Annotated in this window: 52 protein-coding genes and 4 pseudogenes (2 of these 56 cut by a window edge); 32 read left to right on the top strand and 24 right to left on the bottom strand. The window is 66.4% G+C overall.

Annotated features, from left to right (window positions below; genetic code table 11):
• On the top strand, positions 1-100 hold the final stretch of the coding sequence (locus E4A48_RS18710) for an AAA family ATPase (RefSeq protein WP_142742950.1). Its footprint begins 893 nt before the window's first position; only the last 100 of its 993 coding nucleotides appear in the window; the start codon falls outside the window, past its left edge; its stop codon occupies positions 98-100.
• Positions 101-263: 163 nt separating this feature from the next.
• The gene (locus E4A48_RS18705) at positions 264-1562 is read left to right on the top strand and encodes a DUF58 domain-containing protein (RefSeq protein ID WP_058196100.1); all 1299 of its coding nucleotides are present in this window, start codon (positions 264-266) and stop codon (positions 1560-1562) included.
• 104 nt (positions 1563-1666) lie between these two features.
• On the opposite strand, the gene E4A48_RS18700 is transcribed toward E4A48_RS18705, so the two are convergent.
• Both E4A48_RS18700 and E4A48_RS18695 read right to left on the bottom strand, forming a co-directional pair.
• Positions 1667-2848 carry a glutathionylspermidine synthase family protein gene (locus E4A48_RS18700; protein ID WP_058196101.1) on the bottom strand — a complete coding sequence of 394 codons (1182 nt, stop codon included), beginning with the start codon at positions 2846-2848 and terminating at the stop codon, positions 1667-1669.
• 40 nt (positions 2849-2888) lie between these two features.
• Positions 2889-3431 (bottom strand): DUF1190 domain-containing protein, encoded by a 543-nt coding sequence (locus tag E4A48_RS18695; RefSeq protein WP_142742949.1) that lies wholly within the window; start codon positions 3429-3431, stop codon positions 2889-2891.
• 286 nt (positions 3432-3717) lie between these two features.
• Here E4A48_RS18695 and ilvD point away from each other — a divergent pair, with 286 nt between their 5' ends.
• A complete protein-coding gene (gene ilvD, locus E4A48_RS18690) occupies positions 3718-5556 on the top strand; it encodes a dihydroxy-acid dehydratase (protein ID WP_142742948.1) in 1839 nt (612 codons plus the stop codon).
• A 146-nt stretch (positions 5557-5702) separates the two neighbouring features.
• On the opposite strand, the pseudogene E4A48_RS18685 reads toward ilvD, so the two are convergent.
• Positions 5703-6714: pseudogene (locus E4A48_RS18685) on the bottom strand (integron integrase).
• Between the two features lie 169 nt (positions 6715-6883).
• Here E4A48_RS18685 and E4A48_RS18680 point away from each other — a divergent pair.
• The 7 genes from E4A48_RS18680 to E4A48_RS18645 all read left to right on the top strand — a co-directional run bounded on the left by E4A48_RS18680 (position 6884) and on the right by E4A48_RS18645 (position 10873).
• Positions 6884-7246 carry a hypothetical protein gene (locus tag E4A48_RS18680; protein WP_142742947.1) on the top strand — a complete coding sequence of 121 codons (363 nt, stop codon included), beginning with the start codon at positions 6884-6886 and terminating at the stop codon, positions 7244-7246.
• Positions 7247-7352: 106 nt separating this feature from the next.
• Complete coding sequence (locus tag E4A48_RS18675; protein ID WP_142742946.1) at positions 7353-7688, top strand: hypothetical protein; 336 nt, start codon at positions 7353-7355, stop codon at positions 7686-7688.
• 377 nt (positions 7689-8065) lie between these two features.
• Positions 8066-8443: an SHOCT domain-containing protein gene (locus E4A48_RS18665; RefSeq protein WP_142742944.1), complete on the top strand. Its 378-nt coding sequence runs from the start codon at positions 8066-8068 to the stop codon at positions 8441-8443.
• Between the two features lie 143 nt (positions 8444-8586).
• Complete coding sequence (locus tag E4A48_RS18660) at positions 8587-8868, top strand: hypothetical protein (RefSeq protein WP_142742943.1); 282 nt, start codon at positions 8587-8589, stop codon at positions 8866-8868.
• Positions 8869-8936: 68 nt separating this feature from the next.
• Positions 8937-9452 (top strand): hypothetical protein, encoded by a 516-nt coding sequence (locus E4A48_RS18655; RefSeq protein ID WP_142742942.1) that lies wholly within the window; start codon positions 8937-8939, stop codon positions 9450-9452.
• Positions 9453-9837: 385 nt separating this feature from the next.
• Positions 9838-10386: a superinfection exclusion B family protein gene (locus E4A48_RS18650; protein ID WP_142742941.1), complete on the top strand. Its 549-nt coding sequence runs from the start codon at positions 9838-9840 to the stop codon at positions 10384-10386.
• A gap of 85 nt (positions 10387-10471) precedes the next feature.
• Positions 10472-10873: a hypothetical protein gene (locus E4A48_RS18645; protein ID WP_221887387.1), complete on the top strand. Its 402-nt coding sequence runs from the start codon at positions 10472-10474 to the stop codon at positions 10871-10873.
• A gap of 130 nt (positions 10874-11003) precedes the next feature.
• On the opposite strand, the gene E4A48_RS18640 is transcribed toward E4A48_RS18645, so the two are convergent.
• Positions 11004-11225 carry a SymE family type I addiction module toxin gene (locus E4A48_RS18640; RefSeq protein ID WP_003471083.1) on the bottom strand — a complete coding sequence of 74 codons (222 nt, stop codon included), beginning with the start codon at positions 11223-11225 and terminating at the stop codon, positions 11004-11006.
• 572 nt (positions 11226-11797) lie between these two features.
• On the opposite strand from E4A48_RS18640, the gene E4A48_RS18635 reads away from it, so the two are divergent.
• The 6 genes and pseudogenes from E4A48_RS18635 to E4A48_RS18610 all read left to right on the top strand — a co-directional run bounded on the left by E4A48_RS18635 (position 11798) and on the right by E4A48_RS18610 (position 18337).
• Complete coding sequence (locus E4A48_RS18635; RefSeq protein WP_142742940.1) at positions 11798-13018, top strand: PQQ-dependent sugar dehydrogenase; 1221 nt, start codon at positions 11798-11800, stop codon at positions 13016-13018.
• Between the two features lie 586 nt (positions 13019-13604).
• A complete protein-coding gene (locus E4A48_RS21340) occupies positions 13605-13826 on the top strand; it encodes a hypothetical protein (RefSeq protein WP_039009055.1) in 222 nt (73 codons plus the stop codon).
• Positions 13827-13940: 114 nt separating this feature from the next.
• Positions 13941-14471 carry a hypothetical protein gene (locus E4A48_RS18625; protein ID WP_142742939.1) on the top strand — a complete coding sequence of 177 codons (531 nt, stop codon included), beginning with the start codon at positions 13941-13943 and terminating at the stop codon, positions 14469-14471.
• An 85-nt stretch (positions 14472-14556) separates the two neighbouring features.
• On the top strand, positions 14557-15543 hold the full coding sequence (locus E4A48_RS18620; RefSeq protein WP_176717149.1) for an AI-2E family transporter: 987 nt from the start codon (positions 14557-14559) through the stop codon (positions 15541-15543).
• Between the two features lie 185 nt (positions 15544-15728).
• Positions 15729-16092, top strand: a pseudogene (locus E4A48_RS18615) (metallophosphoesterase family protein).
• 148 nt (positions 16093-16240) lie between these two features.
• Positions 16241-18337: a S9 family peptidase gene (locus E4A48_RS18610; protein ID WP_142742938.1), complete on the top strand. Its 2097-nt coding sequence runs from the start codon at positions 16241-16243 to the stop codon at positions 18335-18337.
• A 123-nt stretch (positions 18338-18460) separates the two neighbouring features.
• On the opposite strand, the gene E4A48_RS18605 is transcribed toward E4A48_RS18610, so the two are convergent.
• From E4A48_RS18605 to katB, 3 genes are all read right to left on the bottom strand, one after another.
• Positions 18461-20041, bottom strand: coding sequence for an SDR family NAD(P)-dependent oxidoreductase (locus E4A48_RS18605; RefSeq protein WP_142742937.1), 1581 nt, complete (start codon positions 20039-20041; stop codon positions 18461-18463).
• A gap of 245 nt (positions 20042-20286) precedes the next feature.
• Positions 20287-20832 (bottom strand): ankyrin repeat domain-containing protein, encoded by a 546-nt coding sequence (locus E4A48_RS18600; protein ID WP_142742936.1) that lies wholly within the window; start codon positions 20830-20832, stop codon positions 20287-20289.
• Between the two features lie 67 nt (positions 20833-20899).
• Entirely contained in the window at positions 20900-22423 is a 1524-nt protein-coding gene (katB, locus tag E4A48_RS18595) for a catalase KatB (protein ID WP_142742935.1), read from the bottom strand.
• A gap of 30 nt (positions 22424-22453) precedes the next feature.
• Between katB and E4A48_RS18590 the strand changes: the two genes are divergently transcribed.
• The 3 genes from E4A48_RS18590 (at position 22454) to E4A48_RS18580 (ending at position 24808) form a co-directional block, all read left to right on the top strand.
• Positions 22454-22699 carry a hypothetical protein gene (locus E4A48_RS18590; protein WP_141696377.1) on the top strand — a complete coding sequence of 82 codons (246 nt, stop codon included), beginning with the start codon at positions 22454-22456 and terminating at the stop codon, positions 22697-22699.
• 184 nt (positions 22700-22883) lie between these two features.
• Complete coding sequence (locus E4A48_RS18585; RefSeq protein WP_039005206.1) at positions 22884-23690, top strand: IS5 family transposase; 807 nt, start codon at positions 22884-22886, stop codon at positions 23688-23690.
• A gap of 89 nt (positions 23691-23779) precedes the next feature.
• On the top strand, positions 23780-24808 hold the full coding sequence (locus tag E4A48_RS18580; protein WP_141696378.1) for a hypothetical protein: 1029 nt from the start codon (positions 23780-23782) through the stop codon (positions 24806-24808).
• A 22-nt stretch (positions 24809-24830) separates the two neighbouring features.
• On the opposite strand, the gene dinG is transcribed toward E4A48_RS18580, so the two are convergent.
• The 3 genes from dinG to aroE all read right to left on the bottom strand — a co-directional run bounded on the left by dinG (position 24831) and on the right by aroE (position 28256).
• On the bottom strand, positions 24831-26930 hold the full coding sequence (gene dinG / locus E4A48_RS18575) for an ATP-dependent DNA helicase DinG (protein WP_142742934.1): 2100 nt from the start codon (positions 26928-26930) through the stop codon (positions 24831-24833).
• A 107-nt stretch (positions 26931-27037) separates the two neighbouring features.
• Positions 27038-27364, bottom strand: coding sequence for a hypothetical protein (locus tag E4A48_RS18570; protein ID WP_039006316.1), 327 nt, complete (start codon positions 27362-27364; stop codon positions 27038-27040).
• A 43-nt stretch (positions 27365-27407) separates the two neighbouring features.
• Positions 27408-28256, bottom strand: a complete 849-nt coding sequence (gene aroE / locus E4A48_RS18565) for a shikimate dehydrogenase (RefSeq protein ID WP_039006317.1) — start codon at positions 28254-28256, stop codon at positions 27408-27410.
• Between the two features lie 52 nt (positions 28257-28308).
• Here aroE and E4A48_RS18560 point away from each other — a divergent pair, with 52 nt between their 5' ends.
• Positions 28309-29208 (top strand): TolB family protein, encoded by a 900-nt coding sequence (locus tag E4A48_RS18560; RefSeq protein WP_039006318.1) that lies wholly within the window; start codon positions 28309-28311, stop codon positions 29206-29208.
• Positions 29209-29467: 259 nt separating this feature from the next.
• Here the strand turns inward: E4A48_RS18560 and E4A48_RS18555 are convergent, their stop codons facing one another.
• Positions 29468-31981 carry a PepSY domain-containing protein gene (locus tag E4A48_RS18555; protein WP_185910682.1) on the bottom strand — a complete coding sequence of 838 codons (2514 nt, stop codon included), beginning with the start codon at positions 31979-31981 and terminating at the stop codon, positions 29468-29470.
• 195 nt (positions 31982-32176) lie between these two features.
• On the opposite strand from E4A48_RS18555, the gene E4A48_RS18550 reads away from it, so the two are divergent.
• Entirely contained in the window at positions 32177-32929 is a 753-nt protein-coding gene (locus E4A48_RS18550) for a DNA/RNA non-specific endonuclease (protein WP_039006319.1), read from the top strand.
• A gap of 138 nt (positions 32930-33067) precedes the next feature.
• Here the strand turns inward: E4A48_RS18550 and E4A48_RS18545 are convergent, their stop codons facing one another.
• Positions 33068-33955 carry a LysR family transcriptional regulator gene (locus E4A48_RS18545; protein WP_068830257.1) on the bottom strand — a complete coding sequence of 296 codons (888 nt, stop codon included), beginning with the start codon at positions 33953-33955 and terminating at the stop codon, positions 33068-33070.
• A gap of 3 nt (positions 33956-33958) precedes the next feature.
• Here E4A48_RS18545 and E4A48_RS18540 point away from each other — a divergent pair.
• Positions 33959-34441: pseudogene (locus tag E4A48_RS18540) on the top strand (hypothetical protein); the annotation flags it as partial.
• Between the two features lie 312 nt (positions 34442-34753).
• Here E4A48_RS18540 and hemB read toward each other — a convergent pair.
• Both hemB and E4A48_RS18530 read right to left on the bottom strand, forming a co-directional pair.
• A complete protein-coding gene (gene hemB, locus E4A48_RS18535; RefSeq protein ID WP_039006321.1) occupies positions 34754-35746 on the bottom strand; it encodes a porphobilinogen synthase in 993 nt (330 codons plus the stop codon).
• 205 nt (positions 35747-35951) lie between these two features.
• Positions 35952-36200, bottom strand: a complete 249-nt coding sequence (locus tag E4A48_RS18530; protein WP_142742932.1) for a hypothetical protein — start codon at positions 36198-36200, stop codon at positions 35952-35954.
• A 178-nt stretch (positions 36201-36378) separates the two neighbouring features.
• Between E4A48_RS18530 and E4A48_RS18525 the strand changes: the two genes are divergently transcribed.
• Positions 36379-36846 (top strand): hypothetical protein, encoded by a 468-nt coding sequence (locus E4A48_RS18525; protein WP_039006323.1) that lies wholly within the window; start codon positions 36379-36381, stop codon positions 36844-36846.
• Positions 36847-37591: 745 nt separating this feature from the next.
• Here the strand turns inward: E4A48_RS18525 and E4A48_RS18515 are convergent.
• From E4A48_RS18515 to E4A48_RS18500, 4 genes and pseudogenes are all read right to left on the bottom strand, one after another.
• Positions 37592-38780 (bottom strand): annotated as a pseudogene (locus E4A48_RS18515) (DUF885 family protein).
• Between the two features lie 243 nt (positions 38781-39023).
• Positions 39024-39614 (bottom strand): cytochrome c oxidase assembly factor Coa1 family protein, encoded by a 591-nt coding sequence (locus E4A48_RS18510; protein ID WP_039006324.1) that lies wholly within the window; start codon positions 39612-39614, stop codon positions 39024-39026.
• Positions 39615-39653: 39 nt separating this feature from the next.
• Positions 39654-41885, bottom strand: a complete 2232-nt coding sequence (locus E4A48_RS18505) for a S9 family peptidase (RefSeq protein WP_142742931.1) — start codon at positions 41883-41885, stop codon at positions 39654-39656.
• A 76-nt stretch (positions 41886-41961) separates the two neighbouring features.
• Positions 41962-42651: a glutathione binding-like protein gene (locus E4A48_RS18500; RefSeq protein WP_142742930.1), complete on the bottom strand. Its 690-nt coding sequence runs from the start codon at positions 42649-42651 to the stop codon at positions 41962-41964.
• 110 nt (positions 42652-42761) lie between these two features.
• On the opposite strand from E4A48_RS18500, the gene E4A48_RS18495 reads away from it, so the two are divergent.
• Positions 42762-43370 (top strand): TIGR00645 family protein, encoded by a 609-nt coding sequence (locus E4A48_RS18495; RefSeq protein WP_142742929.1) that lies wholly within the window; start codon positions 42762-42764, stop codon positions 43368-43370.
• A 180-nt stretch (positions 43371-43550) separates the two neighbouring features.
• Positions 43551-44561, top strand: coding sequence for an energy transducer TonB (locus E4A48_RS18490; protein ID WP_142742928.1), 1011 nt, complete (start codon positions 43551-43553; stop codon positions 44559-44561).
• Between the two features lie 138 nt (positions 44562-44699).
• Here E4A48_RS18490 and E4A48_RS18485 read toward each other — a convergent pair whose 3' ends face one another.
• The 6 genes from E4A48_RS18485 to E4A48_RS18460 all read right to left on the bottom strand — a co-directional run bounded on the left by E4A48_RS18485 (position 44700) and on the right by E4A48_RS18460 (position 50016).
• Entirely contained in the window at positions 44700-45881 is a 1182-nt protein-coding gene (locus E4A48_RS18485) for an ABC transporter permease (RefSeq protein WP_039006329.1), read from the bottom strand.
• Positions 45878-46624 (bottom strand): ABC transporter ATP-binding protein, encoded by a 747-nt coding sequence (locus E4A48_RS18480; RefSeq protein WP_142742927.1) that lies wholly within the window; start codon positions 46622-46624, stop codon positions 45878-45880. Before E4A48_RS18480 ends, E4A48_RS18485 begins: the two co-directional genes overlap by 4 nt.
• A 31-nt stretch (positions 46625-46655) precedes the next feature.
• Positions 46656-48173, bottom strand: a complete 1518-nt coding sequence (locus tag E4A48_RS18475; RefSeq protein ID WP_039006331.1) for an alpha/beta hydrolase — start codon at positions 48171-48173, stop codon at positions 46656-46658.
• 81 nt (positions 48174-48254) lie between these two features.
• On the bottom strand, positions 48255-48455 hold the full coding sequence (locus tag E4A48_RS18470) for a helix-turn-helix transcriptional regulator (protein WP_142742926.1): 201 nt from the start codon (positions 48453-48455) through the stop codon (positions 48255-48257).
• A complete protein-coding gene (locus E4A48_RS18465; protein ID WP_142742925.1) occupies positions 48452-49033 on the bottom strand; it encodes a hypothetical protein in 582 nt (193 codons plus the stop codon). The genes E4A48_RS18470 and E4A48_RS18465 overlap by 4 nt, the downstream gene beginning before the upstream one ends.
• A 272-nt stretch (positions 49034-49305) precedes the next feature.
• A complete protein-coding gene (locus E4A48_RS18460; protein ID WP_260608000.1) occupies positions 49306-50016 on the bottom strand; it encodes an FAD-binding oxidoreductase in 711 nt (236 codons plus the stop codon).
• 137 nt (positions 50017-50153) lie between these two features.
• Here E4A48_RS18460 and E4A48_RS18455 point away from each other — a divergent pair, with 137 nt between their 5' ends.
• The 7 genes from E4A48_RS18455 to E4A48_RS18425 form a co-directional block, all read left to right on the top strand.
• Positions 50154-51167, top strand: coding sequence for an ABC transporter ATP-binding protein (locus E4A48_RS18455; protein WP_142742923.1), 1014 nt, complete (start codon positions 50154-50156; stop codon positions 51165-51167).
• Positions 51168-51188: 21 nt separating this feature from the next.
• On the top strand, positions 51189-52004 hold the full coding sequence (locus tag E4A48_RS18450; RefSeq protein WP_039006334.1) for an ABC transporter permease: 816 nt from the start codon (positions 51189-51191) through the stop codon (positions 52002-52004).
• Between the two features lie 899 nt (positions 52005-52903).
• The gene (locus E4A48_RS18445; protein WP_142742922.1) at positions 52904-53179 is read left to right on the top strand and encodes a pilus assembly protein; all 276 of its coding nucleotides are present in this window, start codon (positions 52904-52906) and stop codon (positions 53177-53179) included.
• A 260-nt stretch (positions 53180-53439) separates the two neighbouring features.
• Entirely contained in the window at positions 53440-54861 is a 1422-nt protein-coding gene (locus tag E4A48_RS18440) for a pilus assembly protein TadG-related protein (RefSeq protein ID WP_185910680.1), read from the top strand.
• Between the two features lie 41 nt (positions 54862-54902).
• Positions 54903-55655 (top strand): hypothetical protein, encoded by a 753-nt coding sequence (locus E4A48_RS18435; RefSeq protein WP_260607999.1) that lies wholly within the window; start codon positions 54903-54905, stop codon positions 55653-55655.
• An 11-nt stretch (positions 55656-55666) separates the two neighbouring features.
• Positions 55667-56494 (top strand): TadE family protein, encoded by an 828-nt coding sequence (locus tag E4A48_RS18430; protein ID WP_260607998.1) that lies wholly within the window; start codon positions 55667-55669, stop codon positions 56492-56494.
• Positions 56491-56995, top strand: the 5' portion of a protein-coding gene (locus E4A48_RS18425) for a hypothetical protein (RefSeq protein ID WP_142742921.1). It continues 188 nt past the right edge of the window; 505 of the gene's 693 nt are visible here — the first part of the coding sequence; the start codon lies at positions 56491-56493; the stop codon falls past the right edge of the window. Before E4A48_RS18430 ends, E4A48_RS18425 begins: the two co-directional genes overlap by 4 nt.

Here is a 56995-nt window from a genome sequence, read left to right as displayed (position 1 = left end):
CCACCGCATCGCGCTGGCACCGGAACTGCAGATCGAAGGCCAGAGCGCCGACGACGCGCTGGGCGCGCTGCTGGCGAAGGTGGAGGCGCCGCGCAAATGAAGCTCGGGAAGCGGGACCGGGGACCTGGGACCGGGGACCCGGACGAGCGCGGCGTCGGCGCTGCGCGTGCATGGACCGTGGCCGACAACGGCCGTAGCCCGACTCGCCGCCCACATGACCGCACCCGGGTCCCCGGTCCCCGGTCCCTGGTCCCAAGCCCCCCATGAGACCCGCCCCGCCCCTGCTAGCCCTGCTCGGCCTGTGGGCGCTGTGCGGCCTGGCCACGGCGCTGGAGTTGCTGCCGCTGTGGCCGTGGCAGGCGTTGGGGGCGGCGATCGCGGTGGTCGCCGCGTTCGATGCGTGGCGGCTGTGGCGCAGCCCCACCCCGCAGCTGCGCCGCGAATTGCCCGAAGCCTTGCCGCTGGGCGTGGAGCGCGAGGCCGGGCTGCGCATCGACAGCGCGCGGCGGCAGACGCTGGACGTGTTCGATCTGGTGCCCAGCGGCTGGTGGATGCAGGGCCTGCCGCGCCGCGTGACCCTGCCCGCGGCCAGCGAAACCCGCCTCAGCTACCGGCTGCGCCCGACCGCGCGCGGCCGTTTCGACTTTCCCGGCACGCACCTGCGCCTGCACTCGGCCTGGCGCCTGTGGCGGCAGCGGCGCGTGGCCGGCGCGGCGCAGACCGTGCGCGTGTATCCGAACTTCGCGCCACTGACCCGCTTCGCCCTGTTCAGCGCCGAACAGGCCTCGCGGCTGGTCGGCGCGCACCTGAAGCGGCGCCGCGGCGAAGGCACCGACTTCCACCAGATGCGCGAATACCGGGTCGGCGACAGCCTGCGCCAGATCGACTGGAAGGCCACCTCGCGCGCGCGCAAGCTGATCTCGCGCGAATACCAGGACGAGAAGAACCAGCAGCTGCTGATGCTGATCGACACCGGGCGGCGGATGATGGCCAGCGAGAGCGGCCTGTCGCATTTCGACCACGTGCTCAATGCCGCACTGGTGGTGTCGTACCTGGCGCTGCGCCAGGGCGATGCGGTCGGCCTGATGGCCAGCGGCGGCGACGCGCGCTGGGTCGCGCCGCAGCGCGGCATGGGCACGGTCGATACGCTGCTGCGCGCCAGCTACGACCTGCAGCCGCAGGCGGTGGCCACCGATTACCTGGCCGCGGCCACCGACCTGTCGCTGCGCCAGCGCCGGCGTTCGCTGGTGATGCTGGTCAGCAACGTGCGCGACGAGGACATCGAAGACCTGCTCGCCGCGGTGCGGCTGCTGCAGCGCCGCCACCTGGTGTGCGTGGCCAGCCTGCGCGAACGCGCGCTGGATGAGGCGCTGGCGCAGGACGTGCACGACCTGCAGCAGGCGGTGCAGGCCGGCGCGGTGGCGCGCTATCTGCAGCAGCGCGGCGACGCCCACGACGCGCTGCGCAGCCACGGCGTGATGGTGCTCGACGTCACCGGCGAAGAGCTGCCGGGCGCGCTGGTGGAACGCTATCTTGCGGTCAAGCGCGACGGGTTGTTGTAGCGGCACGTCTGTTTCGGTCCGCAGCGCCCGCGCGCGGGCCTCGGTTCCAGTCATCGTCGCGCGACCGCATGGTGATGGATGGCCAAGCGCCTGGGTGGAGACGCTCAGGCATACAGCACCCCAGGCCGCCCCGCTTCGACAATCGCATGCGGCACGAAGCGCGCACTGTCGCGGGTGATCGGGCCGTCGTCCTCGCGGATGCCGATGCCGCACGCGGTATCGCCGACGATCCAGCTGCCGACCATCGGATAGCGGCCGTCGAACGCCGGCAGCGGATGCGCCTGCTGCACGATGCACGGCCCCTGGTACGGACCGTCGCTCTGCAGCATGCGCCCGTCGGCCAGATGCAGGGAGATGTTGGCGCCTTCGCGCGAATGCAGCGGTTTGCGTACCCAGCCCGGCGGCAGCGCGGCGCCATCGTCGAACGCGGCCGGCAGCAGATTGGGATGGCCGCGATGGCGCGACCACAGCAGCGGCAGGATGCCCTTGTTGCTCAGCACCGCCTTCCACGGCGGCTCCAGCAAGCGCAGGCCCGACCCCGGCAGGGCCTGGCCGAAACGTTCGGCGAACAGGTCTTCCAGCGGATACAGCTTGAACAAGGCGCCGATCACCACGTCGTCCAGATCCGTATAGCGCCCGTCCTCGGACAGGCCGATGTCCTCGATCGCGATCGCATCGCCGAACAGCCCGGCCTGCGCCGCGCAATCGCGCAGATAGGCGACCGTGCCCTGGTCTTCCTCCGAATCGCGCACCGCGGCGAAGGATAGCGGCGGCGGCAACTGCGCCGCCAGTTCGGCGAAGCGCTCCACCAGCGTCTCGTGGATCGAATTGAACTGGTCGGCGTCGTGCGCCAGGCGCCCCTGCGCGCGCTGGTCTTCCAGCCACTGCCACTGGAAGAACGCCGATTCGAACAACGAGGTCGGCGTGTCGTAGTTCAGTTCGTACAGCTTGGCCGGGCCGCTGCCGTTGTAGGCCAGGTCCAGGCGCCCGTACAGATGCGGATCGCGGCGCCGCCAGCTCTCGGCGATCCAGTCGCGGAACGCCGGCGCAATCGCCAGGCGCTGCATCAACTCCTCGCTGGCGACGACCTCGTCCACCAGCCCCATCGCCATCTGGTGCAGCTCGGCGCTGGGATCCTCCAGATCGTGTTCGATCTGGCGCAGGCTGAAAGCGTAATAGGCGCGTTCGTCCCAGTAGCGTTCGCCACCGATGGTGTGGAAGCGGAAGCCGCACTCGGCGGCCTGCGCGCGCCAGTCGCCGCGTTCGACGATTGCGATGCGTTGCATGTGCTTGCCTTGGTTGATGGGGCGTAGAGAGGCGCGGCGGTCAGCCGCCGACGCTGCCGCGCGCGCCGCTGGAGCTGCCGAAACCGCCGCGGCTGACGGTGACCGCCCGGTGCGGCGTTGCGCCGATATGGGTCATGGTCCGGTTGCCGTGCAGGCTGCTGGCCGCAGCGCCGTGGCCGGCACCGGTTGCCGGACGCTGCCACTGGCTCTGTCGGTCCTGGTACGCGGGCGCGGCGTTGAGGCCGGACATGCGGTTGCCGTTGAGCATCTGCGACAGGAAGACGCCGGTCATCAGCGGCCCGATGAACGAGTGCCCCTGACTGTCACGCTGCTCCACGCAGCGCTCGGCCGAATACTCCTGCGCGCACTGTTCGCGGCTGGCGTATTTGGGTCCCTGGGCGGCCGCCTGCTGCTGCGCCTGCTTGAACGCCTCGCGGCAGGTGCCGATGTCGTGGGTCTGCGCTGCGCAGGCTTCCACCGAGGTGTACAGCCCCTCCTGGGGCTTGGCTTCAGGCGCGCAGGCGGTGAACAGCAGCGGCGCGGTGCCCATCAGCAACAGCGCGGCTTTCTTGGATCGCTTCATCGGTTCCCCCTGCCGGAGCACAGAACCCGATGATGCCTGGTTCCGTGCGGAGACGGAAATTGCCGGCATTGCGCAGGCCCATGCATCCGCAGCCCCCGGTCGCCGGATCGCGTAGCGCGGCGGCGTCCATGCGCTCCACGTCAGGCGCCGGTTCATCGTCGGCAAGGGCAAGCGCGCAGACCGCGTGATACCGTGGCGGATGGCCCTGTGTGGCGCGCAAAACGGTTGCTAATGCAACCCTTTGCGGCCCGCCGGGCCGCCCGCCTTCCAACCGCACGACACCCCCATGCCCGACTATCGCTCCAAGACCTCCACCCACGGCCGCAACATGGCCGGCGCGCGCGCGCTGTGGCGCGCCACCGGCATGCAGGACGCCGACTTCCACAAGCCGATCATCGCCATTGCCAACTCCTTCACCCAGTTCGTGCCTGGCCACGTGCACCTGAAGGATCTCGGCCAGCTGGTCGCGCGCGAGATCGAGCGCGTCGGCGGCGTGGCCAAGGAATTCGACACCATCGCCGTGGACGACGGCATCGCCATGGGCCACGACGGCATGCTGTATTCGCTGCCCAGCCGCGAGATCATCGCCGACTCGGTGGAGTACATGGTCAACGCGCACTGCGCCGACGCGCTGGTGTGCATCTCCAACTGCGACAAGATCACCCCCGGCATGCTGATGGCCGCCTTGCGCCTCAACATCCCCACCGTATTCGTGTCCGGCGGGCCGATGGAAGCGGGCAAGACCAAGCTCGCCGACCACAACCTGGACCTGATCGACGCGATGGTGATCGCCGCCGATCCCACCGCCTCCGACGAAAAGGTCGCCGCCTTCGAACGCAGCGCCTGCCCCACCTGCGGCTCGTGCTCGGGCATGTTCACCGCCAACTCGATGAACTGCCTGACCGAAGCGCTGGGGCTGGCCCTGCCCGGCAACGGCACCGTGGTCGCCACCCATGCCGACCGCGAGCAGCTGTTCCTGAAGGCCGGACGCACCGCGGTCGAGCTATGCCACCGCTGGTACGGCGCCGAAGATCCCACCGCGCTGCCGCGCGGCATCGCCACGTTCAAAGCGTTCGAGAACGCGATGACCCTGGACATCGCGATGGGCGGCTCCACCAACACCATCCTGCACCTGCTCGCCGCCGCGCAGGAAGGCGAAGTGCCGTTCACCCTGCGCGACATCGACCGCCTGTCGCGGCATGTGCCGCAGCTGTGCAAGGTCGCGCCGAACATCCAGAAGTACCACATCGAAGACGTACACCGCGCCGGCGGCATCCTCGCCATCCTCGGCGAGCTGGCGCGCGGCGGCCTGCTGCATACCGACCAGCCCACCGTGCATAGCCGCACCCTCGCCGACGCCATCGCGCAATGGGACATCACCCAGACCGACGCCGAGGCCGTGCACACCTTCTACAAGGCCGGCCCGGCCGGCATCCCCACCCAGATCGCCTTCAGCCAGGCCACGCGCTGGCCGACGCTGGACGCCGACCGTGAAGCGGGCTGCATCCGCGACGTCGCCCATGCCTACTCGCAGGAAGGCGGACTGGCGGTGCTGTACGGCAACATCGCCCTCGACGGCTGCGTGGTCAAGACAGCCGGCGTGGACGAATCGATCCACGTGTTCGAAGGCAACGCCAAGGTATTCGAGAGCCAGGACTCGGCGGTCAAGGGCATCCTCGCCGACGAAGTGCAGGCCGGCGACGTGGTGGTAATCCGCTACGAAGGCCCCAAGGGCGGCCCCGGCATGCAGGAGATGCTCTACCCCACCTCGTATCTCAAGTCCAAGGGCCTGGGCAAGCAATGCGCCCTGCTCACCGACGGCCGCTTCTCCGGCGGCACCTCCGGCCTGTCGATCGGCCACGCCTCCCCGGAAGCGGCGGCCGGCGGCGCCATCGGCCTGGTCCGCGACGGCGACCGGATCCTGATCGACATCCCCAACCGCCGCATCGACCTGCTGGTCGACGACACCGAACTGGCCGCCCGCCGCGCCGCCCAGGACGCGCAAGGCTGGAAACCGGTGGAAGTACGCCCGCGCAAGGTCACCACCGCGCTGAAGGCGTACGCGCTGCTGGCGACCAGCGCCGACAAGGGCGCGGTACGCGACAAGGCGATGCTGGACGGTTGAGGCGTTGCCATGGAGACCGTGGACTCCCACGGTCTCCATGGCATCCCGGCATTGCACTGTGGGAGGGACTCTGGGTGGCCTCGGGCCATCAATCCCGACGCGTGACCACACACGCCCACAGCTGGGTTGCTGTTCTTGGCGGCACGTCACTCACCGCCGACGCCCAGCCCATCCAACGGACTGCGCACCGCAGACGCCCTGCGCCCCAGCACAGGCGTGTGGATCTGCGTGGTGGCCACCTCCTTGTAGCCCAGCAGCTCCTGCACGGTGCGGATCTCGTGGCCGGCTTCCAGCAGGTGCGTGGCGAAGGCATGCCGCAAGGTGTGGCAGGTCGCCGGCTTGGCGATGCCTGCACGGCGCCGTGCCGCCTGCACCGTGCGCTGCAGCGTTTCCTCCGACACGTGATGCCGGCCCACTCGGCCACTACGCGGATCCACCGATCGACGCGCGGCGGGGAACAGATACTGCCAACCGGGCGCGACATCGGGATTGGGATACTTGCGCGCCAACGCATGTGGCAGGAATACCCTTCCTGCCCCCTCGGCAAGATCCGCGGCGTGGAGCAGCAGCGCCCGCGCGCGTTGGTGCATCAATTCTCCGCGCAGGCTGCGGCAGCGGCACCCGCCGATCCTTGCCGCCGTTATCGTCGCGCACCACGATCTCGCCGCGAACCATGTCCACACCCTTGATCCGCAACCGCAGGCATTCCAGCAACCGCATCCCGCTGCCGTACAGCAGCCCCGCCATCAGCCGACAGGATCCCTCCAGCATCGTCAGCAAGCGCGCGACCTCCTCGGCCGAGAGCACCACCGGAATCCGCCGCGGCCGCTTGGCGCGCACCAGATGCTCCATCCAGGGCAACTCCACGCCCAGAACATCGCGATAAAGGAACAGCAGCGCCGCCAGCGCCTGATTCTGCGTTCCGGCCGACACCTGGCCACGCGTCGCCAGTTCGGTCAGCAGCGCCTCGACCTCTGCCCGCCCCATCTGCACCGGATGCCGCTTGCCATTAGCCAAAATGAAGCGCCGTATCCAGCCCACATACGCCTGCTCGGTGCGTAGGCTGTAGTGGCGAAGCCGCAGCCGACCACGGACCTGATCCAGTAGCTTGGGCGCCAGGCGCGTCGTTACGCCTGCATCGTCACGGGTGTAACGCATACACCTGCTCAACCGTCGGATAACGCAACCAGCATCGACGCCAAGACCGTCGATTGCCATCCGGCAAGTCATTGTTACGAAGTAGGAATTCCCCCTTCCCAGACCTCCGGCGTTAGTCGATACTTGGTGCAACAGCGCTTTTAGGCGGTCCAATGGTAGTTAAACCGCTATGCCAACAGACAAGCTCGCACGCATCTTAAAAGCCAAGAGTCCGTTCAGCGCTGAAAAAATCGCAGTGATGACAGAGGTCGATGGTTGGAACTGGGTCTATGCCAATGCGGTGCCGCACAAAGATCGGCTCATCCAGGTTTGCTTCACTGGGTTCTCTGCCGCTGACAAAGAAGTACTCATTGTATTGGCGAGCGAGTCGCAGTTGGAGGTTGTTACCTCGGTAACAAAGAGTCTTGCTTTTCTCTGTGCTGGAGACAATGCTGGGCCAGCAAAGCTATCCAAGGCTAGGTTGCAAGGCGTTGCGGTTCTCACCCGTGAGCAGTTTGAGCATCTGCTTTCCACTGGCGAGGTCGCGGCCTAATAGTAGTTAGGGCTCACATCAAACATTAGGGGGCGACATGAGGTATTTTTGTATTGTTCTCGCATTAGCTTTGAGCGGCTGTGTTAGCACACCTACACAGCAAGAGATGAGTTCCGCCAATTACGGTCCAGCGCCCACCGACTACGATGCGACGATTAAAGACTATTTGTCGCAGACACTCAAAGATCCCTACTCGGCTGACGTCAAATATCTTTTTGAGCCTCGTAAGGATTGGTCAGGACTTGGGGGCAACAAGCAGTTTGGTTACGCCGTGTGCGCTCGTATCAATTCAAAGAACAGCTTTGGCGCCTTCGTTGGCTTTAAACTCACGTATTTCTTGATCCGCAATGACCAAGTTGTTGCAAGCACAGGGCTTGGCGGCGCGCAGCTTGAGGAGATTGGAGCCCAGCAGCAGTGCAACCCAAATAAAAGTGCACCCTAGGTGAGCACTAACAATCCATTCAACCGTTAGGTGTGCGATGAAAATTTGCTACATACTTAGCCTGATAGTAGCAACAACAGCGCTCGTCGCCTGCCAAGGCGACCCGAATGCCAAGCCGATCTACGGAGAGAGGGGTCTGCCCAAGAATTGTCGTGCAATAGTTCAGACAAACATTGACGCATATCGTGCAAAGCAGTACACCGCAGACGAGGTCATGGATTCTCTTGAGCGCAACTGTGGTACTAATGGCCATTCTTGGTGACAGTGTCGGTCACTACACTGGGTGTTCGCTACAGCGCGCACCTAAAAATTCATTTAAGCCGAACCCGCTTCGCGGGTCGGCTTAATTCAAGCGTTAGAACTTGGGGGAGAGACCTATGAGATGTTCCGGATGCGGCAAGGATATTCCATTCAACGGCCAAGTTTGCCCGTACTGCCAGCGAGACAAGTCCAAAGACCAATCCAATACAGTGCTTTCTTTCATATTGGGTCTCATCGCCGGTACGATTGGCTACTTTATATTTGGTTTCTGGGGCGCACTCAGCGGCTTCTTCCTCGGCAGCATTGCTGCGGCCTTCACCACTCTAGGCGGCAACACCAAACCGCCAGAGGTCCAAGTTGTTTCACAGCCCGCACCCGAGCCTAATGAGTCTGTTGCTGCCAAGCTCACACAACTCAAGCAGTTACATGACCAAGGCCTATTGACGGCGGAGGAGTTCAACAGCAAAAAGGCGGACATCTTGGCCAAGTTCTAACAATTCATTCAAGCCGAACTAGCTTTGCCAGTCGGCTTAATTCAGGCGTTAGGCGGCAAATCAAACATCAAGGGGAACTTGTGAAAAAGGCTCTACAGCTCGCTGCTTCCATCAGTGCTGCGATGGTTCTGACGTCTTGCAGCATGACGCTGCCGGTGCGGGGCAACGTAATGAATTCAAGTGAGACATTCACTGGGACTGCAACGGGCTACATGGATGGTGGTGGCAACATGACGCTTGTCACCTCGCGGGGCGCTACCTGCAAGGGCAATTTCGTGTACGTGAGTCGACGCGATGGTGAGGGAGTGTTCTCCTGCGACGATGGTCGTACTGGGCCTTTCACGTTTGTGTCCACAGGCACACGTGGTACCGGCAAGGGCGACCTCGGCGGAGAGCGCTTTATCTTCACGTTCGGCAAGCAGTAGTTGCCGCCTAACTATTCGTTCAAGCCGACGCCGCTTCGCGGCGCGGCTTAACTCAGGCATTAGCCCTCATGAACATCATCGTCGGTTCTGGCAGCAGCTTACTCGGCATCGTCTCTGCGGCGATTGCTTTCGCGGCGCTGTTTTTCGCCATCTACTCTTGGCGCCAAGCGAACCGACCACTTGTCTCTGCTCGCGTTACTTCACAGGGCGGAAGTAGCGCCGGAATTGCGCTCAACCTTCTCGTTGAGAACACGGGCAATCGGCCTGCGCGTGACATCCGCCTCATCGCAAAAGAGTCGGATGTTCTGGCCGCCCTGCAACAAACCGCTATACCTAAAGATGCTCAACGGTGCTTCTTCTCCGGCATCGACATTCCCGTACTGGCAAATGGCCGATCAACTTCAAATGGGTTCTGGCATCTAGGTCAGTCAGATTCATGGCACGCTGGCGCCAAAATTCCTGTCAGAATCAAATACAGAGACCTGTCCGGTCGGCGCTTCACTAGCAAAGTTCGGCTCTTCCTCGCAGATGATGCCGGTTTTGCCCAAACTTTTTGGAGTGACGGTCATCGGCATGAGGGCTAACAATTCATTCAAGCCGAACCCGCTTCGCGGGTCGGCTTAATTCAGGCGTTATACCTGCGTAGGAGATCAGCGTAGATGCTGCTGAACATCGACAAGCCATTGCGTTCTTCCACACTTCACGATGAGTCATGCCCATACGTTCCAAAACCTCATGGCACTGAGCTCAAGCCAGTCGAGGCGCTTGGCCGCGACGGCGGTTGGTTCTCTGTCAGATCTGTTGCATCTGCCGAGGCATTGGCTCACCGAGAGTTCCCGCAAGGTGCTTTCAAGGTTTGCACCTATTGCCGAGCAGACTAATGCGAGTTCTTTGGCGCTGGTCTAACAATTCATTCAAGCAGAACTTGCTTCGCAAGTCGGCTTAATTCAGGCGTTAGCCATCAATTATATGTTTGCCGATTTCGCCAAATCAGCCATTGAGTTCCTTAAGCTCGCGCCCCGCTACCTTATTGCGGTGGCAATCGTTTCTGGCGCCTTACTGTTCCTACCAGACACTTGGCTTCAGCGGATTGGCCTTGACAAATTTGTAACGGCGAATCGCCAATGGCTTGGCCTGACGTTTCTTGTCAGTGCAGTCCTTTGGTGCGTTTCTGCTATCTCAACCTGCTGGGACTGGGCAGCTGGACAATTCTTCCAGCGTAGCGTGCGGAAACACATCGCTCAAAAGCTATGTTCGCTCACAGAAGATGAAAAGCAGATCCTTCGATACTACTTTGCCAAAGAAACTCGTGCCAACATGCTCAAGGTGGACGACGGAGTAGTTCAGGGTTTGGTTGCAAACCGCATCATCTATCGCTCTGCTTCAATGGGGAGCCTTCTGGAAGGCTTTGCTCACAACATCACTGATGCTGCGTGGGACTATATCCATGCGAATCCGCACATACTGCAAGGGACAACCAATACCTATCGCACTGACAAGCGGGAACGGGGCTGGTGAATCTATCAGAGATGGCTAACTTCATTCAAGCCGAATCCGCTTCGCGGGTCAGCTTAATTCAGGCTTTAGCGCTCAAGGAGAGACTATGGGCAGTGTTCCAGCAGATGTTCACGCACGCATCCTTGCAAAATCGCGGGAAGAATGGCCTGATGACTTTGATATCCAGAAGCACACACTAGACAAACAAGTTAATGCCTATCTGGAGCTCAATCAGTTCTATTCGATTCTTGATCCAAGTAATTTCGTCAACGGTATCTTTTCTTCAGCTCTTGCGGAATGGGACGGTGACTACGAAATGCAACTGCATACTGTCAAAAAGCAGTTTAATGCCGCCCTAGAGTTCTTCCAGTACGAAAACTCCTGCATTCCCAAGGAGGTGCTTGATGGCATTCGCACCAGAGCGTTCGCGGAATGGCCTGACGACTACGACATGCAATTGCATACGCTCAACAAGCAGGTTGCAGCGTGGTTGTCTCTCAATAGCTAGCAGCGCGGGTTGAGCGCTAACAATTCATTCAAGCCGAACACGCTTCGCGGGTCGGCTTAATTCAGGCGTTAGGCCCTTAAGAATCAGAATGCCGTGAGCGGATGCTTGTCCACTCACAGCATCGTTCGCATTACTCTTCGGCAACGATCGTGATGCCACGTTTCGTCACTTGAACTCGTGCTTTCTGGCCTACCCTAAACCCTGCCGCTTGCAACCAATCGCCGCTCAAGCGTAAAAACGGAACTTGTCGTGGCTGGGTGCGACGCTCTATGTCTTTGTGCTGGCTTTCGTAATACTGATAGCCAATCGTCAAAAAGCGCGGCTTCGGCGCTGTGCGGTGTTGCTTAGCCATGATGGCATCCTTCGAGATTGTCCAATTTTCACCTCCTGTTCAGAGAGGCGGCCGGGCGCTTGAACACCGCTCGAAGACGGCCCGCAGATTTCCCCTTTCGGGTGTTGTATAGCTGCGCGCCGCCCGGCCATGAAAACAATGGGCACAAAAAAACCGCATGGCTTTCGGGCGCGGTTGCCGCTTCGAGAAGGTGTGTTCAGCACCAGCTGACAATTTAGCCGGATGCGAGCTAGCGGTCAACTCGCAGGCACATGCCTAACACTTTTCACTGTTCGCTGAGCACTTACGCTACCGTCAAGTACACTTCATCACGGCTTTGTTTTTATCGCTTTGTGTGGTTCTCGGCTGGAGGGCAATGCATGCTGGTCACCGGCCAGCCGCATAACAATTCATTCAACCCTAACCCGCGTCGCGGACCGGCTTAATTCAGGCGCAAGGCCCCTGGGGAGAGTCCGTCCCCAGATCATGACGCTCCTTCCGACTTCACGCCAGGATTGAATAAACCGTCACACCCAAGCGGCATTGAAAACACTATGGTCTCCAGGGTCACCCGGACGCAAGGAAACACGCACATGATGAAGCTGGCAAGCGGGTTCCTGGTTTGCGCTCTGCTCACAAGCGCCGCCCACGCACAGAGCAACGCTGGCGATCAGAAAACCGATCCCGACCTGCCCTTCAACGTTGCCAAGGTCGCCAGCTTCGACCTGCCCTGGCGCATTGCTTTCCTGCCCGATGGCCGCATGCTCGTGACCGAGAAGGTCGGCCGCCTCCAGCTTGTCACGCCGGGTGGCGCCAAGACCGAGATCAAGGGCGTCCCAGCCAGCTATGTCGAAGGCCAGAACGGCATGTTGGGCGTCTTCCTTTCGCCCCGCTACGCCATCGACCACAGTGTTTACCTGACTTACGTCGCCCCTGGCGACTATGGCGGCGGCCTGGCCATGGGCCGCGGTCAGCTCGTTCTGGAAGGCAATCAGGCCCGGCTGAACAACTTCCAGGTGCTCTGGCGGCAGATGCCCACGGGCAAGGGTGGGCAAGCCGGCGCCCAGATCGCCTTCTCGCCGGACGGCAACTCCCTCTTCCTCACCGTGGGTGACCGCCAGCGCTTCACGCCGGCCCAGGATCCCGATCAACCGGTCGGCAAGATCCTGCGGCTGACGCTGGACGGCAAACCCGCGCCGGGCAATCCATGGGCAGGCAAGGTCGGTGCCGCCACCATTCCACTGATCGATCCGGCGGCCGATACCGAAGCCGCCAAGACGGCTCCGGTTGTCAGCACCTATACGTTCCCCGGCCCCAACCTCACGCCGGCCGAAACATGGTCCACCGGCCATCGCACCCCTTATGGACTCGCCTTCGCGCCTGACGGCCGGCTGTGGGAGCTTGAGCACGGCCCCAAGGGCGGCGACGAACTCAACCTGATCCAGCGTGGCAAGAACTACGGCTGGCCGCTGGTGTCGTATGGCATGAACTACAACGGCGTGCCCATCCCTCGCCCGGACACGCGGCCCGATCTCGTCAAGCCCGTGCTCTATTGGGTGCCGGTGATCGCACCAGGCAACCTCATGTTCTACAAGGGCAGCATGTTCCCACAGTGGAAGGGCAGCGCCTTGATCAGCGGCCTTGCCAGCGGGGGAATCATTCGCGTCACCGTTGACCGCAAGGGCGGTGCCAGCGCGGTCCAGCGCTGGAGCCTGGACAAACGCATCCGCGATATCGAAGAGGCGCCGGATGGGTCATTGTGGGTATTGGAAGATGCGCAACCCGGTGGTCTGTACCGGCTCACGCCGAAGTAATGCCCTGCGCGGGGCAGGCGGGCGGATGAGGGTGAAACGCAACGTGTCCGGTAGTGCGATCTCAGCCGGCCTGGCCCGCGACGGCGACACATCCCGATCGACATCGCCAACCGCCGCATCCACCTGCTGGTCGACGCTACCGAACCGGCCGCCCGCCACGCCGCGCAGGACGCGCAACGCGGGAAGCCGTACGCCCGCGCAAGGTCACGACCGTGCTGAGGAGGTAGGCCAGCGCCGACAAGGGCGTGGTGCACGCCACGTTGGGCAGCCGGGCCTGATCGTTTGGGCGTTGTACAAGCATCTTTCGGGCCTGGAGGTCTATAGCTGCTCGGATCGTCAGCGCCCTTAACCTCAGTCACATCGATATCACGCCACGGCTCGGGCGACGGCGTGGATGCTGCCTAAGCATTGCAGCCGAACTCGCCTCGCGGATCGGCTTGACTCAGGCGTTGGCCCACTGGGCGGGTTCGTCGCCATATTTGGCGTTTTATCAGGCGCTTTGGCGCGTTCGTCGCACGGCCAGTCGCCGCGTTGCCATGCAGCTGCGATGCTTTCGGTACCGCCCGCCGGCCAAAGGAGTCGCATTGTGAAAGCGCTAATTGCGTTAGTTGCCTGGTGCCTTCTGTTTGTTCTGTGCTGGCCGCTGGCCGTGCTGGCCTTGGTCCTGTGGCCAATCCTCTGGTTGCTCACCTTGCCGTTCCGCCTTGTGGGGATGACGTTCTGCGCTGTGTTCGCGCTTCTGCACGCCCTCCTGTTCCTGCCTGCCCGCCTCCTGGGTTGGCGGCCGGGACACGCAGCGACGGCCTGACACTTCATTCAAGCGCAAGCCGCGTGCGGCCTGGCGTACGCCACTCGCAGAGACCTCCAAAGAAACCGCACATGCTCCGGCTCTTGTTGCTCGCACTGCTTGTGGTGTCCTTCAGTGCAAGCGCACTCGTCATCGGGGATTCCGGCGTCTGAATTTGTCGCTCCAGTTGCAATCAACAAGCGCAATGACAAGTTCGGCAAGAGCATCGAGATCATGGGAAAAGGCGCGACGGGTAACGGAGTCACCGGATACGAATTCAGCAGCTCGCACCGCATGAAGCTTTGCCAATGCCCGACCGAATTCGGCCCGAAGCATCCGATCGTCAACCTGCTGGGCTGGCCGGTCGTCGCCCTCGGCGGCGGCGTTGGCGGCCTGCGGTTCGCTTACCTCGTCCGGCGCTTGCGTGGCATGCGCTGGCTTTCTCGAGCAGCCGCCATCGTCCTTGGGTTTTGCGGGATGATCGCCGTATGCATGGGCGGCCTGGCGCTGGCATGCGTGTATTTCTTCTTCCCATGCTGGGCATGCGTCCAGGCCGGTCGTTCGCGCCGAGCCCGCGTGGATGGGCCGGGTGTTGACGGCCATGGCAACGACTTACACTCTTCGCTCGCCTTGCACTTCGCTGTCCGTATCGTCCGCACACTTTGATTTTGCCAGGATGTCCCAGATGCTTTCCTCCGTTCCAAGTTCTCCCTCCCCGCTGCGGCCTTTCGCCGAGCGCGTCCTGGTCGTCATGATGCTGGGCGGCCTGGCCCTGCTGGCCTGGCAACTCTCCGAACTGTTGCTGGTCGTGTTCGGCGCGGTGGTGGTGGGCGTGCTGCTGCACGGGCTGGCGTCGACGTTGCGCAAGCGGCTGCCGGTGCCGGAATGGGCCGCACTGGGCCTGGTGATCGTGTTATTCGTGCTGATCCTGTCGTCGATCGTGTTGCTGTTCGGTGCGGAAGTGGCCGCCCAGATCGACGCGTTCCGCACGACGCTGCCGGCGGCATGGAACAAGTTCCATGCGTGGTTGCAGTCCGGTCCGCTCGGGCCGCAGATCGAGAGCATCCCCGACCAGTTGCGCGACGGCGCTTCGACGCTGGCCACGCATGCCGGGGCGATCGTGCTGTCGGCCGGCGGCGGGATCACCGATGCGGTGCTGATGATCGTCGGCGGCGTCTATCTGGCCGCGCAGCCCAAGCTGTATCGGCGCGGGCTGCTGCGGCTGCTGCCGCGCGACCGTCGCGATGTCGCCGACGAAGCCTTGGCCGCCAGCGGGCAGGTGTTGCGCGCCTGGCTGGGCGGTCAGTTCCTGGCGATGCTGGTGATCGGCAGCCTGACCGGGCTGGGGCTGTGGCTGCTGGGCGTTCCGGTGGCGCTCGGCATCGGCCTGTTGACCGCGCTGCTGGACTTCATCCCGATCGTCGGCCCGATCGTGGCGGCGGTTCCGGCGGTGCTGCTCGGCTTCACCGTCAGCCCGCAGGTGGCGCTGGGTGCGCTGCTGGTGTTCGTGGTCCTGCAGCAGCTCGAGGGCCATGTGCTGCAACCGCTGATCCAGGCGCGTGCGGTGGACCTGCCGCCGGCCTTGCTGCTGTTCTCGCTGTTCGGCATCGGCGTGCTGTTCGGGCCGATGGGCGTGGTGTTGGCGGCGCCGCTGACCGTGGTGCTCTATGTGCTGGTCAAGCACTTGTATGTCCACCACGCCCTGGACGATGCCGACGGTGCGGTGCCGGCGGAGTGATCGGCCCGAGTGGTGCGGCGGGGCTGTCGGCGCGGCGTCCCGCCGACGGCGCCCGACACAACTGAGCCGGCGCGCGGCCGCCCTGTTGCCAGCACCCCGGCGATGTGCAGCGGTCGCAGCCGCGTAGATTCCATCCTCTTGTCAATGATGCCGTTTCGCAGCGGCACTCCTTCGCATGCTCTCCGATGCACGATGCCAGCCTCCGCTACGACAGACCGCTGATGCGGCGAGCCGTGGCGAGCTGCTGCTGGCGTGTCGTCGGGCTGCGCTCTGTCGTCGCCCTGGCCTTGGTGGCGGCGCCCCTGGACGTGGACATCGCGGGCATCCGCCTGCATGTGCTGCACGATCTGAACACGCTGGCGCGATCCCGCCTCCGTGGACGTGGTGGTCAGCGGGCATCCGCACAAGCCGCTGCCGCAGAGCCGCGACGGCGTGCTGTACGTCAATCCCGGCAGTGCCGGACCGGGCCGTTTCAGCCTGCCGGTCGGGGTGGGCTATCTGCATCTGCAGGCGGACGGCATCCGCGGCGAACTGCACCCGCTGACCTGAAGCGGCTGTGCAACGCCTCGCAGGACGACGCGCGACCTAGCGCGGCGCCGGTCCATTGCCCCTGGCCGCAGCGGTCCATGCGTCCCTGGACGCTACATTTGTTATAAAGTAACAACTATTTCCACCAAACGACCTTTCCGGAGCACGCATGCGCCGCCTCATCCTGGCTTCCAGTCTTGCCCTCGCGGTCTGCGCCTGCTCGCAGCAGGCCGCCGCTCCCGCCGCCAAGGACGCGCCCGCTGCGCAGACGCCGGCTGCCGCGGCCGCGCCAGCGGCATTGATCCCGCGCGACGTACTATTCGGCAACCCGGAGCGCAGCGGCGTGCAGCTCAGCCCGGACGGCAAGACCCTGAGCTGGCTGGCACCGGTGGACGGCGTGCTCAACATCTGGATCGCGCCGGCCGATGCGCCGGACAAGGCGCGCGCGGTCACCCACGACAGCGGCCGCGGCATCCGCTCCTATTTTTGGTCGTTCCTGCCCAATACTCTGCTGTACATGCGCGACAGCGGCGGCGACGAGAATTTCCATCTGTTCGCACTCGATGTCGCCGCGGGCGGCACCGGCCGCGACCTCAGCGACTTCCCCAAGACCCGCGCGCGGGTGGTGACGGCCAGCCCCAAGCACCCGGAGTCGATCCTGGTCGGCATGAACGACCGCGACGCGCAGTGGCACGACCTGTACCGGGTCGATCTGGCCAGTGGCGAGCGCACGCTGCTGCAGAAGAACACTCAGCAGATCGGCGATTACCTGGCCGACGACGACTATCAGGTGCGGCTGGCGACGCGTTCGCGCGCGGACGGCGGCGAAGACCTGCTGCAACCCGACGGCAAGGGCCGCTGGCAGAAGCGCGAAGAGATCCCGTTCGAGGATTCGCTGACCACCGCGCCGTCCGGCTTCACCGCCGACGGCAAGACGCTGTACTTCCTCGATTCGCGCCAGCGCGACACCTCGGCGCTGTACGCGGTGGACGTGGCCAGCGGCACCCGCAAGCTGCTGTTCGAGGATGCGCGCGCGGACGTGGGCGGCACCCTGACCGATCCGCGCAGCGGCGTGGTGCAGGCGGTGGAATCCAATTACCTGCGCCCGGAATGGAAGGTGCTGGACCCAGGCATCGCCGCGGACATCAAGCAGCTGCAGGCGATCGGCCCTGGCGAGATCTCGGTGCTGACCCGCACCCAGGACGACCGGACCTGGATCGTCGCCTACTCCGCCGCCGATGCGCCGGCCACGTTCTACCGCTACGACCGCGCGCCGTCCGGCACAGGCACGCTGACCAAGTTGTTCGTCGCGCGCCCGGCGTTGGAAGGACAGCCGCTGGTGCCGCAGTGGCCGCAGGAGATCCGCTCGCGCGACGGCCTGACCCTGGTCAGCTACCTCACCCTGCCGCGCGAGGCCGATGCCAACGGCGACGGCAAGGCCGACACGCCGGTGCCGCTGGTGCTGTTCGTGCACGGCGGGCCGTGGGCGCGCGACGACTACGGCTACAGCGGCTACAACCAGTGGCTGGCCAACCGCGGCTATGCGGTGCTGCAGGTCAACTACCGCGGCTCCACCGGCTTCGGCAAGCGCTTCACCAACGCCGGCGATGGCGAGTGGGCGGGCAAGATGCACGACGATCTGCTCGATGCGGTGCAGTGGGCGGTACAGCAGGGCGTCACCCGCAAGGACCAGGTCGCGATCATGGGCGGCAGCTACGGCGGCTACGCCACGCTGGTCGGAATGAGCTTCACCCCGGAGGCCTTCAAGTGCGGCGTGGACATCGTCGGCCCGTCCAACTTGAACACCTTACTCAGCACCATCCCGCCGTACTGGAAATCCGGCTTCGAGCAGATGGCGCGGCGCATCGGCGATCCGCGCACCGAGGCCGGCAAGAAGCTGCTGGAAGACCGCTCGCCGCTGAGCCGCGCCGACCGCATCGCCAGGCCGCTGCTGATCGGCCAGGGCGCCAACGACCCCCGGGTGAAGCAGGCCGAGGCCGACCAGATCGTCAATGCGCTCAAGGCCAAGCAGATCCCGGTGACCTACGTGCTGTTCCCCGACGAAGGCCACGGCTTCGCCCGGCCAGAGAACAGCAAGGCCTTCAATGCGATCAGCGAAGCGTTCCTGGGCAAGTGCCTGGGCGGACGCACGCAGCCGTTCGGCCAGGACCTGGTCGGCTCCAGCCTCAGCGTGCCGGACGGCGCGGCGCAGGTGCCGGGCCTGGAAGACGCGCTGAAGTCGCACACGCAGAGCGTGCGCAAGTAAGTCCTCGCCGACGCCGCTGCGTGCTTCCCGTCGTGCACGCAGCGGCGCCGTCGCGGTAGCGCCGCGGCGGGAATGGCGCATGGCGCCGCGGCGATCCGTGGCCGCGGTGCGCGATGACTTTTCCTACCAGTCGGTCGGCGCGTAGTCCTTCAGGAACTGGCCCCACACGTGCTCGCCGGTGTTGAAGCCGTGGATGATCGGATCGACGATGCGCGCGGCGCCATCGACGATGTCCAGCGGCGGGTGGAAGCGCTCTTCCTGCACCTTGCGCGCGGCGATCTCGGCCGGATCCTCGTCGGTGACCCAGCCGGTGTCCACGCTGTTCATGTGGATGCCGTCGTTCTGGTAATCGGCCGCCGAGGTCCGGGTCATCATGTTCAACGCGGCCTTGGCCATGTTGGTATGCGGATGCCGGGTGGTCTTGAAGTTGCGGTAGAACTGCCCTTCCATCGCCGACACGTTGACGATGTGCTTGTCGCGCTCGGGCGTGCGCAGCATCAGCGGCTTGAGCCGCGCGTTGATGATGAACGGGGCGATGGCGTTGACCAGCTGCGTCTCCAGCAATTCCACCGACGGCACTTCGGCCATCAGCAGGCGCCACGAGTTGCGCCCGCGCAGGTCCACCTGCTGCAGGTCCTGGTCCAGACGCCCTTCGGGAAACAGATGCTGCTGGCCGAGCAGTTCGTCGGCCAGCAACGGCACCTGCGACAGTTCGGCGGCGCGGGTCAGCCCGTCGGCGCCGCTGATGCCGTGGCCCTGGCCCGCCGGCAGCGTGGTCGCCGACGCCGCCGGCAGCAGTTCCGGGCTGCGCAGGCCTTCGTAATGGCCGACCAGGCGGCGTACGTGCTCGGGCAGTTCGTGCAGCGCGGCGGTCTCGCCGGCCATCATGTGCGCGTAGAACTGCGGCGGCCGGCGCACGGTCTGGCAGGCATTGTTGACGATGAAGTCCAGCCGCTCGCGCGTGGCCAGCAGCTGGCTGCAGAACGCTTCGACGCTGGGCGTGTGGCGCAGGTCCAGGCCGAACACCTGCAGGCGGTGGCCCCACTCGGCGAAATCCGGTTCCTGCGCGTAGCGCGCGGCCGAATCGCGCGGGAAGCGCGTGGTCACGATCAGCTCGGCGCCGGCGCGCAGCAGCTTCAGCCCGGCCTGGTAGCCGATCTTGACCCGGCCGCCGGTCAGCAGCGCCACGCGCCCGCGCAGGTCGGCGGTTTCGGTGCGCTTGAAGTAGTTCAGTTCGGCGCAGGGCGGACACATCTGGTCGTAGAAGTGGTGCAGCTGGGTGAACTTCTGCTTGCACACGTAGCAGTGGCGCAGCTCGGGCGACTGCGCCGCCGCCGGCTCTTCGGCTGCGGCATTGCTGGCGTCGTGCAGGCCGGCGGCATGCGGCGGGAAGTAGTTCGGCGTGCTGAACACCGGCTTGCGCCGCAGCGCGCGGATGCCGGTTTGCGCGAGCAGCGCTTCGGCCTTGCGCACCTTTTCCTGGTGGCGTTCGCGCGCCTGCTGCTTGAGCAGCTGCCGGCGCGCCTTGGGCTCGGGGTGGTAGACCTTGGCGACGACCTGGTGCAGGCGCACGCGGTCGGCCTCGGGCAGCGCGTCGAGCACGCTGCGGTCGGCATCGATGGCCTCGAGCAGGTCCAGGGCGACGCGCAGGCGCTCGCTCAGGGGCAGGTCGTCGGTGGCAGGGGGCGAGGCGGTGGTGTTCAAGACGGATCCAGGAAGGAGCGAAGGCACGACAGCGCGGCAGGCGCCGCCGGCGATGCGGCGTGCCCGGTACTTGCAGCGAACGGGCAGCGGCAGCGCGAAGCGTGTTTCAGGAAGCCGTCGTTGCCCGGCAGGGCGGGTATTTTCGCCGATCCCGGGGCTTCGGCGCCATGGTCGGCAGCTGAACCACCGTGCTTGCCTGGTGCGCCCCGGCAACGCCGGGGCGCACCGCGCTTCTCCTGCGTGGTTCAGCGCACAGGCGCCTGCGCGAATTCGCCGCGCTGCAGCTTGGCAACGTCGTTGCCCTGCGCGTCCTTGGCCTGCAGATCGGCGCCCTTGGCAGCAAGGTCCTTCAGCACCTCGGTGCGCTGGAACAATGCCGCGTACATCGCCGCGGTCTGGCCGGCGTTGTTGCGCTGGTCGGGCGCGCAATCGGCCTGCATCAGCCGCTTGGCGATCGCCAGCTCGCCCTTGAAAATCGCGCCCATCAGCGCGGTGTTGCCGCGCCTGTCCTGCGCGCACGGATCGGCGCCGGCACGCAGCAATTGCTCCACCGCCGGCTGCCGGCCGTGGTAGGCGGCCAGGATCAGCGCGGTATAGCCCTTGTCGTCGCGCGTATTGAGGTCGTAGTGCGCGCGGATGAACTCGGCCAGCATGTCCTGGCGGCCTTCGCGCGCGGCATCGAAGAAGTAGTCGCGCAGTTGCGCCTGGATCTTGGCCGGGTCGGCGGGTGCGGGCGCGGCAATCGCCGAGGTGGCCACCAGGCTCAGGACGAGAAGAAAGAAGCGACGCATGTTCGGTCTCCGGCAAGGAATGCGCAGCGCGGCGCGGGCAGGCGCCGCCGCGCTGCGCAATGGACGATCAATCCTGCAGCTGCGCGGCCAACTGCCTGACCCGCGCCAGATCGCCCTTGGCGACGCGGGCGACACCGCTGCCATAGGCCGGATCGGCCTTGTACAGGAACGCCAGCATGATGTGCTTGCTGGCATCGTCGGTACCGGCCAGCGATTCGCCGAAGCTCTGGATCAGGTCCTGCTGCTCCTTCTTGCTGTAGCTGCGGAACAACTCGCCGGCCTGCTTGAAGTTCTGCTCGCGGGCGATCTTCGCTTGCTGGGTGCTGCCCGACAGCGGCAACTGGCTGTAGCGTGCATTCGGATCCTGCGGACGCGGGTTGAGCCGGCTCGGTTCGTAGTTGACGCCGCTGGCGGTGGCGCCGGAGTTCATCGAGCCATCCTGATTGCCGTTGTTGACCGCCACCCGCGACCGGTTCACCGGCAGGCTCAGGCCGTTGGTGCCGACGCGGTACAGCTGGGTATCGGCATAAGAGAAGATGCGGCCCTGCAGCAGGCGGTCTTCCGACGGCTCGATGCCTGGCACCAGGTTAGCCGGCGCCATCGCCACCTGTTCGGTCTCCTGGAAGAAGTTGTCCACGTTCCTGTTCAGCACCATCTGCCCGATCTTGCGCTCGGGCACGTCGGGCCAGATCTTGGTCGCGTCCAGCGGATCGAAGTCGAACTTGGCCAGGTCTTCCGGCTTCAGTACCTGGATGTACAGGTCCCACTTCGGATAGTCGCCCTGCTTGATCGCGCCAACCAGGTCGTTGGTGAGGTGGCTGTAGTCCTTGCCCTGCACCTGCGCCACCTGCTTCGGGTCCAGGTTCTTCAGGCCTTGCAGCGACTTCCAGTGGAACTTGACGTAGTGCACCTCGCCCTGCGCGTTGACCAGCTTGTAGGCGTGCACGCCGTTGCCGTCCATGAAGCGGTAGCCGGCCGGCGTGCCTTCGTTGGAATACAGCAGGGTCAGCGTGCGCGTGGCTTCGGGCACGTGCGAGAAGAAATCGAAGCGGCGCGCATCGTCGTCCAGGTTGGTGCGCGGATCCGGCTTGAACGCATGCACCATGTCCGGGAACTTGATCGCGTCGCGGATGAAGAAGGTGGGGAAGTTGTTGCCGACCAGATCCCAGTTGCCTTCGCTGGTATAGAACTTGGTGGCGAAGCCGTGCGGGTCGCGCAGCGTCTCCGGCGAATGGTTGCCGTGCACCACCGAGGAAAAGCGCACGAACACCGGCGTCTTCGCGCCGGCAACGAACACCTTGGCCTTGGTCAGGTCGGAGATGTCGGCGCTGGCGGTGAACTCGCCATGCACGCCGGTGCCGCGCGCATGCACCACGCGCTCGGGGATGCGCTCGCGGTCGAAGCGCTGCAGCTTCTGGATCAGCTGCACGTCCTGCAGCAGGGTCGGGCCGGTGGCGCCGGCGGTCTGCGAGTTCTGGTTGTCGCCGACCGGCGCACCGTTGTCGCGGGTGAGCGTGGACTGCGCGAACCCGGCGGGGACGATCAGGGTCTGCGACAGCAGGGCGAGCACCAACAAAGTGACAGTGCGCATGGGGGCAGTCCATGTGGAGGAGCCTGGAGCATGGCGGCCGGGCAGCTCGCCGAGAATTCGTTAGTTGCTATGGCTGCGATAGGCAATGCGGATGCTGCGCATATGGATGTGACCGTGGTCGCCGACAGCATGCGCGAGGCATTGCAGTTTTCCGAGATATGCGCAGGCGCGGCGCCGGCGCGCTGTCGGCAGCGACCTGAAAATGTAGACAATGCCTACCTGCGAACACGACGTCGCCGTTGCCACATCCTGACCGCGGCAACGTCGCGATCGTGACCGTCTTTGCATTAGCTGCCTTGCGCGTGGGCAATCGCACCTCGGCGCTGGAAGTTCAGACGCCGGCCATCTGCGATGGCCAAAGATGACCGTGCCGCAATCGTGCGCGTCGATTTTCTCCAGAGATGAATTCCATGCCTAGAGCGTGTTATGAACTTTTCGGGGATGCAGCTATCGTAGATGGATGCAGAGCAAACGCCCATATCCGACCGATATTTCCGACGAAGAGTGGGCGTTCGCGGCGCCTTACCTGAGCCTGATGACAGAGCAAGCTCCGCAGCGCAAGTACGCGTTGCGGGCGATGTTCAATGCGCTGCGTTGGATGGCGCGTGCTGGAGCGCCGTGGCGCCTGCTACCCAACGACTTCCCGCCATGGGAAGCGGTTTACCAGCAGACGCAGCGCTGGCTGCAGGCGGGCTGCTTTGAAGCCATGGTCAGCGATCTGCGTTCCGTCCTACGTGTCGCCCAGGGGAAGCAAGGCCAACCCAGCGCAATCATCCTGGACGGGCGGACACTGCAATCCACCTGTGAGAGCGGCCCGCGCGCCGGTTACGACGGCTATAAGCGGAAGAAAGGCAGCAAGGTGCACATGGCGGTCGACACGCTCGGACATTTGCTTGCAGTGCAAGTCACGCCAGCCAACGAACAAGAGCGCGCTCAAGTGCGCTCACTGGCGCAGGAGGTGCAACACGTCACAGGTGACACCGTAACGGTGGCATTCGTGGATCAAGGCTACACCGGCCAGGAGCCGGCGCAAGCGGCTCAGGAAGAAGGAATCGAATTGCACGTGGTGAAACTTCCCGAAGCCAAGAAAGGGTTCGTGTTGCTTCCTCGGCGCTGGGTCGTCGAACGTAGCTTTGGCTGGGTCAATCGATTCCGTCGGCTTGCACGCGACTACGAGCGCTTGCCGGAAACCCTGGCTGGCCTGCATTTCGTCGTCTTCACGGTCCTCATGCTCAGCAACGCTGCCGCCATCCTCCAAAGTTCATAACACGCTCTAGGTCCTCATGCACTCGCACCCGTCTCCTCGCACGCGCAGCAGCATTGCTGGCGACCGCCGCAGCGCTGTCCGCCAACGCCATGGCAGCCCAAACGCCACCCTACGATGCCGGCGTGGCGCTGCCCTCGCTCGATGCCGCCGGTCTTCGCCTGCATGTCTATGCCAATCGCGCCGCGCTGGAGACGGCTGACGCGCATATCAGCAATGCGGTCATCGCCATCGGGCAGCATCCTCAGTCCGCGTTGTATCCGCGCATCGCGGCGGCCGCGGCGGATGCGCAACTGGCCGACGCCACGCTGATCGTTGCCATCGACTACCAGCCGCAAGCCGCGACCGCGCGCCATCTGGCGAACTGGGGCCAGACCGATTGGGCCGCCGGCGCTGTCTCCACCGATCGCGCAACGGCCAGCGCATTCGCGGTGGTGGACGAACTGCTGGCCGTGGTCGCCGACCCGAAGCGCTATCCCCACCTGCGCCAGATCACCATCACCGGTTTCGGCCGCGGCGCGGAATTGGTGCTGCGCCACGCCACCGCGTCGGCGGCGCCGGAAGCGCTGGCGCGCCTCAATCCGCCACTGCAGTTGAATTGGGTGGTCGCCAGCCCCGATCGCTATACCTACCTGGACAGCAGCCGCTGGGATCCAAAACGCCATGCCTTCACCGATCGCAGCGCAGGCATCGCCAATGGCAGCGAAGCCTGCCGCACACTGGACGACTATCCCTATGGCTACCGCGGCGCAGTGCCGGGCTATGTCGCCAGCGGGCTGAACGCGGCCGATCGGCACGACATCGCCGGACGCTTCCTGCAACGCAGCGTGATCTACCTGGTCGGCGCCAACGATTCCAGCGTGGGCGATCGCGGCTGCCAAGCGCGCGTGCAAGGCAGCGACGCGAACGCGCGCTCGCGGATCTTCTTCGACTACAGCCGCGACCTGGCGGTGCGCCACAATGGCGGCAAGGCCCCGGACACGAGCAGTCAGTTCCGTTGCGTGGTGCCGGCGGTCGCGCACCAGCCGAGCGTGTACGACACGGCCGTGGGCCGCTACGCGCTGTTCTTCCCGCTCGGCAACACCAGCAGCGGCACGGTGCCGGACAGTTGCGACTACTGAGCGCGGCGCGCGTGCCGCGGCGCTAGCCGATCACCCGCTTGAACGGCGGCAGCGCATCGATGATGCGCTTGCCGTAGCGCTTGGTCAGCAGGCGCGAATCGAGAATGATGACCCGGCCGTGGTCGCTGGAACTGCGGATCAGGCGCCCGGCGAACTGGGTCAGCGTGCGCAGCGCGTGCGGCACCGCGATCAGGTTGAAGGCGTTGAGGCCGCGGCTTTCGAACCACTCGCCGAGGGTGGCGGTCTGCGGATCGGTCGGCACCGCGAACGGCACCTGGGTGATGACCACGGTGGTGCAGGCCTCGCCGGGCAGGTCCAGGCCTTCGCCGAAGGAATTGAGGCCGAACAGCACCGAGCCTTCGCCGGCGCCGATGCGGCGCATGTGCTCGCCGATCATCTGCGACTTGGAGCCGTCGCCCTGCACCAGCACCCGGTTGCGCTGCGCGATCGGCAACAGGTCGGCCACCTTGAGCATCTTCCAGCGCGAGGTGAACAGCACGATCGAGCCCTTGCCCCAGTCCAGTTCCTTGACCAGGTAGCGTGCGACCTCGCGCGGATGGCCCTCGCGGTCGTCCGGCGCCACCGGGAACTTCGGCACGATCAGCTCGGCCTGGTTGGGCAGGTCGAACGGCGAGGACAGCGACACCATCTCCGCATGCGCGGGCAGGCCGTTGTCGATCGCCAGCGCCTGGAAATCGCCGCCGCCGGTCAGCGTGGCCGAGGTCAGCACCGCCGAGTCCACTTCGCTCCACAGCAACGCGCGCAACACCTGCGCGGCCGACACCGGCGAGCAATGGCAGACCAGGTCGGCATCGCGCGACAGGGTGATCCAGCGCGCCATCGGCGCCTGCCCGTCCTGGTCCTCACGGCGCCAGCCCAGCCACAGCGCGTATTGCTGCTCGACCATCTCCAGGGCCATGCCCAGGCTGCGCTGCAGGCGTTCCTTGGCCGCGTCCTCCTGCTTGGACTTGCTCACCAGCTGGTGCGCAGCCTGCACCCAGTTGAGCAGCGCGGCGGTGTCCTGCGCTTGCGCATCGATGAAGGGTTTCCAGTCCTCGGGCAGGCGCCCGTTGGGGGCGCGCCACATCGGCTCTTCCTGGCCTGGCTCCGGCACCCAGGCGCGTTCGATCTCGGCGCGGAAGCTCTTCAGCCCCTTGCTGACCTGGGTGGCCAGTTCGATCGCCTCGTTCGGCAGCTGGTTGCCGATGCTGTCCTTGTCGACCAGCCGATAGGCGGCGCCGACCAGCGCCTGCAGGCGGCCGGTGCGCCGCGCCATGTCGTCCAGCGCCAGGTTGGCCGCGCCCTGGTCGATGGCGACCCCTGCGATGTGGTGGCCTTCGTCGAGCACCAGCAGCATGTCCGCGGGCGGCGCGATCAGCGGCTGGCCGTTGTCGCTGTCGCCCAGCGCCAGCGCCGACAACAGCAGCGCATGGTTGGTGACCACGATCTGCGCATCGCGCACGTCGCTGCGCGCCTTCAGCACCGGGCACTGCACCGCGAACGAGCAGCGGCGCCCGGCGCAGCCGGCGGCGTTGGTGGTGATGCGCGCGCGCAGCGACGCCGGGATCGGTTCCGGCGCGGTGTCCAGGTCGCCGTTCCAGGTCTTGTCGGCGTAGGCCTTGGCCAGCGCGCGCGCCTGCTCGGCCTCGGCCGGGCTCAGCGGGCGGTCGTACAGCGGCGCCTCGTCTTCGAACATGCTGTTCTGCGCGACGTCGCCATGCAGCTCGGCGACGTTGCGCGCGCACAGGTAGCGAGTGCGGCCCTTGGCCAGCGCCACCGTCGCCTCGATGCCGGTGGCCTTGAGGAAGGCGGGGATGTCGCGTTCCACCAATTGCGATTGCAGCGCCACGGTGCCGGTGCTGATCACCAGCTTCTTCTTGCTGGCCAGCGCGATCGGCACGCCGGCGGTGAGATAGCCCAGGCTCTTGCCGACGCCGGTGGGCGCCTCGGCCACGCCGACGCCGCCGCTGGTGCCCAGCGCGCGCGACACCACGCCGATCATCTGGCTCTGCGCGCGGCGCACCATGAAGCCGGGCGTGTTGGCCTGCAGCTTGGTGTAGGCGTCGCGGATGCCGGCCTTCATCTCGTCGGTCAACTGCCGCGTGGGTGCTGCCTTTTCCATGCCGCCTGTCTGCTCGTGCCGGGGATCGGCCGGCTATTTTCCCAGGTCTGGGCGCCGCGTGCCGGGGAAAGGTGAACGGCCCGGCCGCCGATGCCGCGCCGCGCCTGTCAGCGCGGCAACGCCAGGCGCAGCGCCAGTACCACCAGCAGCATCGCCACCGCATGCAGCAGGGTGAATACCGCCTGCATGATGCCGAACCAGACCGCGTAGGTGGCGTAGCTGCCGCCCTGCTCGAGGATCAACATCGGCAACAGCGCGGCCACCGTGCCGCACAGCCCGCCGATCAGCAGCAGGCTCACTCCCCACAAGCCCAGGGTGCGCGCGCGGCAGGGACGGCGCGTGGCCAGCAGCACCAGGCCTGTGCCGAGGACGATCAGGATCGGCAGTTGCAAACCCACCGTGGTCAACAACTGAAGCAGGAATGCCGTGTCCATGGGATCTCCGTGGGAGCTGAAGGAAAGCGCCGGAGCGCGCGTGTCAGTCGGCGCTGACCAGCACCGCGTCGCGCGCGCGCAGCGCGGCGTAGACCGGGTCGGTGTCCGGGCGCACGCCGTGCCAGCGCTCGAAGCTCTCGGCCGCCTGTTCGACCAGCATGCCCAGGCCGTCCACGGTATCGCGGCAGTGCGCCGCACGCGCCCAGGCCAGGAACGGGATCGCCACCTCGCCGTAGTTCAGGTCCACCGCCAGGGTCATGCTGTTGACCAGCGACAGCGGCAGCGAGAACCCCGCGCTGTCGTCGCGGCCGGCGGCGGTGGCATTGACGATCAATTCGAAGTCGCCCTGCTCGCGCAGGTCTTCCCAGTAGCGGGAGACGGCGCGCGCCGGGTCGCCCAACGCATCGACCAGCGCATCGGCGCGCTCGGGCGAACGGTTGACGATCAGCAACTGCTGCACGCCGGCGTCCAGCAGCGCCGGCGCCACGCCGCGCGCGGCGCCGCCGGCGCCGAGCAGCAGCGCGCGGCGGCCGCGCAGGTCCAGGCCGTTGCGCCCGGTCAGATCGCGCACCAGGCCGGCGCCGTCGGTGTTGTCGCCGTGCCACTGCCCGTCGCGGAAGCTGAGCGTATTGACCGCCCCGGCGCGCTGCGCGCGCGCGCTGTGGACCACGCTCAGCGCATACGCAGCTTCCTTCAGCGGCAAGGTCACGTTGCCGCCCACGCCGCCCTCCGCGGCAAACGCCGCCAGCGCCGCTGCGAAGCCGTCCGGCAGGGCGTCGATCGCGTCGTACTGCAGGGCGGTGCCGGTCTGCTTGGCGAAGTCGGCATGGATGCGCGGCGACAGCGAATGGGTGACGGGATGGCCGAACACGGCATAACGGGATGTGGGCATGGAACGCTCGTTGGTTGTTTTAGACTGGTCGCGACATCCGAAGGAATCCGACATGCGGACCCCCGCCCTGCCGCTCGCGCTGGCCGCGAGTTTACTCTGCGCGCCGTCGGCGTTCGCGCTTTCCGAGTTCGGCATCGAAGGCATGGGCGTGGTCTCGAGCAAGGCCGACGAGACCCGCGCCAGCGTTTCCGCGGACGGACAACGCATCGTCTGGGCCAGCCCCGACCGCGCCGGCGGGCCCGGCGGCGGCGACCTGTGGCAGGCCACGCTGCGCGACGGGCGCTGGGCCGACCCGCAGCCGTTGCCGGCGCCGCTGAACGCGCCAAGCGCCGACACCGACCCGTTCTTCAGCGCCGACGGGCACTGGCTGTACTTCGCTTCCGATCGCGGCGGCGGCCACGGCGGCAGCGACCTGTACCGCGCGCCGCTACTGGCCGACGGCCGCTACGGCCCGCCGCAGAACCTGGGTGCGGCGGTGAATTCGCGCGGCGACGAACGCGCGCCGACGCTGTCGCTGGACGGCACCCGGCTGCTGTTCGCCAGCGACGGCCACGGCGGCGCCGGCGGCATGGACCTGTTCGTGGCGCGGCGGCAAGGCAAGACCTTCGGCCAGCCAACGGCGCTGGACGGCAGCAACAGCGCCGACGACGAAACCGATGCCGCCTGGCTGGGCGACGGCCGTGCGCTGGTGTTCGCGCGGGCGCGCAAGGCGCACGGCACGCAACTGCTGCTCGCGCAGTGCGCCGGCGGGCACTACGTGCAGGCGCAGCCGCTGGCGCTGTCGTTCAACAGTGCCGACGGCGACACGCGCGGCGCGGTCGTGGATGCCTCCAAGCCGACCGAACTATTGGTGGTCGGCAGCGCACGCGCGCCCAAGGCCGGCAAGCTCGACGTGTACCGGATGAAGGCCCCGGTTGCGAGCGGCGGCGGCGATTGTGCAGGTGTGCGCTGAGCGGCGACGGTTTCTGGAGCGGATCGTGTGGCTGTTGCAAGCCGCTTGCCGCATATCCGTCTCCCGCCGCTGCCGCAGCGGTGGGCCACTCAGAGGGCGTCGGGAGTGACGTCCCTCCCACAGTGCCACCCAGCCGGCACATCGCCAATCCTTGTGGGAGCGACTTCAGTCGCGACAAGCGCAGCGGTGGAAACAACGCGATCGGATGCGGTACGGGTCAAGGGCTCCGCCCGAATCGCTGCAACCGCATCGGCCCACCTCAATACACATCGCGCCGATAACGCCCATCCGCACTGAGCGCATCCAGCGCGTCCTCGCCCAGGATCTCGCGCAACGCCGCATCCACGCCGCGTGCCATGCTGTCCAGGCTGCCGCAGACGTGCAGCGTGGCGCCACGCGCGAGCCAGGCGCGCACCTCGTCGGCGGCATCGCGCAGGCGATCCTGCACGTAGACCTTGCCCGGCTGGTCGCGCGAGAACGCCAGGTCCAGGCGCTGCAAGTGGCCGCTGTGCTGCCATGCCTGCAATTGCGCACCGAACAGCGCATCGTGCGCGGCGTTGCGTTCGCCGAACAGCAGCCAGTGACCATGCACGCCGGCAACCTCGGCCTCGCGCAGCAGGCTGCGCAGACCGGCGATGCCGGTACCGTTGCCGATCAGCAGCAAGGGCGTAGCGCCGTGGCGGCGGAACCCGGGGTTGGCGCGCACCCGCGCCTGCAGCGCGGTCTGCAGCGGCGCATGCAGGCACAGCCAGCCCGAGCCCAGGCCGGCACTGCCGTCGTCGCGTCGGGTCAGGCGCACCACCAGTTGCAGCAGGCCGTCGGCCGGCACCGAGGCGATCGAGTATTCGCGCAGCGGCAGCGGCGGCAGCGCATCGAACCAGGCCTGCAGATGGTGCGCGTCCCCAGGCGGCGACAATGCGCGATCGGCCAGCGCCGCCTGGAGCGGCAGCGCCACGCCGCCCGCGCGCAGCGGCGTGTCGATCGACACCCCATGCGCGGCGAGCCAGGCGCGCACGGCATCGGGCGCGTGGCAGGGCTGCACTTCCAGGATGTCGCCTGCCTGCCACTGCGCCTGGGGCGGCGGTAGCAGATCGATGCGCCACACCGGCGCGCCGGCGCTGCCGGGATTGAGCAGCGCGCGTCCGGCCAGGCGCCACTCCAGCGCCGGCGGCGCCTGCAGCGCCGGCGCCGCTTCCGCCACGCCGGTGACCGCGGACAGCTGCCGCTGCCACTGCGCCAGCGCCTGCGGATCGGCGTTGTCCACTTCCACCGCTGGAAACAGCGCCTGCGCGCCCTGTGCGGCCAGCCACTGCTCCAGCCGCCGCGAGAACCCGCAGAAGCGCGCGTACTGGCGATCGCCCAGCGCCAGCAGCGCATAGCCGAGCTCGGGCAGGGCCTGCGCCTGGCGCAACACCTTCTTCTCGAAGCCGCGCGCCGGGTCCGGCGCCTCGCCGTCGCCGAAGGTGCTGACCACGAACAGCGCACGCCGCACACCGCGCAGTTGCACCGCATCCAGCTGCGCCAGCGACTGCACCTGCACCGGCACGCCCGCCGCCTGCAGCTGGCCGGCGGCCTGCCAGGCCAGGCGTTCGGCCAATCCGCTCTGGCTGGCGAAGCCCACCAGCCACGGCTCGGCGGCGGCCGGCGCAACCGCGCCCAGGCCGCGCCGCGCGTGCTGCAGCGCGCGCTTCTTGCGCCGCCGGTCCAGGTACAGCAGCAAGCCGGTGATGAAGAACAAGGACAGGCACAGGCTGGCCAGCATCACCAGAACGCGCCCGGCCAGGCCGAAGAAACTGCCGGTGTGCAGGGCGAACACGCTGCTCAGCAGCTGCCGCCCCAGCGGCTGCTGCCGATAGTCCAGGCGGCGCAGGATGCGCCCGCTGCGCGGATCGATCTCCAGGCCGTCGAAGGCCCGGCTGTGCACCGGATCGGCGGCCAGGTAGCGCGCGCTCAGCGGCTGCCCGGCGCCGCTGGGCAGGCGCAGGTCCAGGTAGGCGCGGCGCACGCCCGGCAGCGCATCGAGCGTGGCCTGCAGGCGCGCATAGTCCAGGGCCGGCGGCTTGCCACCGCGGCCGCCGCCGGCGTTGTCGGTGTTGTCCGCGCGCTCGCCGCCGAGCACCGCCACCAGCGCTTGCCGGTACCAGTCGTAGGACCAGTACAGCCCGGTCAACGCCATCGACAGGTAGATTGCCAGGCACCAGGTGCCGATCACCGAATGCAGGCTCCACAGGAAACTGCGTCCCTGCCGCTTCCATTCCACTACCCACCATGCGCGCCAGCTCCACCACTGGCGCGGCCAGCGCAGGTACAGCCCGGACAGGCAGAAGAACAGCAGCGCGATCGCACAGGCGCCGGTGACCGCCTTGCCGCGTTCACCGGCAAGCAGATGCCGATGCAAGTCTTCGACGAATGCGAAGAAGCCGCTCAGCCGCGGCTCCGGCAGCGTGTGTCCGGTGTAGGGATCGAAGTACAGGCGCCCGCCGTCGCGGCCGGCCAGGCGCAGGTTGGACGGACGCATGCCGGTGGGGTCGATCAGCATGCGCGTGACCCGATGCGTGCCGCCCAGGTCCAGCCGCCGCGCCAGCTCGGCCAGCGGCAACGGCGACTCGCCGGCTGCGTGGCGCGCGGCCGCCACGGCCAGCGGCGGGTTGGCCCAACGCACGATCTCGTCCTCGAACGCCAGCGTGGCCCCGCTCAGCCCCATCACCGACAGCACCAGCCCGGCGCTGATGCCCAATAGCCAGTGCAGCTGGAACAACAGCTTCTTGGTCACGGCGCAGGACACGTTCGGAAGGCGGCCGCGCATTGTAAATGAGAACGCTTATCGGATCCGCTGCGGACCAACCCGCACCGCCTACCCATAAACGTGACAGGCCGTGCATTTTCCATGCGCACCACATCTAATCGTCACCGCAGCGACATCGCTCCCCGCCAGTTTCTTCACTCCCCTTGGCTAGCGAGGTACGCGATGTCCTTCTTCCTGCGCGGTTGTCTGGTTCTGCTTGCGTTGTTCACGGCCCAAACCGCGATGGCCGCCACCAGTTGCGCCACCCTGTATGCAGGCGGCAAGCCGCCGAGCGTGGATGCCTCGCTGAGCGCCCGCACTACCGAGGTCTGCCACAGCGAATACGCGATCCTGGCCTCGGGCGTGACCAAGGGTCCGCTGTACTCGGCCGAACACCTTACAGACCAGCAGGTCGCCGGCGCCGAGTCGATCGGCCGGGTCGGTTCGTTCCACGAGGAAACCGCCATTCCCGCCGCCGACCGCTCCAAGAGCTCGGACTACACCAATACCGGTTTCGACCGCGGCCACATGACCCCGGCCGGCGACGCCTCGACCGAGAGCACGGAGAAGGAAACCTTCTCGATGGCCAACGTGGTGCCGCAGGACCACAAGCTCAACACCGGCGAATGGGCGCGTATCGAAGAGCAGGTGCGGCAGCTGGCCAAGCAGCGCGGCGAGATCTACGTGGTGACCGGCCCGGCCTTCGACAGCAACGCGACGACCATCGGCAGCGACAAGGTGGAAGTGCCGGAGTACGTGTGGAAGGCGGTGTACGAGCCGGGCGTGGGCGCGGCCGCGTACTTGTGCGTGAACGACGACAGCATCAACTGCGATGTGGTGTCGATCGACGACGTGATCACCATGGCCAGCGTCGATCCGTTCCCGTCGATCTCCGCGGCGATGAAGTCCACGCCGATCGCGTTGACGATGCCGTAAGGCCGGGACTCGGGACTCGGGACTCGGGACTCGGGACTCGGGACTCGGGACTCGCAAATAGCGTCATGCTCTGCTGAGCCGTTGTCGAGGTTGCCGGGCAATTGCTCGCAACACGCCGAAGACGACCGCGTGCGTGGCTCAGCACACGTGCGCGGTCATCGCTTCCGCCAGCGCCGCAAACAAGGCGCTGCAGGCGGCGCTGCCGTACAGGTCCTGATGCATGGTGATCCAGGTATCCAGGCCGATGCGTACCTGCTGCGCCAGCACCGGCAGCAGGTTCGGCGTACGCCGGGCCAGGGCCGCCTGGCAGAAGCCGATGCCGCAGCCGGCACGGATCAAGGCCGGTTGCGCCAGGTCGCTGTCGGCTCGCAGCGCGAACGCCTCGCGCCGCCATCGCGGCAGCCCCGCACGTGCGGCGCGCAGGAACGGCGTCTCCGCATCGAAGCCGACCAGCGCGTGCTGCATGAGCTCGTCCAGGCTTTGCAGGCTGCCGTACCGGGCCAGGTAGTCCGGATGGGCGTACAGGCCGAGCGCGATCTCGCCGATGCGGCGGGCGATGAGCAGATCCTGCTGCGGCCGGGTCATGCGCACCGCCACGTCGGCCTCGCGGTGCAGCAGGTCCTGCACGCGATTGTTGAGCACCAGTTCCAGCCGCAGCTGCGGATGCGCGCGGCGCAATGCGGCCAGCGCCGGCGGTAGCACTTCGGCGCCGATGATCTCGCTGGCGGAGATCCGTACCGTGCCTTGCACCGCCTCGCCGTGGCGGCCGGCCGCGCGCCGCAGCGAGACGGCGATGTTGCCCATGGCCTGGGCATGGCCGCGCAGCGCCAGCGCCGCATCGGTCGGCAGCAATCCGCTCTGCGAGCGCACGAACAACGGCACCGCCAGCGCCTTTTCCAGCGACGCCACATGCCGGCCGACGGTGGACTGGGTCAGATCGAGCGCACGCGCGGCCGCCGACAGCGACCCCTCCTCCAGCACCGCGAGCAAGGACCGGCACAGCTCCCAACCGATAGCTTTGCCCATACACAAAACGCCGGCTGGCAGTTGCGCGCCCTGCAACGCGGACTCGCTGCCGCCAGCGAAACCCGCGACGGCATCCACTGGCTGCGCGGCGACGCGATGCGCCGCGAGGACGTGCTGCACGCCGCGCAAGGCTGCGCGGTGATCGTGCATGCGGTCAATCCGCCCGGCTACCGGCGCTGGTCCGAACTGGTGCTGCCGCTGATCGACAACACGATCGCCGCGGCCTGCGCCGAAGGCGCGACCATCGTGCTGCCTGGCACGGTCTACAACTACGGCCTGGATGCCTGCCCGGCACAGGACGCAGACGCGGCGCAGGCCACGCGCTAGGGCGCGATCCGGGTCGAGCTGGAGCGGCGCCTGCAGGCCGCGACCGCGCACGGTGCGCGGGTCATCGTGGTGCGCGCGGACGACTTTTTTGGCCCGCGCGTGGGCAACAGCTGGTTCGCGCAGGGAATGGTGAAACCGGGGCGTCCGGGCGCATCCATCGTCCACGCCGACGTCCGCATAAATACTGCACCTATGTCTGCAAGTTTTTCCCTGCGCGCATCCTGCCTTTGTAGGAGCAACTGTCTTCAGTCGCGACGAGCGCAGTGGTGAATGTTCCGAACGGGCATGCAGTCGGGACTGAAGCCCCTCCCACAAGAGGCCTCGCCGCTCCACTGTGCCGGTGGAATCCTTGTGGGAGCGACTTCAGTCGCGGCGAACGCAGCGGCGGGCCTTCCGGCTTCGGACGTTGTCGTGGCTGAAGCCGCTCTTACAACAAGCCGCGTCATCTGCACCGAACGTACGCCCACCGCCTCAGCGCGCCTCGCGCAGCCAGCGTGCCACCTGCGGCGCGAAATAGGTCAGCACGCCATCGGCGCCGGCGCGCTTGAACGCCATCAGCGATTCCAGCACGCACTTGCGTTCGTCCAGCCAGCCGTTGGCGGCGGCGGCCTTGAGCATCGCGTACTCGCCGCTGACCTGGTAAGCGAAGGTCGGCACGCGGAATGCGTCCTTCACCCGCCGCACCACGTCCAGGTACGGCATGCCGGGCTTGACCATCACCATGTCCGCGCCTTCCTCCAGGTCCAACGCGATCTCGCGCATGGCCTCGTCGCCGTTGGCCGGGTCCATCTGGTAGGTGGTCTTGTCGGCCTTGCCGAGGTTGCCGGCGCTGCCGACCGCATCGCGGAACGGGCCATAGAACGCCGAGGCGTACTTGGCCGAGTAGGCCATGATGCGCACGTGCAGGTGGTCGTCGGCATCCAGCGCGCGGCGGATCGCGCCGATGCGCCCGTCCATCATGTCCGAAGGCGAAACGATGTCCACCCCGGCCTGCGCATGCGACATGGATTGCCTGACCAGCGCCTCGACAGTGATGTCGTTGAGCACGTAGCCGCGCGCGTCGATGATGCCGTCCTGGCCATGGGTGGTGTACGGGTCCAGCGCCACGTCGGTCATCACCCCCAGTTCGGGGAAACGGGTCTTCAGCGCGTGCACCGCACGCTGCGCCAGGCCCTCGGGATTCCAGGCCTCGGCCGCGTCCAGGCTCTTGCCGGACGGGTCGATCACCGGGAACAGGTCGATCACCGGGATCCCCAGTTCCAGCGCGGTCTCGGCGTCCTTCAGCAATTCGTCGATCGACAGCCGCGCCACGCCCGGCATCGAGGCGATCGGCGCGCGGCCGGGCAGCTCGTGCACGAACACCGGCCAGATCAGGTCGTCGGCGGTCAGGGTGTTCTCGCGCATCAGCCGGCGCGAGAAATCGTCGCGGCGCATGCGCCGGGGACGGTAATGGGGATGGGCCACGCGAGGCTCCTGCAGGGATGGATCGGGCGTCGCGCACGCGGCAACGCGAGGCGGCGCCCGGTCTACCGAGCCGCGCCGCACGCACCGGCGCGAACGGTGACGGCCACCGCAGCGATCGTCACCGCTGAATGTTACGCCTTCCGGCCACCTGTGGGCGGCGCCATGCTGCAACACGGCATGCCGCCGCCGTGCCCGACTGCGCTGGCTAGATCACGCCGCCGCCCAGGCTCAGCCGGATCACCCCGACCACGATCACCAGGCCATTGAGGATCAGCCCGGTCTTGGCGCGGCCGCGGTTCGGGGCCGAGGTGAACAGCAGCCCGATCGCGGCGATGATCGCGCCGACCGCGGCGAACGGAATCACGAACCAGTTGCCCCAGCCCAGCAGCGGGATGAAGGCCAGGATCATCCACAGCAACGCCACGATGCCCCACATCAGACTGATCAAGCCCATGCCGCCGCCCTTCGCTGAATGCCAGTGCGCACCATAGCGCGCGCGCCCGCCGGCGCAAACCAACTCTTGGCACGGGACTCACGGCGGGCGTGCCACGGTGGCGCGGCAATGGCGGGTACGTCGCGGTTCACTGGTCGCGCCTATCATCGCCTCGTATCCGATCCACGGGGGTAATGCCATGAACGTCCGACCGCTGTTGCCGCTGGCGCTGCTGTTCGCGCTGGCCGGCTGCGCCAGTTCCTCCAAGGTGATGGTCGGCGCGCCGCGGCCGCCGATCGACCCGGCCCTGGTCCAGATCTATTCGACCCCACCGCTCGGCGCGGTCGATATCGCCCAGCTCGAATCCTCCAGCGCGGCCGGCTTCGGCACCCAGGGCCAGACCGATGCGGCGATGACGCGGCTCAAGCGCGAGGCGGCCAAGCTCGGCGCCAACGGCGTGGTGCTGATGGGCGTGGCCTCGCAACGCTCGGGCGGCGGCGTATCGATCGGCGGCGGCAGCTATGGCGGCCACGTCGGCGGCGGCCTGGGCATCGGCATCCCGACCACGCAGAAGCGCGCCGCCGGCATGGCGATCTGGGTACCGCCGGGGGCGCAGGCGCCAGCGGCGCCACAGCCCGCGCAGCCGTTGCCGCCGCAAGAACGCTGAGCGTCGCTGGGGAGAATGCACCCGGCCGTTTCCGCTGTTGGAGCGCTGGCCTCCTGGACAATGGGCCGACCACGGCCGGCCGGCCAATGCTGGCCCAGCTCCATGTCCAGCTTCACCGTCTCCCGGGTGGCGCAGCAGCCCAGGAATAGGCGACCGCCGTCGCAGCCCCCTTGGTAAGCTATTGGCCGGATTATAAGTATTGACCGACACGCGGGCATTGCAAGGACTTGTCAGGCTTACGCCCAGACCCGCCAAGGTAATGACAGGTCGTTAGCCTGGGCGCTCGGTGTAAACCGTTATTGACAGAAGGACTCGTTATGAAACGCTGGATATGGATATTGGTCGCATTCTTAGTTTTGTTCGGCCCAGCCAACGCTGCGCCCATATACGAGAGGCTGGCCTGTCGCGACAACGATCCTTTTGTTTTTTGCACACAAGGCTGCAAGTCACCAGACAAGAAATGGATACCCACGTCCCCGTCCACAGGTATGTAGATGGGAGCTCCTGGCTATTGCCTGTATCCGACCACAGAGCCATGCTGCGTTGGCACTTACTGCCTCATGTCTTGGACACAAACGGCAGTAAGAGCCGTATACCAATATGAGCGTATTTGTCCTGTCGGCGGCGGCAAGGCGAGCGACTGGAAAGGGCGCCAGCGTCCGGAAAATGTGCCGAAGGATCACTGATCGGTATTGGCCGCACCGCTGCGCGATTCACGCAGCGGCGCGGCATGGTCACAGCCCGATCACTCCAGCTGCGCCGGCACGAACACCTCGTCCACCGCGGTCGCCAGCTGATCCGGCGGCAGCAAGCCCTGGTCGAGCAGGAAGTTGTTGAACTTCAGCCGGTCGAACTTCGCGCCCAGCGCCAGTTCGGTGCGCATGCGCAATTCCATGATGCGGCTGTAGCCATAGAAATAGCTGCCGGCCTGGCCGGGCGCGCGCATCATGTAGCGGTCCAGTTCCTGCCGCGCCATCGCCGGCGACAGGCCGACGTCGTTCTCCAGCACCAGGCGCGCGCGTTCGCGGTCAGTCAGGCCCAGGTTGAGCATCGGGTCGAGCATGGCGCGCGCGGCGCGCAGCAGGCGGAACTGCAGCGCGATCAGCTGCCCGTCTAGCGGTTCGTACGGCACCATTTCGGCCTCGGCGTACAGCGTCCAGCCCTCGACGTTGACCGAATTGAACGCGAACATGCTGCGCGCCAGCGACACGCCGCGCTCGACCATCGCGGTGAACTGCAGTTCGTGGCCGGGCCGGCCCTCGTGCGCACTCAGCGTCCACGCCGCCGAGCCGAAGTTGAAGTCGTCGTAATGCTCGCCCTTGCCGGAGGTATCCGGATTGCCCAGCGGCAGCACGAAGCTGCCCTGCTCGCCGGTATTGCCGACCAGCGGCGCCGGGCGGAAATGCGGCGCCGGTTGCGCCGCACTCTCGGCCGCCGACCCCAGGCGCACTGGAAGGCATACAGTTCCGGCGGCAGGCGCGCGTCCTCGCGCGCCTTCGGCAGCACCACCTTGCGCGTCCAAGCGGCGTAGTCCTTGAACTGTCTGTCCATCGCCGCCAGCGCCGGTTCGGTGCCGTCGATCCTATAATGCCCCTGGCATAGGTGTCCACGTTGCTCAAGGCCTGTTCGACCTCGCGTCGGGTCGGCGGCAACAGCGAACCGTCGGCGCGCTTTTCCTCGTAACACTGGCGCGCCAGCAGCATGGAAGTGCTGCCGGGCAGCAGGCCGACATAGCGCTACAGCCGGTCCAGCGCCTTGGCCCGGCGCGCCGTCGGCACCTGTTCGGACAGCAGGTTGTTGAGCCCGCCGAGCACCATCTGCGGCGCATCCTGCTACGGCAGCAGCAGGCGCTCGTTCTCATCGGCGGATTTCCAGCGGGGCGATGCGGCGACCGTACGCGGCGCGCGTGCGGCCGGCAAGCTGCCGCAGGTCATGGCCGCGCCGGATGGCCGGCGATCGCGCACGAAACGGAGGCGGTCAGGGTAGCGATCCGAATTGCGCGACGGTCGCTGCAGGCCCGCGAGTCGTGCACACGGCTACACCGTCTGCGATCGGCAGCACGGCGACAGCGCGATGCACGGCATCCCCCTGCCCACGCAACGCAGCGACTCGACGGAATGGCCGGGCGGCTTGCGTCCCGTCTGCAGCCGCGGCGCACGCCACAGCCGCTGATGCGCTTACTGCGTGCTATCCGCCGCGACCGGCGCAGACGGGTCCACTTCGGCCTGTCTCTGGCTGGCGGCATCCGCGTCGGAATCGGATTCGGCATCGGTTTCGCCGCCGTCCTCCTGGTCCGGCGCGACATCCTCGAGCAGCGGAATCGCCTCGCCGGCGTCGGGCAGCACCTGCAGCGTCGTGTAATGCCATTGCCCGGCATGGCGTTCGGCCTCGATGTACAAGGTGCCGTTGCCGCGCGCGCCGTGCAGCGACACGCTGAGATTGGCGCTGCCGCTGCCGTTGCTGGTGGAAATGCTGCCGCTGGGCATGATCCCATCCTTGACCGGCGCGCCCAGCGCCGCGATGACCCGCTGGTCGCGCTGCGCGGCCATCAGGCCGACGCGGTACGGCTCGGATGCCTTGGTGACGCGCGCGATGCCGAGCACGAACACCGCCATCGAGGCCAGCAGCATCGCGCCGAGCAGCAAGGCCAGCAGCGGCACCGCCCATTTCCAGTGGCGTGCCCACCAGCCTTTGCGGGCCGCCGTCGGCGACGCGGCGGCAACGGGATCAGACAGGGGGGAACCGGGCAGCGGCGGCGGCGTGGACATGCAGAACTCCTTTTCGGCGAGCGTGGGTGCGGAGGGCGGTCAGGGCGTCAGGCAACGCGCCAGAAACGCTTCGGTGGTGCGGTAGCGGTGCAGCGCATTGGTGCCGGACAGGCCGTGCTTGGCGCCGGGATAGGTCATCAGCTCGAACAACTTGCCGCGTTTCTGCAGCTCGCTCATCAGCGAAGTGGAATTGGTGAACAGCACGTTGTCGTCGGCCATGCCGTGGATCAGCAGCAGCGGCGAATGCAGGCCGTCCAGATGCGCGGCCACGCGGCCGTCGCGGTAGCCGTCCGGATTGGCCGCGGGCAGGTTCATGTAGCGCTCGGTGTAGTGGCTGTCGTACAGCCCCCAATCGGTCACCGGCGCGCCGGCCACGCCGCAGGCATAGGCCTCGCTGTGCCTGGCCAGCAGCATCAGGGTCATGTAGCCGCCGTTGGACCAGCCGTACACGCCGATGCGCGCGGCATCCACCCACGGCTGCGCCTTCAGCCAGGCCACGCCGCGCAGTTGGTCGTCCACTTCCACCGTACCCTGGCGCTGGTACAGCGCGCCGCCGAAATCGCGGCCGCGGCGCGGCGTGCCGCGGTTGTCGAGCGAGAACACGACGTAGCCGTGCTGCGCCAGGTACTGGTCGAACAGCGCGTCGCCGCGTGCCGGCCAGCTGTCGAGCACGGTCTGCGCGGCCGGGCCGCCGTAGACGTAGACCACCACCGGATAGCGCTTGGACGGGTCGAAGCCGGCCGGCTTGGTCAGCCGGTAGTGCAGCGGCGTCTTGCCGTCGGCCGCGGTCAGGCTGCCGAACTCGACTGGACGCTGCGCGTCGCGGTACTTGCTGTAGGGATGCTGCGGATCGGCCAGGTCGTTGACCAGCAGCGTGGCGATCTTTTCGCCATTGGCGCGGAACAGTTCGATCTGCGGCGGCGTGGTGGTGTTTGACCAGCTGTCGACGTAGACGCTGGCGTTCTTGGCGAAGCTGGCCGCATGCGTGCCGTTGGGCTTTGACAGCTTCTCGATCGCGCCGCCGGCCAGCGGCACCGCGTAGAGCTCGGTCTGGGTCGGCGATTCCTTGGTCGCGGCGAAGTAGACCTTGCCGGCGCCTTCGTCCACTGCCAGCAGTTCGTCCACGATCCAGTCGCCGTGGGTCAGCGGCGCCAGTTTGCGCCCGTCTTCCGAGGCCAGGTACAGGTGCGCGTAGCCGCTGCGCTCCGAGCCCCAGACGAAGCGCCCGTCCTTGAGGAAATGCAGGTCGTGGTTGAGCGGCACCCAGGTCTTGCTGGTCTCGGTGACCAGCACGCGCTGCTTGCCGCCGGCCAGGGTCGCCTCGATCAGTTCGAGCTTTTTCTGGTCGCGCGACTGGCGCTGGAAGGTCAGCCGCTGCGCATCGCGCCAGTCCACCCGTGCCAGGTAGATGTCCGGATTCTTGCCCAGGTCGATCCACTGCGGCTGCGCGTCGGCACGTGGCGCGATCACCCCGAGCTGGATCCTGACGTTGGGCTGCCCGGCCTGCGGATAGCGCTGCTCGATCACCTCGGTGTGGTCGGCATACACCTCCGGGCGCTTCTGCACCGGCACGCCGGCTTCGTCGATGCGCGCGAAGGCGATCGCCGAATCGTCCGGCGCCCACCAGTAGCCGGTATGCCGGTCCATCTCCTCGTCGGCGACGAACTCGGCCACGCCGTTGCCGATCGTCTCGCTGCCGTCGCGGGTCAGCTGGTGCTGCTGGCCGCTGGCCAGGTCGATCACCCACAGGTTGCGCGCACGCACGAAGCTGACGTAGCCGCCCTTCGGCGAGATCTTCGGATCGGTGGCGAAGCCTTCGCCCTGGGTCAGCTTGCGCACCGCGGCGCTGCCGGTCTTGCGCAGGTCGTACAGATACAGCTCGCCGCCGAGCGGGAACAGCAGCGCATGCGCATCCGGCGCCCACTGGTAATCGACGATGCCGGCATAGGCGGAAATGCGCTGGCGCTCGCGCCGCGCCTTTTCCTCCTCGCTCAGCGTCTCGGTGCCGGGCAGCACCACCTTCGCATCCACCAGCAAGCGGGTCTGGCCGCTGGCGATGTCGTATTCCCACAGGTCGAGCTGGTTGCGGTCGCTGTCCTTGCCGCGCAGGAAGGTCACCCGCGAGCCGTCCGGCGCGACCTGCGGCTTCATCAAGGTCGGCCCGGACAGCGGCTTGCTGCCGGTGATGGCGTCCAGGGTCAGTTTTTCGGCGTGCGCGGGAGCGAGGGACGTGGCGAGCATGAGGGCGAGAGCGGCGAACACAGAGCGCATGAAGGTTCCTGGCGGAGCACCCGGCGCAGCAGGATGCGCGTGCGCCCGGGGATTGAGAAGCGTGACGCAGGCCGGTTCAGCGCTGGCCGAACAGATGCTTGCGTTGCGCATCGCTGAGCGGCTTGCCGGCGTCCGGGTTGACCTGCCGTTTCAGCGCGTAGGCGCGCTGCGTGGCCGGGCGCGCACCGATCGCGTCGTGCCAGCGCTTGAGGTGCGGGAACGCGGCATAGTCGGGGCTGAGTCCGTTGTACACCTCGATCCACGGATAGCTGGCCATGTCGGCGATGCCGTATTCGGTGCCGGCCAGGTACTCGCTGTGCGCCAGGCGCTTGTCGAGCACGCCGTGCAGGCGCCGCACCTCGGCGTTGTAGCGGTCGATCGCGTAGCCGATCTTCTCCGGCGCATACACGTTGAAGTGGCCCATCTGCCCGCTCATCGGGCCGAGCCCGGCCATCTGCCAGAACAGCCACTCCAGCGCGACGACGCGCCCTCGCGGATCGGCCGGCAGGAAGCGCCCGGTCTTCTCGGCCAGGTACAGCAGGATCGCACCGGACTCGAACACGCTCTGCGGCGCGCCGCCGTCGGCCGGTGCATGGTCCACGATCGCCGGCATCTTGTTGTTCGGCGAGATCGCCAGGAACGCCGGCGCGAACTGCTCGCCGGCGCCGATGTTGACCGGCTTGATGGTGTAGTCCATCCCGGCCTCTTCGAGCAGCAAGGTGACCTTGTGGCCGTTGGGCGTGGGCCAGTAGTACAGATCGATCATGGCGGCGGTCCGGAAACGGGGTGTCCAGTGTAGCCGTGGTGCGCGCTTGGCAGCATCCCGGCGGGCCAGTACCCTGCGCCTTCCTGCACCGCAGCATTCGATACCACGCCATGAGCCCTGCGCCTCAGCCGCCCCGCCTCAACCCGCTGTCCAGCCTGATCTTCGCCTCGCGCTGGCTGCAGTTGCCGCTGTACCTGGGGTTGATCGTGGCCCAGGGCGTCTATGTGTTCCTGTTCGGAAAGGAGTTGTGGCACCTGATCCATGAGGCGCCGAGCCTGGGCGAACAGCAGATCATGTTGATCGTGCTCGGCCTGATCGACGTGGTGATGATCTCCAACCTGCTGGTGATGGTGATCGTCGGCGGCTACGAAACCTTCGTCTCGCGGCTGGGCCTGGAAGGCCATCCGGACCAGCCGGAGTGGCTGAGCCACGTCAATGCCAGCGTGTTGAAGGTGAAGCTGGCGCTGTCGATCATCGGCATCTCCTCGATCCACCTGCTCAAGACCTTCATCGCGGTCGGCGCGCTGGGCGGCATGCCGCTGTGCTCGCCGGACCAATTGGCCAGCGCGGCGGCCACCGTGGACCTGAAGAGCTGCGCGACGCTGACCCAGACCGGGGTGCTGTGGCAGACCATCATCCACGGCATCTTCATCCTGTCGGCGATCGGCATCGCCTGGACCGACCGGCTGATGTCCGCGCCGGCGAAACCGGCGCACTGACCTCGCGTGCACGCGCTCACGCTTTTGCGGCGGCCGCCACGCAGCCGTCGAGCACGCGGCGGAAGTGGATGCTAGATTGACGGGCGGGGTGCGCTGGCAGGGAACGAGGGAGCCATGCCGGCTGCGCGGGAGAACCGCCGCTGCGTATTTCATTGCCATCACCGGGGAGTAGGGGAAAGCATGTTGCAGGTTACGACATTCGCGAAGGCGCGCCGCATGGCGCCGGTCTTGCTGCTCGCCACGCTGGCGGCCTGTTCCAGGCAGGAAGACGCCACGCCGGTCGCCACGCCGGCGGCGGCACCCGCAGCCACCGCGCCGGCCGCACCGCCGGTCTCGGCCAAGGTGCGGTCGATGGGCACCGAGCAGTTGCACGCAGCGGCCAGCCAGGCGCTGCGCGAAAACCGCATGTACGCGCCGGCCGGCAACAACGCGGTCGAATACTACCTGGCGTTGCGCGACAAGCAGCCGGACGACGCCGGGGTCAAGAGCGCGCTGACCGACCTGATGCCGTACGCGCTGATCGCCGCCGAGCAGAGCATCAACCGCGAAGACTTCGCGGAAGCGCAGCGGCTGGTCGCGCTGATCGAGAAGATCGACAGCCAGGCGCCGGCATTGCCGCGGCTGAAGCTGGGCGTGAGCAACGGCATGCAGTCCGCGGCGCAGCGCAGCCAGGAAGAGACCGACAAGGTCAAGAAGGAGGCCGAACAGAAGGCCAGGCTGCTGGCCGAGCAGCAGAAGCAGGCGCAGCAGCAGGCCAGCGAGGCGCAGGCCGCGCAGCAGATCGCCGCGCAACAGGACGCCGCGCGCCGCGAGAGGGCACGCCAGGAAGCCGAGCGCCAGGCCGCCGCTGCGCGCAGCGCGCCGACGCCGGCCCCGGCAGCAGTGCCGCCTGCAGCGCCGCCGGCGGCCACGCCAGCGGCAGCCGCTGCCAGCCCGCAATCGCTGCGCGCGATCAGCACCCCGGCGCCGCGCTACCCGCCCGACGCGCTGCGCTCGGGCACTGCCGGCGAAGTGCTGGTGGAGATCACCGTCGGCACCGACGGCTCGGTCACCAGCGCGCGCGTGCTGCGCGCCACCCCGCCACGGGTGTTCGACCGCGAAGCGCTGAACGCGACCAAGCGCTGGCGCTTCGAGCCGGTCAGCGCGCCGGTCACGACGCGACGCACGTTGGCGTTCAATCCCGGCGGCTGATCCTGCAAAAAGCCCGGCATGTGCCGGGTTTTTTTTCGGGACTCGGGACTCGGGACCCGTAAGAGCGAAGCAGCGTCAGTGCGATGATCCTGCAGCACAGGCGGCCGCCGCTTTTTCCGAGTCCCGGGTCCCGCCCAATCACCCCGATATCGCCAGCCGCTCCTGCCGGTAGCGGCGCACCGCGGCCAGCCACAGCACCGCGGCCAGGCCGAAGCCGGCGGCCAGGTACACCGCCCAGATCTGCAGGTCGATCGGTTCGCGGCGGATGATCTTCAGCAGCATCTGGTTCTGCGCCAGGAACGGCACCGCGAACTGCCATAGCGTGGTCTTCAGCGGATACACCATCAGCGCGTAACCGGGCAGCATCGGCAGCAGCATCAGCCAGGTCATGTGGCTCTGCGCTTCCTTCATGCTCTTGGCCGCGGCGGCCAGCACGGTCAGCAGCGAGGTGCCGATGAACAGCATCGGCAGCAGCACGAACAGCATCTGCAACATCGCCACGAAGCTGACGTTGAGCTGGCGGCCGATGCCGCTGGCCACCTGCGCGCTGAGCTTGAATGCGAGCAGGGTCAGCAGCAGCGAGGCCAGCCCGACCACGCAGGCGGCGGCGATCTTGCCGCTGACGATGGCCCCGCGCGAGGCCGGCGTGGCCAGCAGCGGCTCCAGCGATTGCCGCTCGCGTTCGCCGGCGGTGGCATCCAGGATCAGATAGGCGCCACCGATGAACGAGGTGATGGTCAGCAGCACCGGCAGCAGCATCGCCAGCAGCGCGCCGCGTTTGGCTTCGGCCGTGGCCAGATCCTGGACCGCCATGTCCAGCGGCCGCGCCACCTGCGCATCGACGCCGCGCGCCAGCAGCCGCAGCGCACCAACCTGCTGGCTGTACATGCTCAGCCCCGTCTGCACCCGCGTGGTCGGGATGTCGGCGTCGCGGCGGGTGCTGTCCTTGATGATCTCCACCAGCGCCGGGCGCCCCTCGCGCCAGGCATTGGCGTAGTCCTCGTCGATCTTCAGCGCCAGATCCACGTCCTGGCTGCGGATCGCCGCGGTCAGGTCCTTCGGCGGCGCGACGGCGTTCAGGCCTTGCGCGGCGAGGAACGCGACCAGGTTCGGCGCGCGCTCGCGGCCGATCACCGGAATGTCCAGCGGCGTGTCGATCTGGGTCCTGACCCGGCTCTCGGCCAGCGCGCCCATGCCCAGGATCAGCGCCGGATACAGCAGCGGGCCGAGCAGCAGGGCCAGCGCCAAGGTGCGGCGGTCGCGCGACAGATCGCGCAATTCCTTGCGCATCACGGTGAACACGGTTCGAAACAGGCTCATGCGTGCAGTCCCTCGTCGCTGCCGATCGCCTTGACGAAGGCGTCTTCCAGATTGTCTTCGCCGGTCAGGGCGCGCAGTTCGTCGGCGGTGCCGGCGGCCACCACCGTGCCCTTGGCGACGATGACGATGCGATCGCACAGCGCCGCCACCTCCTGCATGATGTGGCTGGAGAAGATCACGCAGCGCCCCTCTGCGCGCAGCCCGCGCAGGAAGCCGCGCATCGCGCGGGTGGTCATCACATCCAGGCCGTTGGTGGGTTCGTCGAGGATCACGTTGCGCGGGTCGTGGACCAGCGCGCGCGCGATCGCGGTCTTGGTGCGCTGGCCCTGGCTGAAGCCCTCGGTCTGGCGGTCGAGGATGTCGTCCATGTCCAGCGCCGCCGACAGCAGCCGCGTGCGTTCGGCAATGCGCGCCGCCGACAGCCCGTGCAGTTCGCCGAAGTAGGCGATGTTCTCGCGCGCGGTCAGGCGCTTGTACACGCCGCGCGCGTCGGGCAGCACGCCCAGCGCGCGGCGCACCGCCAGCGGATCGGCGCCCACGTCGATGCCATCCACGCGCACCTGGCCCTGGTCGGGCGTCATCAGCGTGTACAGCATGCGCAAGGTGGTGGTCTTGCCGGCGCCGTTGGGACCGAGCAGGCCGGTGATCTGGCCGTCGGCGGCTTCGAAGCTGACCCCTTGCACCGCCTGCACGGTGCCGGCCTTGGTCTTGAACGCCTTGTGCAGATTGTCGGCGACGATCACGCGCGGTCCTCCCTGCGAAACGCTGCGCGGCTCATGGTTCCCATCCGTTGAACGAAGTGAAGGCCGGCACGCCGCTCATCGCGTCCAGGCAGGTGGCGTCGAGCTGTTTGGCGTCGGCGTTCTCGAAGAACTGGCTCAGCAGCTTGGGCATGCAGCCAAGGGTCATGGTGCCGTGGCCCTGGCCATGCACCACCAGGTGGCGGCCGTTGGGTAGGCCCTGCAGCACGCGCGCGGCGTAGCGCGGCGGGGTCACCGGATCCAGTTCGCCGGAGGTCAGCAGCACCGGCAGTTCGGATTTGAATGGCGCGGTGAAACCGGCCGGGCGCGTGCCGGTCGGCCATGCCGGACAGGCGGCGAAGAACATCTGCGCCACCTCCGGACCGAGCAAGGTGTCGCCACCGGCGGCAGGCGGGTGGTAACGGTCGGCATCCTCGGCGCAGATCACCGACCACTGCATGCCGCGGTTCATCTGCCCGTCCAGTTGCTTGCCCATCATCTTCGCCAGCGACATCAGCGGCGCGTAGCGCTCGTGCGCGGCCTCGTCCAACACCAGCGGCAGCAACGAGGCGGTCTGCGGCGCATACGAGAACGAGAACGCCAGGCTGGTGACGGTATCGGCGGTCACCCGGTCGTGCTTGCTCTCGCCGCTGGCCGGATCGCGGTAATCCACCTGCGCCGGCGCCTGCCGCAACCGCTCCACCACCGTGCGCAGCTGCGCGCGGGTGTCGGTGGGAAAGCGCTTGGCGCAGGCCGCGGTGGCCCTGCACTGCTCCGATTGCAGCTTGATCGCATCCTCGAAGGTGGTGGCGAACTCGCCGCCGACCACCAGATCGTTCGGCGCCACGCCGTCGATCACCACGCTGCGGGTATGCGCCGCATAACGCGCCGCGTACTGCTGGGCGACGCGGGTGCCGTAGGAACCGCCGATCAGGTTGATCTTGTCCGCACCGAGCGCGGCGCGCACGGCATCCAGATCGGCGATGGCCTGGGTGGTGGTGTAGTAGCGCGGGTCGGCGCGGCCCTGCAGCGACTGCGCGCAACGCCCTGCATAGTCGAGCAACTCGTCAGCGGTAGGCGCGCGCGCCGGATCGGACAGCTGCATTTCCTTGCCGTCCGCACCCAGGCAGGTCAGCGGATTGGACTGGCCGGTGCCGCGCTGGTCGATCAGGAACACATCGCGGCGCTTGCGGGTTTCGCGCAAGGCCATGTCGACGATGCTGGCCACCTCGGTCGCCGCCTGGCCTGGGCCGCCGGCGAGGAAAAACACCGGATCCGGATCGCTGCCGCCCTGGCCGGTGACCGGCAACCAGGCGATGTTGAGCGCGATCTTGCGCCCGCCAGGCACCGCCGGATTCTCCGCCACCGGCATGCGCGTGCATTGCGCCTCGACGTTGTTGGCCGCGACCGGACTGGTCAGCGTGCAGGGATGGAAGCGCAGCGTGCCGTAGCTGCGCCCCGCATTCTGCGGTGCCGGTCCGTGTCCGCCTTGGCAGGCGGCGAGCAGCAAGGTCGCCGCGACGACGGCGAGCGGTCTGCAGCGGTGTCGCATGGTTCGGATCCTTGAGTTCATGGGTGCAGGATGCCATGCCGGAGCATGGCCTCGTAGGCGACCGATGGAAGGTCGCGGGCGCTACGCGGAATCGTCGAACAGGAACACCTGCTCGATGCTGTGCGCGAACAGCCGCGCGATACGGAACGCCAGCGGCAGGCTCGGATAGTACTTGCCGGTTTCCAGCGCGTTGATGGTCTGCCGCGACACGCCCAGCCGCTCGCCCAGCTCGCCTTGCGACCAGCCGCGGGCCTCGCGCAGTTCGCGGATGCGGCTGTTCATTGATAGCGGCGCGCATTCACGCCTTTGGCGATGCCGTAGGTCGCGCACAGCAGCGGGAACAACCACAGCATCGCCGCCGCTGCCGGCGCTGCGATCGTGCCCGACGCCTGCAGGAAACCGGCGGTCATGTAGCCACCGGCGACCAGCCCGGCGGCGATGGCGATGGACTCCAGTTCGATGCGCCGCTGCATCTCGTCGGAGTCGCGCACGAAGCGCGCCACCGCGCGGATCACCAGCACCACCAGCAGGGCCGGCAGCAGCGCGATCAGCACCCGTGCCCAGTCCGCCTCTACGCTATGGAGCAAGCGTCTCCAGCACAGCATCACCGCGACGTACAGCAACATCGGCGGACCCAATTCACGGTAGTAGCGGCGCGCCAGCGCCGGCACCGCGCTGTCGCGCAGGCTCCCCGATGACGACCACAGGATCAGCGCCAGCAACACGCCGCCGATGCACACACCGAACCACAACCCGCGAAAGTAATCGTCGCCGCGCAACCACCGCAGCCACGGCGTGACCGCGAGCAAGGCCACGCTCACGCTCAGCACCACGATCGCGCTGCGCTTGCAGCGGGTCACGGCCGCACTCCGGCACCGGCAAGGCACGGATGACGGCGAACGGCGACCCCCACGGCATTTTCCATACGCCCCCTGTCAAGCAAGCTTTACAAGAGGATGCGCGTGGCCCGCGCCTCTGTCAAACGTCCTTTACAGGCGGCAGAGACCGACATGCCGTCGTGCTCGGCGTGGCCCGCATTGTCGGAAGGAAGCTCGGCCATCCGGCGCGGCCGCGGCCGGCACACTGCCGGCCATCCAGGCGCGCGGCCTGGCCGGACGGTGCCGCGCAGCCGCTACTTGCTGCTGACGTACTTCTCGCGGCGGATGTGCTGCACCGGCAGGCCGGCCTCCTTCAGCGCCTCGAAGCAGGCATCGACCATGTTCGGATTGCCGCACAGATAGGCGATGTCGCCGTCCGCCTGCGGCGCGAACTCGGCCAGGAACTGCTGCACGTAGCCGTGGCGCACATCGGCATGCGGCGCGTCGGGCAGCTCGCGCGAGAAGGACGGTACGAAGCGGAACCCCGGATGCGCGTCGGCGAAGGCGCGGAACTCGTCGCCGTACAGCAGCTCGGCCGGCGTGCGCGCGCCCAGCAGCAACACCACCTCCGCGCCGCGCTCGGCCATCGCCGCTTGCAGCAGCGGCAACATCGAACGGTACGGGGTGACGCCGGTGCCGGTGGCGATCAGCAGGTAGCGGCGGTTGCTGTCGCCGTGACCGAGGCAGAAGCGGCCGTAGGGACCGCTGGCCGAGACCTGCCCGCCGATCTCCAGGCCTTCGAACAGGGCCGTGGCCGCGCCACCGGCGACGAAACTGACCGCGATCTCGACCGTCGCATCGGCCGGTTGCGCCGGGTCGTGGCGGGTCGCCAGCGAGTAGCTGCGCTTGGTCGCAGTGCCGTCGGCATAGTGGAAATGCACCTGCACGAACTGGCCGGGCACGAACGGCAGCGGCTGGCCGTCGTCGCGGACGAAGCGGTAGTGGCCGACGGCAGGGGCCAGCATGTGGCGGTCGACCAGTTTCAACGGGAATTGAGCAGGCACGCGGATGCAACAGTCTATAGCGGGGCCGAGCCCACGAGGTCTTCTATAATAGCGGCTGCATTTCTTCAGCGCCGTCAACAAGGCGCGAAAGGTCCGCCTTGAATCCCGCCTCCCCACTTCCCTCCCCCACGCCGGTGCCCGCGCTGCGCGTGCGCGAGCTGCGCAAGACCTACGACAACGGCGTGCAGGCGCTGCACGGCGTGTCGCTGGACGTGCTGCCCGGCGACTTCTTCGCCCTGCTCGGCCCCAACGGCGCCGGCAAGTCCACCCTGATCGGCATCATCAGCTCGCTGGTCAACCTCAGCGCCGGCCAGGTCGAGGTGTTCGGCACCGACCTGGCCACCCAGCGCAGCGCGGCGATGCGCCTGCTCGGCCTGGTCCCGCAGGAGATCAACTTCAACCTGTTCGAGAACCCCTTCGACATCCTGGTCAACTATGCCGGCTTCTACGGCCTGCCGCGCGCGCAGGCCGAGCAGCGGGCCGAAGTGGAACTCAAGCGCGCGCACCTGTGGGAAAAGGCGCAGGCGATGAGCCGCACCCTGTCCGGCGGCATGAAGCGGCGGCTGATGATCGCCCGCGCGATGATGACCCAGCCGCGCCTGCTGATCCTGGACGAACCCACCGCCGGCGTGGACATCGAGATCCGCCGCGACATGTGGCGGCTGCTGCGCGAGATCAACGCCGCCGGCACCACCATCATCCTGACCACGCACTACCTGGAGGAAGCGGAAAACCTGTGCCGCAACCTGGCGATCATCGACCGCGGCCGCATCGTCGAACAGGGACCGATGCGCGACCTGCTGGCCAAGCTCGACGTGGAAGGCTTCCTGCTCGACATCGACGGCGCACTGCCGGCGCAGTTGCCGGCGATCGAAGGCACCGTCCTGCTCGCACAGGACGCGCACACGCTTGACCTGGACATGCCGCGAGCGATGGACCTCAACCGCGTGTTCGCCGCGCTCGGCGCCGCCGGCATCCGCGTGCGCTCGATGCGTACCAAGAGCAGCCGCCTGGAGGAACTGTTCGTGCGCCTGACCGGCGACCACCGGGACGGCGCAAGCGGCCCGGCCCCGGCGCCGGATTCGCCGAAGCCGCCACCGCCCGCCGCCTGACCCCTCTTTCGCTGGACGCCAATGAACGCCACCGCCAAACCGCAATCCCCCCTCCCCGAGACCACGCCGGCCCAGCGCAACTGGGTCGCGCTGGGCACCGTGGTACGCCGCGAGGTCAAGCGCATCCTGCGCATCTGGGGCCAGACCCTGGTGCCGCCGGCGATCACCATGACCCTGTACTTCCTGATCTTCGGCGGGCTGATCGGCTCGCGCGTGGGCGAGATGGGCGGCTACAGCTACATGCAGTTCATCGTCCCCGGCCTGGTGATGATGAGCGTGATCCAGAACAGCTACGGCAACATCAGCTCCAGCTTCTTCGGCGCCAAGTTCGGCCGCCACGTCGAGGAACTGCTGGTCAGCCCGATGCCGAACTGGGTGATCCTGTGGGGCTACGTGGCCGGCGCGGTGCTGCGCGGGCTGATGGTCGGCGTGCTGGTGCTGATCATCGCCATGTTCTTCACCCCGGTGCGCATCCCGCACCCGCTGGTGACGCTGACCACGGTGTTGCTGGGTGCGACGATCTTCTCGCTGGCCGGCTTCATCAACGCCGTGTACGCGAAGAAATTCGACGACGTGGCGATCGTGCCGACCTTCATCCTGACCCCATTGACCTACCTGGGCGGCGTGTTCTATTCGGTGAAGCTGCTGCCCGGCTGGGCCGAGGCGGCGACCCACGCCAACCCGATCTTCTACATGGTCAACGCCTTCCGCTACGGCCTGCTCGGCAGCAGCGACGTGCCGGTGTGGGTGGCCTACGCGCTGATGCTGGGCTTCGTCGCGGTGCTCAGCGCGCTGGCGCTGTGGCTGCTGAAGCGTGGGGTGGGGTTGCGCAGCTGATCGGCGCGCGGCCCTGACGTATGCAGTATGCAGCCCGCGTGTTGCGGGCCGCACAGCAGGAACAACCCACATCCGATACACGGCGCGCCTCGCGGTAGCGGAACGACGCGAGGCACGGCGGGTGCCTGAATCGCGCTCGGGACAAGGCATCGTCGGCATCGGCATCGGCAGCGCAGCCACTTGCGACGGCCGAGCAGCTGCAGCGCGACGCCCCCCGATGGCGCCATCGCGCCGCCGCTTGCGCAGCGCGCGCCTGCCGAGAAAGCGACAGTCCAATTCCCCAGCGTCCGTGCTACGAAAGCCCCGCGTTCGTACGGCCGCTGGCCGACTGCGCCGCTGAACTGTGCGATCCCGTTGCACGGGAGCAGCGACGAGGCGACAGACGACCAACCGTCGAGAGCGTACGGCTTATCCCGCTCAATACGAAAAAATTGGGATATTCATTCCGATTTTTTCGCAACGGCGCCGCGCGCCCGGAAATCCAGGGAATGGCCGTATTCCCTAGTCATCCAGATGGATGTCAGCGATGCAACCTTTTTGTATCAAAAATTCTCAGGATCGAGCTTGCCTGTGCGCTTTAGTCAACCAACACGCTGGCATTCCGAAATCAGCACAGAGTGAATCAATTGATGAAACGTCGCGCCTGAATTTTGACCAATTTCTGTGATGCGCATATCATATTTGTCAACGTATTAACGTCATTTTTCTTGTTCCAGCAAATTGTTGACGCTAAAGTTTCATCGTCCGGGAAACATTTGTCAGCGATGTCAAATGTGCGGACCAAAAATCACTTCATAGCGATGCACATTTCACCTATGCAACCCACACGCCTGCACGCAACCGCGCGGACGTAAGTGTGCGGCCAGTCCAGTAGGCGCCAGAGCCAAGGAGAGGATTCAATGAAACACCAACGCAGGCACATTCGTTTCGGCCGCAACCAGCTCGGCCAGGGCATGACCGAGTACATCATCATCGTGGCCCTGATCGCGATCGCGGCGATCGGCGTGTTCACGTTCTTCGGCGGCACCGTCCGTAGCCAGGTCGCAGGTATGGCGCAGGAGTTGTCGGGCAAAGATGCCGACCAGATGATCCAGCGCGCCGGCACACGCGCGGACAAAGCGCAGGGCCAGGCCGACAAGGACAAGGGCATGGCCGCCTACAACGGCAACAAGTAACGCCCTTGCCACCATCTGCCCGAGCAAGGGCAGATGGTGGCATGTCATCGGTTGTGCAGACAGCAGCCATAGGCAGGCCCCTGCACTTTAGTGAGTAACCCAATCCATGGAACCCAACCGGGCACGATGCGCATGCGTCGCGCTCTGGACGGGGTATTGCCTGAAGGAAGCCGCATGGTGATCATCGTCGCCAACGCCCCCCGACCACGAATGCCGCGCCAGCCCCAGCGTGCACCCGTTCCAGAATGGAAGGGCAGTCCATGCCGATGGTGCTGGTGTTTTTGATGGTGCTGTGCGTTGGCTTGCTGGTGACATTCAACACTGGCCAGGTGGTCGGCAAGAAAGTCGAACTCACCAACGCCGCTGATGCCGCGGCGTACAGCATCGCTATCGAGCAGGCGCGCGCGCGCAATTTCGCGGCCTATCTGAATCGCGGACGCGTTGCCAATGAGGTGGCGGTCGCGCAGATCGTCAGCCTGAACTCCTGGTTGACCATGGTCCATTCCACCACGGTCCACTTCGAAAAATTCAACAAGTTCGCTGAAGTTCTGCTGTTTTGGGTACCTGGCCTAGAGGAAGCGCTGATCGCCATTGATCGCGCAATGACCGTGCTTAACAGAGCCATCAAGGCCTTCCGAACCATCTTTCTGCAGGCCGCGAATTTCACCACGACCTGGCTGGACCGGGCACTCGACCACCCCTATTCGTTGGCCGCCGAGGCAGCAACAAGTACGTTCGCGTCAGAAGCCAACGTCTTCACGATGGCAAGCAAAGTGGTCAAGGACAACGTGCCAGATGCCGACCTGACGACGGCCGGCAAATTCCTGCTTGCAAACAACGTTCGCTTGGCCGGCAACCAACTTCAATCCTATGATCCTGGCCGTGGCGCAGGTCTGAGACGCGTCAATCAAGGCGGCGAGCGTTATCGCAATGTCGTGATGGCGTCTCGCGACACGTTCACGCGCGCGCGCGACGGCACCGCGTTCGGCGTGTTCAACAACAATGGCGGCACCGACATGGTCGAGTATGATCGCTGGTCGGGCGTGGACGCCTTTCAGTTCCGGCTGCCCTTGTTCTTGAAGACCTTCAAGTTTCCAATCGGCTGGGGCGGTACCCAGGCGGTGAGCGGGCGCAAACCGAATTTCTTCGCCGGCATGAACAATGGGCAGGGTTGGAAATCCCCCTATGACGGTCACCGCTACCAAGCCTACAACGGCACCCGCAGTAGCGATATCGCTGGCAGATTCATCGAAGGCGACCCCGCTGTCTCGCCGGAATTCAGGCGCGACAGGGCATTCATCAGTGGCTATCGCTATGGCATCAGCCCCCGGTATCACGACGTCAAGGACACCTATTCGCAAAGTCCTGATGGCCCCAACGCGGGGCCGATCTATACCGTCGAAGTGGGCACTCAGATCGCCAAGGCTCGTACCAGTTCCGCGCTGAAGATCGGGAGCGGACGCATGCAACTCAACGACGAGGCGCACGGCGAGCAACTGCGTGCGATGGCAAGCGCGCAGGTCTACTTCAACCGGCCCTATGAACTCAGCGCCTTCCGGCGCTCGGTGTGGGGCAGAGGCGATGGAAAGTTCGAAAAAGGTAGCCTGTTCAGCCCTTACTGGCAGGCACGCTTGGTGAAGACTCCCGATTTTGACCGTAGATTCCTGGTGACTGCTCCATGATGTTATCGACCAACCGACTTCGACCCTTGGCACTTGTGTGCATGGCTTCTCTCGCTTTCACCGCAGGTTGCCAATCGCATGATGCGGCAGAAAGCAATAGCGGCGAAGAATCTTCGTCCTCCGAAAGTGGCGTCAAGTTACTACCCGCACTCCACGTGGTCCTGACATGGGAATCGCGCATGGGAGGCGAAAACTGGGAGCGCAAGAACTATCAGGCGAAGCTGGATGCCTGTCGTAGTTCAGGCATGCCTATGCGCGCGCTCTCCGCAGAAGAAGAGGCGAAGCTGGGAACAGGCGAGGTCGAGATCATGATCGACGCCCACCGCCAGTTCGCACATCAGGTCGGTTGGACGCTTGGCGTCGACGGCGACAGCGCGCAAGCGACCTGCATGATCAAGCTTGAGCAACACACGGATAATAGCAGTGTCGAAGACACGAGCGGCATGTACACCGCGTTGGATAGCGACGCCCGAACCCAAGAGCGTCAGAATGTTCAATCAATTGGCTGGAAGTTGGCGGGCGAGAGCCAGATCAAGGGACAGCCGTGCACGCGCTGGCAGAACGGCAAGCAGGAAGTGTGCATGTGGTCTGGCGGCACCAAGTGGGGCTTTTCCGATTCGCCAGCTGATGTTGCTGGCTGCACGGTTGACGGCGCAGGCAACTATCTGCAATCCATTCCACTGGACGCAAAGCCGCTCCAGGGCGGCAACGGTTGCTTGCTGCAGGTCAAATCGTTCAGCCTCGGCAGCGGCCTGATTCCTTCTAACGTGGCGGGTGGGAAGGAAGAAAATTAGGAGGACGCAGGATGAAGACGACGTTCTTTTCACCAGCGCGCAGGATGCGCGGACAGGGGATGGTAGAGCTGGCGGTGTGTGCCGCCGTGCTCGTGCCGCTGTTCCTGCTGATTCCCGTCGTCGCCAAACTGGGGCATAGCAAGCAGATGGCGATGCAGGCTGCACGCAATGCAGCCTGGGAGGCCAGTGTGGCCAACAACTATCAACCGCCGAGCCCCGCGCTGTTGCAGCAACGAGCGCTGGACCGCAGCTTTGCCGATGCCGATACGCCAATTACTAGTCGCGTGTCTAGCAGCAGTGGCGCTTTCGCCGACCAGATGCTCAATACTTTTTCGAACAGGAAGCTACTGGAAAAGAGCGACCTGTCAATCACGCGGACCAGCAACAGCGGTTCGCCCGGCTATGTCGACAACGCGGCCGCGCTGTTACCGCGGAATTTTGCCGTCAGCGCGTTTCCCCCCAATCGCAACGGCTATGTCACTGCAGAGGTGGCACTGAACTATCGCGACCTGAAGACAACGGATGGGCGACCTGCGCGTTTCCTGGAACCGCTGGACAATCTCAATCTGGTCGAAAAGCGCCACCAGACCCTGTTGACGGATGCCTGGAATGCTTCCGGTCCGCGCAGCGGACCGCGTAGCGTGGTCAGCGCGGTGCGTCCGTTGGCGCCGGTGTCGTACTTCAGTGGTCTCGATCGCATCTTCGACATGGTAAAGCCGTTAAAGCCCATCCTGCCGATGGTCGGCTCCCTCGGCGACCTAGAACTGGGCACCATCGAGCCGGACATCGTGCCCTCGGACAAGCTGGCAAACTCTCCGATCAAGCCGGTCAAGCCATGAGCGCGCGGGTCTGCCATCGCATGCGCACGAGGGCGCTGGGCGCGCTACTGTCCGGTCTGGCGGCGCAGCCGGTGCGTGCCGTGGACTGGCCCGACGTCCCGGTCCCGGACGCGGCCTCGGGGGAGGTCGTGTCCGATCACATGCTCTACAACGGCATCGCGATGCGTGCCAGCCGTTTCAGCGTCGCCCAGTCGCCGCGGCAGGTCGAGCAGTTCTATCTAAAGGAATGGGGCGATCTGGTCGTGGCGACGCCCGCCGGCAGCAAGACTGTGCTCGGCCACATGACCAAGAGCGGCTATTACATCACGGTGGAACTGAGCGGCGACGCAAATCGCACGCAGGGCCAGATCGGGGTGATGGAAATTCCGAAGAAGGATCTTCCCGCCGGCGAGGTCGGCAAAGGCTTCGGGCGCCTACCTGACACGCAGGTCGCCGAGGACATCGTCTATATGGATACGCCGCGTCACGTCAGGACACTGAGCATGCTCAACCGCTATACCC

This window comes from Xanthomonas translucens pv. cerealis (assembly GCF_006838285.1).
Lineage (GTDB): Bacteria > Pseudomonadota > Gammaproteobacteria > Xanthomonadales > Xanthomonadaceae > Xanthomonas_A > Xanthomonas_A cerealis.
The sequence above is the reverse complement of the archived record's forward strand: the minus strand, read 5'-3'. Positions and strand labels throughout refer to the sequence as shown.

Bases quoted from the DNA above. Each gene is read 5' to 3' on its own strand.
- E4A48_RS18560 (WP_039006318.1), top strand. From the start codon at position 28,309: ATGCGGACCCCCGCCCTGCCGCTCGCGCTGGCCGCGAGTTTACTCTGC.
- E4A48_RS18680 (WP_142742947.1), top strand. From the start codon at position 6,884: ATGCCAACAGACAAGCTCGCACGCATCTTAAAAGCCAAGAGTCCGTTC.
- E4A48_RS18645 (WP_221887387.1), top strand. From the start codon at position 10,472: ATGGGCAGTGTTCCAGCAGATGTTCACGCACGCATCCTTGCAAAATCG.
- E4A48_RS18485 (WP_039006329.1), bottom strand. From the start codon at position 45,881: ATGAGCCTGTTTCGAACCGTGTTCACCGTGATGCGCAAGGAATTGCGC.
- E4A48_RS18600 (WP_142742936.1), bottom strand. From the start codon at position 20,832: ATGCGTCGCTTCTTTCTTCTCGTCCTGAGCCTGGTGGCCACCTCGGCG.
- E4A48_RS18570 (WP_039006316.1), bottom strand. From the start codon at position 27,364: ATGGACACGGCATTCCTGCTTCAGTTGTTGACCACGGTGGGTTTGCAA.
- E4A48_RS18660 (WP_142742943.1), top strand. From the start codon at position 8,587: ATGACGCTGCCGGTGCGGGGCAACGTAATGAATTCAAGTGAGACATTC.
- E4A48_RS18580 (WP_141696378.1), top strand. From the start codon at position 23,780: ATGGCAGCCCAAACGCCACCCTACGATGCCGGCGTGGCGCTGCCCTCG.
- E4A48_RS18525 (WP_039006323.1), top strand. From the start codon at position 36,379: ATGAACGTCCGACCGCTGTTGCCGCTGGCGCTGCTGTTCGCGCTGGCC.
- E4A48_RS18650 (WP_142742941.1), top strand. From the start codon at position 9,838: ATGTTTGCCGATTTCGCCAAATCAGCCATTGAGTTCCTTAAGCTCGCG.
- E4A48_RS18585 (WP_039005206.1), top strand. From the start codon at position 22,884: ATGCAGAGCAAACGCCCATATCCGACCGATATTTCCGACGAAGAGTGG.
- E4A48_RS18475 (WP_039006331.1), bottom strand. From the start codon at position 48,173: ATGCGACACCGCTGCAGACCGCTCGCCGTCGTCGCGGCGACCTTGCTG.
- E4A48_RS18700 (WP_058196101.1), bottom strand. From the start codon at position 2,848: ATGCAACGCATCGCAATCGTCGAACGCGGCGACTGGCGCGCGCAGGCC.
- E4A48_RS18590 (WP_141696377.1), top strand. From the start codon at position 22,454: ATGGCGGCCGGGCAGCTCGCCGAGAATTCGTTAGTTGCTATGGCTGCG.
- E4A48_RS18620 (WP_176717149.1), top strand. From the start codon at position 14,557: ATGATGCTGGGCGGCCTGGCCCTGCTGGCCTGGCAACTCTCCGAACTG.
- E4A48_RS18635 (WP_142742940.1), top strand. From the start codon at position 11,798: ATGATGAAGCTGGCAAGCGGGTTCCTGGTTTGCGCTCTGCTCACAAGC.
- E4A48_RS18445 (WP_142742922.1), top strand. From the start codon at position 52,904: ATGAAACACCAACGCAGGCACATTCGTTTCGGCCGCAACCAGCTCGGC.
- E4A48_RS18495 (WP_142742929.1), top strand. From the start codon at position 42,762: ATGAGCCCTGCGCCTCAGCCGCCCCGCCTCAACCCGCTGTCCAGCCTG.
- E4A48_RS18435 (WP_260607999.1), top strand. From the start codon at position 54,903: ATGGCTTCTCTCGCTTTCACCGCAGGTTGCCAATCGCATGATGCGGCA.
- E4A48_RS18640 (WP_003471083.1), bottom strand. From the start codon at position 11,225: ATGGCTAAGCAACACCGCACAGCGCCGAAGCCGCGCTTTTTGACGATT.
- E4A48_RS18550 (WP_039006319.1), top strand. From the start codon at position 32,177: ATGTCCTTCTTCCTGCGCGGTTGTCTGGTTCTGCTTGCGTTGTTCACG.
- E4A48_RS18440 (WP_185910680.1), top strand. From the start codon at position 53,440: ATGCCGATGGTGCTGGTGTTTTTGATGGTGCTGTGCGTTGGCTTGCTG.
- E4A48_RS18505 (WP_142742931.1), bottom strand. From the start codon at position 41,885: ATGCGCTCTGTGTTCGCCGCTCTCGCCCTCATGCTCGCCACGTCCCTC.
- E4A48_RS18705 (WP_058196100.1), top strand. From the start codon at position 264: ATGAGACCCGCCCCGCCCCTGCTAGCCCTGCTCGGCCTGTGGGCGCTG.
- E4A48_RS18500 (WP_142742930.1), bottom strand. From the start codon at position 42,651: ATGATCGATCTGTACTACTGGCCCACGCCCAACGGCCACAAGGTCACC.
- katB (WP_142742935.1), bottom strand. From the start codon at position 22,423: ATGCGCACTGTCACTTTGTTGGTGCTCGCCCTGCTGTCGCAGACCCTG.
- E4A48_RS18470 (WP_142742926.1), bottom strand. From the start codon at position 48,455: ATGAACAGCCGCATCCGCGAACTGCGCGAGGCCCGCGGCTGGTCGCAA.
- E4A48_RS18655 (WP_142742942.1), top strand. From the start codon at position 8,937: ATGAACATCATCGTCGGTTCTGGCAGCAGCTTACTCGGCATCGTCTCT.
- E4A48_RS18545 (WP_068830257.1), bottom strand. From the start codon at position 33,955: ATGGGCAAAGCTATCGGTTGGGAGCTGTGCCGGTCCTTGCTCGCGGTG.
- E4A48_RS18430 (WP_260607998.1), top strand. From the start codon at position 55,667: ATGAAGACGACGTTCTTTTCACCAGCGCGCAGGATGCGCGGACAGGGG.
- E4A48_RS18460 (WP_260608000.1), bottom strand. From the start codon at position 50,016: ATGCTGGCCCCTGCCGTCGGCCACTACCGCTTCGTCCGCGACGACGGC.
- E4A48_RS18510 (WP_039006324.1), bottom strand. From the start codon at position 39,614: ATGTCCACGCCGCCGCCGCTGCCCGGTTCCCCCCTGTCTGATCCCGTT.
- E4A48_RS18610 (WP_142742938.1), top strand. From the start codon at position 16,241: ATGCGCCGCCTCATCCTGGCTTCCAGTCTTGCCCTCGCGGTCTGCGCC.
- aroE (WP_039006317.1), bottom strand. From the start codon at position 28,256: ATGCCCACATCCCGTTATGCCGTGTTCGGCCATCCCGTCACCCATTCG.
- dinG (WP_142742934.1), bottom strand. From the start codon at position 26,930: ATGGAAAAGGCAGCACCCACGCGGCAGTTGACCGACGAGATGAAGGCC.
- E4A48_RS18530 (WP_142742932.1), bottom strand. From the start codon at position 36,200: ATGGGCTTGATCAGTCTGATGTGGGGCATCGTGGCGTTGCTGTGGATG.
- ilvD (WP_142742948.1), top strand. From the start codon at position 3,718: ATGCCCGACTATCGCTCCAAGACCTCCACCCACGGCCGCAACATGGCC.
- E4A48_RS18665 (WP_142742944.1), top strand. From the start codon at position 8,066: ATGAGATGTTCCGGATGCGGCAAGGATATTCCATTCAACGGCCAAGTT.
- E4A48_RS18450 (WP_039006334.1), top strand. From the start codon at position 51,189: ATGAACGCCACCGCCAAACCGCAATCCCCCCTCCCCGAGACCACGCCG.
- E4A48_RS18695 (WP_142742949.1), bottom strand. From the start codon at position 3,431: ATGAAGCGATCCAAGAAAGCCGCGCTGTTGCTGATGGGCACCGCGCCG.
- E4A48_RS18675 (WP_142742946.1), top strand. From the start codon at position 7,353: ATGAGTTCCGCCAATTACGGTCCAGCGCCCACCGACTACGATGCGACG.
- E4A48_RS18490 (WP_142742928.1), top strand. From the start codon at position 43,551: ATGTTGCAGGTTACGACATTCGCGAAGGCGCGCCGCATGGCGCCGGTC.